Source organism: uncultured Thalassospira sp., assembly GCF_963976115.1.
Classification (GTDB): domain Bacteria; phylum Pseudomonadota; class Alphaproteobacteria; order Rhodospirillales; family Thalassospiraceae; genus Thalassospira.
The window spans coordinates 115,344-173,014 of record NZ_CAXBJJ010000012.1 but is presented as its reverse complement, the minus strand read 5'-3'; the positions used below and the strand labels follow the sequence as shown (position 1 = coordinate 173,014).

General features: G+C 55.5%; 36 protein-coding genes, 1 tRNA gene and 1 riboswitch (2 of these 38 cut by a window edge). Of the genes, 15 read left to right on the top strand and 22 right to left on the bottom strand.

Features of this window, described 5'->3' with window-relative positions; translation table 11 throughout:
* Together AAC086_RS16860 and fdhA are read left to right on the top strand one after the other, a co-directional pair.
* Positions 1 to 19,498, top strand: partial view of a hypothetical protein gene (locus AAC086_RS16860; protein ID WP_339780414.1) — the 3' portion only. It extends 3,152 nt beyond the left edge of the window; only the last 19,498 of its 22,650 coding nucleotides appear in the window; its start codon lies off the left edge, out of view; the stop codon is at positions 19,496 to 19,498.
* A 680-nt stretch (positions 19,499 to 20,178) separates the two neighbouring features.
* A complete protein-coding gene (gene fdhA, locus AAC086_RS16855) occupies positions 20,179 to 21,369 on the top strand; it encodes a formaldehyde dehydrogenase, glutathione-independent (RefSeq protein WP_339780413.1) in 1,191 nt (396 codons plus the stop codon).
* A gap of 139 nt (positions 21,370 to 21,508) precedes the next feature.
* Here the strand turns inward: fdhA and AAC086_RS16850 are convergent, their stop codons facing one another.
* Positions 21,509 to 22,504: a tRNA-dihydrouridine synthase gene (locus tag AAC086_RS16850; RefSeq protein ID WP_339780411.1), complete on the bottom strand. Its 996-nt coding sequence runs from the start codon at positions 22,502 to 22,504 to the stop codon at positions 21,509 to 21,511.
* Between the two features lie 484 nt (positions 22,505 to 22,988).
* On the opposite strand from AAC086_RS16850, the gene AAC086_RS16845 reads away from it, so the two are divergent.
* Positions 22,989 to 23,141: a hypothetical protein gene (locus AAC086_RS16845; protein WP_339780410.1), complete on the top strand. Its 153-nt coding sequence runs from the start codon at positions 22,989 to 22,991 to the stop codon at positions 23,139 to 23,141.
* 60 nt (positions 23,142 to 23,201) lie between these two features.
* Here AAC086_RS16845 and meaB read toward each other — a convergent pair whose 3' ends face one another.
* From meaB to AAC086_RS16825, 4 genes are all read right to left on the bottom strand, one after another.
* Entirely contained in the window at positions 23,202 to 24,248 is a 1,047-nt protein-coding gene (meaB, locus tag AAC086_RS16840) for a methylmalonyl Co-A mutase-associated GTPase MeaB (RefSeq protein WP_339780408.1), read from the bottom strand.
* Between the two features lie 215 nt (positions 24,249 to 24,463).
* Positions 24,464 to 26,620, bottom strand: a complete 2,157-nt coding sequence (gene scpA / locus AAC086_RS16835; RefSeq protein WP_339780407.1) for a methylmalonyl-CoA mutase — start codon at positions 26,618 to 26,620, stop codon at positions 24,464 to 24,466.
* A 2-nt stretch (positions 26,621 to 26,622) separates the two neighbouring features.
* A complete protein-coding gene (locus AAC086_RS16830) occupies positions 26,623 to 28,713 on the bottom strand; it encodes a methylmalonyl-CoA mutase family protein (protein ID WP_339780405.1) in 2,091 nt (696 codons plus the stop codon).
* Between the two features lie 109 nt (positions 28,714 to 28,822).
* A riboswitch (cobalamin riboswitch) is annotated at positions 28,823 to 28,934 on the bottom strand.
* A 208-nt stretch (positions 28,935 to 29,142) separates the two neighbouring features.
* Entirely contained in the window at positions 29,143 to 29,841 is a 699-nt protein-coding gene (locus tag AAC086_RS16825) for a DUF6058 family natural product biosynthesis protein (RefSeq protein WP_339780403.1), read from the bottom strand.
* Between the two features lie 318 nt (positions 29,842 to 30,159).
* Between AAC086_RS16825 and AAC086_RS16820 the strand changes: the two genes are divergently transcribed.
* A complete protein-coding gene (locus AAC086_RS16820; protein WP_339780401.1) occupies positions 30,160 to 30,579 on the top strand; it encodes a response regulator in 420 nt (139 codons plus the stop codon).
* A gap of 68 nt (positions 30,580 to 30,647) precedes the next feature.
* Here AAC086_RS16820 and phhA read toward each other — a convergent pair whose 3' ends face one another.
* The gene (gene phhA / locus AAC086_RS16815) at positions 30,648 to 31,592 is read right to left on the bottom strand and encodes a phenylalanine 4-monooxygenase (RefSeq protein ID WP_339780400.1); all 945 of its coding nucleotides are present in this window, start codon (positions 31,590 to 31,592) and stop codon (positions 30,648 to 30,650) included.
* 166 nt (positions 31,593 to 31,758) lie between these two features.
* Between phhA and AAC086_RS16810 the strand changes: the two genes are divergently transcribed.
* Positions 31,759 to 32,241 carry an Lrp/AsnC family transcriptional regulator gene (locus tag AAC086_RS16810; protein ID WP_339780398.1) on the top strand — a complete coding sequence of 161 codons (483 nt, stop codon included), beginning with the start codon at positions 31,759 to 31,761 and terminating at the stop codon, positions 32,239 to 32,241.
* Positions 32,242 to 32,364: 123 nt separating this feature from the next.
* Here AAC086_RS16810 and AAC086_RS16805 read toward each other — a convergent pair whose 3' ends face one another.
* A complete protein-coding gene (locus AAC086_RS16805) occupies positions 32,365 to 33,204 on the bottom strand; it encodes a hypothetical protein (RefSeq protein WP_339780396.1) in 840 nt (279 codons plus the stop codon).
* 235 nt (positions 33,205 to 33,439) lie between these two features.
* Here AAC086_RS16805 and AAC086_RS16800 point away from each other — a divergent pair, with 235 nt between their 5' ends.
* Both AAC086_RS16800 and AAC086_RS16795 read left to right on the top strand, forming a co-directional pair.
* Positions 33,440 to 34,444, top strand: a complete 1,005-nt coding sequence (locus AAC086_RS16800) for an asparaginase (protein ID WP_339780394.1) — start codon at positions 33,440 to 33,442, stop codon at positions 34,442 to 34,444.
* A 336-nt stretch (positions 34,445 to 34,780) separates the two neighbouring features.
* Entirely contained in the window at positions 34,781 to 35,098 is a 318-nt protein-coding gene (locus AAC086_RS16795) for a YnfA family protein (RefSeq protein WP_339780392.1), read from the top strand.
* Here the strand turns inward: AAC086_RS16795 and AAC086_RS16790 are convergent, their stop codons facing one another.
* The 3 genes from AAC086_RS16790 to AAC086_RS16780 are packed head-to-tail and all read right to left on the bottom strand — an operon-like array spanning position 35,099 to position 39,041.
* Complete coding sequence (locus AAC086_RS16790) at positions 35,099 to 36,526, bottom strand: ATP-binding protein (RefSeq protein ID WP_339780390.1); 1,428 nt, start codon at positions 36,524 to 36,526, stop codon at positions 35,099 to 35,101. It abuts the gene before it with no gap.
* Positions 36,527 to 36,530: 4 nt separating this feature from the next.
* Positions 36,531 to 37,802 (bottom strand): HD domain-containing phosphohydrolase, encoded by a 1,272-nt coding sequence (locus tag AAC086_RS16785; protein ID WP_339780388.1) that lies wholly within the window; start codon positions 37,800 to 37,802, stop codon positions 36,531 to 36,533.
* A gap of 18 nt (positions 37,803 to 37,820) precedes the next feature.
* The gene (locus AAC086_RS16780; protein WP_339780386.1) at positions 37,821 to 39,041 is read right to left on the bottom strand and encodes a response regulator; all 1,221 of its coding nucleotides are present in this window, start codon (positions 39,039 to 39,041) and stop codon (positions 37,821 to 37,823) included.
* A gap of 383 nt (positions 39,042 to 39,424) precedes the next feature.
* On the opposite strand from AAC086_RS16780, the gene AAC086_RS16775 reads away from it, so the two are divergent.
* Positions 39,425 to 40,714: a pentapeptide repeat-containing protein gene (locus AAC086_RS16775; protein WP_339780384.1), complete on the top strand. Its 1,290-nt coding sequence runs from the start codon at positions 39,425 to 39,427 to the stop codon at positions 40,712 to 40,714.
* Positions 40,715 to 40,823: 109 nt separating this feature from the next.
* Here AAC086_RS16775 and argJ read toward each other — a convergent pair whose 3' ends face one another.
* The 4 genes from argJ to AAC086_RS16755 all read right to left on the bottom strand — a co-directional run bounded on the left by argJ (position 40,824) and on the right by AAC086_RS16755 (position 45,540).
* Positions 40,824 to 42,053: a bifunctional glutamate N-acetyltransferase/amino-acid acetyltransferase ArgJ gene (gene argJ / locus AAC086_RS16770; protein WP_339780382.1), complete on the bottom strand. Its 1,230-nt coding sequence runs from the start codon at positions 42,051 to 42,053 to the stop codon at positions 40,824 to 40,826.
* Between the two features lie 159 nt (positions 42,054 to 42,212).
* Positions 42,213 to 43,052 (bottom strand): peptidylprolyl isomerase, encoded by an 840-nt coding sequence (locus tag AAC086_RS16765; RefSeq protein WP_339780380.1) that lies wholly within the window; start codon positions 43,050 to 43,052, stop codon positions 42,213 to 42,215.
* Between the two features lie 237 nt (positions 43,053 to 43,289).
* A complete protein-coding gene (locus AAC086_RS16760) occupies positions 43,290 to 44,372 on the bottom strand; it encodes a hypothetical protein (RefSeq protein WP_339780378.1) in 1,083 nt (360 codons plus the stop codon).
* A gap of 40 nt (positions 44,373 to 44,412) precedes the next feature.
* Entirely contained in the window at positions 44,413 to 45,540 is a 1,128-nt protein-coding gene (locus tag AAC086_RS16755; RefSeq protein ID WP_339780377.1) for a hypothetical protein, read from the bottom strand.
* Positions 45,541 to 45,844: 304 nt separating this feature from the next.
* Here AAC086_RS16755 and secA point away from each other — a divergent pair, with 304 nt between their 5' ends.
* Entirely contained in the window at positions 45,845 to 48,556 is a 2,712-nt protein-coding gene (gene secA, locus AAC086_RS16750) for a preprotein translocase subunit SecA (RefSeq protein ID WP_339780375.1), read from the top strand.
* A 133-nt stretch (positions 48,557 to 48,689) separates the two neighbouring features.
* Here the strand turns inward: secA and AAC086_RS16745 are convergent, their stop codons facing one another.
* Entirely contained in the window at positions 48,690 to 49,559 is an 870-nt protein-coding gene (locus AAC086_RS16745; RefSeq protein ID WP_339780373.1) for an alpha/beta hydrolase, read from the bottom strand.
* Positions 49,560 to 49,693: 134 nt separating this feature from the next.
* On the opposite strand from AAC086_RS16745, the gene mutT reads away from it, so the two are divergent.
* The 3 genes from mutT (at position 49,694) to AAC086_RS16730 (ending at position 51,487) form a co-directional block, all read left to right on the top strand.
* Positions 49,694 to 50,125: an 8-oxo-dGTP diphosphatase MutT gene (gene mutT / locus AAC086_RS16740; RefSeq protein WP_339780420.1), complete on the top strand. Its 432-nt coding sequence runs from the start codon at positions 49,694 to 49,696 to the stop codon at positions 50,123 to 50,125.
* A 220-nt stretch (positions 50,126 to 50,345) separates the two neighbouring features.
* On the top strand, positions 50,346 to 51,107 hold the full coding sequence (locus tag AAC086_RS16735) for a molybdopterin-binding protein (protein ID WP_339780372.1): 762 nt from the start codon (positions 50,346 to 50,348) through the stop codon (positions 51,105 to 51,107).
* A 44-nt stretch (positions 51,108 to 51,151) separates the two neighbouring features.
* Entirely contained in the window at positions 51,152 to 51,487 is a 336-nt protein-coding gene (locus AAC086_RS16730) for a hypothetical protein (protein ID WP_339780370.1), read from the top strand.
* A gap of 88 nt (positions 51,488 to 51,575) precedes the next feature.
* On the opposite strand, the gene AAC086_RS16725 is transcribed toward AAC086_RS16730, so the two are convergent.
* The 3 genes from AAC086_RS16725 to AAC086_RS16715 all read right to left on the bottom strand — a co-directional run bounded on the left by AAC086_RS16725 (position 51,576) and on the right by AAC086_RS16715 (position 54,152).
* Positions 51,576 to 51,824, bottom strand: coding sequence for a hypothetical protein (locus tag AAC086_RS16725; protein ID WP_339780368.1), 249 nt, complete (start codon positions 51,822 to 51,824; stop codon positions 51,576 to 51,578).
* A 42-nt stretch (positions 51,825 to 51,866) separates the two neighbouring features.
* Positions 51,867 to 52,577 carry a 5,6-dimethylbenzimidazole synthase gene (bluB, locus tag AAC086_RS16720; protein ID WP_339780366.1) on the bottom strand — a complete coding sequence of 237 codons (711 nt, stop codon included), beginning with the start codon at positions 52,575 to 52,577 and terminating at the stop codon, positions 51,867 to 51,869.
* A gap of 183 nt (positions 52,578 to 52,760) precedes the next feature.
* Complete coding sequence (locus tag AAC086_RS16715; protein WP_339780365.1) at positions 52,761 to 54,152, bottom strand: autotransporter domain-containing protein; 1,392 nt, start codon at positions 54,150 to 54,152, stop codon at positions 52,761 to 52,763.
* Positions 54,153 to 54,413: 261 nt separating this feature from the next.
* Here AAC086_RS16715 and AAC086_RS16710 point away from each other — a divergent pair.
* The 3 genes from AAC086_RS16710 (at position 54,414) to AAC086_RS16700 (ending at position 55,524) form a co-directional block, all read left to right on the top strand.
* A tRNA-Leu gene (locus AAC086_RS16710) sits at positions 54,414 to 54,502 on the top strand.
* Positions 54,503 to 54,750: 248 nt separating this feature from the next.
* On the top strand, positions 54,751 to 55,239 hold the full coding sequence (locus AAC086_RS16705) for a hypothetical protein (protein WP_339780364.1): 489 nt from the start codon (positions 54,751 to 54,753) through the stop codon (positions 55,237 to 55,239).
* 9 nt (positions 55,240 to 55,248) lie between these two features.
* Entirely contained in the window at positions 55,249 to 55,524 is a 276-nt protein-coding gene (locus tag AAC086_RS16700) for a DUF3572 domain-containing protein (RefSeq protein WP_339780363.1), read from the top strand.
* A gap of 33 nt (positions 55,525 to 55,557) precedes the next feature.
* On the opposite strand, the gene AAC086_RS16695 is transcribed toward AAC086_RS16700, so the two are convergent.
* The 4 genes from AAC086_RS16695 to AAC086_RS16680 form a co-directional block, all read right to left on the bottom strand.
* On the bottom strand, positions 55,558 to 56,181 hold the full coding sequence (locus tag AAC086_RS16695) for an ATP-dependent Clp protease proteolytic subunit (protein ID WP_339780362.1): 624 nt from the start codon (positions 56,179 to 56,181) through the stop codon (positions 55,558 to 55,560).
* Positions 56,182 to 56,219: 38 nt separating this feature from the next.
* A complete protein-coding gene (locus AAC086_RS16690; protein ID WP_339780361.1) occupies positions 56,220 to 56,576 on the bottom strand; it encodes a hypothetical protein in 357 nt (118 codons plus the stop codon).
* On the bottom strand, positions 56,573 to 56,890 hold the full coding sequence (locus AAC086_RS16685; RefSeq protein WP_339780359.1) for a metalloregulator ArsR/SmtB family transcription factor: 318 nt from the start codon (positions 56,888 to 56,890) through the stop codon (positions 56,573 to 56,575). The genes AAC086_RS16690 and AAC086_RS16685 overlap by 4 nt, the downstream gene beginning before the upstream one ends.
* A 183-nt stretch (positions 56,891 to 57,073) precedes the next feature.
* Positions 57,074 to 57,671, bottom strand: the 3' portion of a protein-coding gene (locus tag AAC086_RS16680) for an undecaprenyl-diphosphate phosphatase (RefSeq protein WP_339780358.1). It continues 233 nt past the right edge of the window; only the last 598 of its 831 coding nucleotides appear in the window; its start codon lies off the right edge, out of view — the gene reads right to left on this strand; the stop codon is at positions 57,074 to 57,076.

The following is a 57,671-nucleotide window of genomic DNA, read 5'->3' as shown; positions in this document are numbered from 1 at the left end:
AGCGGTTGATCTGGCAGCGGGCAGTGCCCAAGGTGCGGCTGGCAACGATATTTTGCAAGGCATTGAAAACGTTACCGCTGGTGCGGGTGACGATATCCTTTCGGGTAACGACAGCGCCAATATTCTGTCTGGCGGGGCTGGCAACGATGTTCTTTCCGGCGCGGCGGGCGATGACAGCCTTTCCGGCGGGGCGGGCGACGATATTTTAAATGGCGGTGTTGGCAATGATGTTTTAACCGGCGGTGCCGGTACCGACACGTTTGTTTTTGGCGCCGATCAGGGCAACGACACCATTACCGATTTTGATCGGTCAGCCGATCTGATCGATCTGTCGGGGTTTGATGTTCCCAACTGGGAAGCCTTGCGCCTTGCTATTGGCACCAATGACGCGGGCGACGCGGTTATTCGCCTTAATGGTCAGGAACTGACATTGACCGGGGTTTCCCCCGATACCTTGAGTGCGGCGAATTTCAATGACATTGCTTCGCTGGGCACAACCGAAAATGCCGACACTGTAACCGGCACCGATTTTGCCGAATTGATTGACGGCAAGGCCGGAAATGACGTGATTTCCGGCGGTGGCGGCGATGATGTGATTTTGGCCGGGGCAGGCGATGATACGCTGATCGGTGGGGCCGGAAATGACAGCCTTGATGGCGGTGCAGGCCGGGATATGGCCGATTATTCCGCCGCCAAAGGTGTTGTGGTTGACCTTGAAAATGGCACCGCCACCCAGCCCGGCGGTGAAACCGACCATCTGACATCGATCGAGGATATTAACGGGTCGGCATTTGCCGATACCATCATCGGCGATGGCAATGATAACAGCCTGAGCGGCAATGACGGCAACGATGTGCTGGCAGGGGGGGGCGGCAACGACGTGCTTTCTGGCGGGGCGGGCGCGGACAGCCTTGAGGGCGGTACGGGCAACGATACCCTTGATGGTGGCGCGGATAATGATGTTCTGAGCGGCGGGGTCGGAGACGACATTGTTACCGGTGGTGCTGGTGACGATGTGTTGCGCGGCGGGGCCGGTAACGACACAATTGATGGCGGTGCCGGGAACGATACCGTTACATATGACGACGCCACAGGCGGTGTTGCCGCCGATCTTGCCACGGGTCAGGCCAGCAGTGCCGATGGTGTGGATCGCCTTGTCAATGTTGAGAGTCTGACCGGTTCGGATTTTAATGACGTGCTTTCGGGCGACGGGCAGGACAATATCCTGCAAGGCGGCGCGGGCGACGATGTTTTATCCGGGCAGGGCGGTGACGATAGCCTTTCGGGCGGCCTTGGCGATGATACCCTTTCGGGCGGCGACGGCAACGATACCGTGAGCTATGCCGATGCGGGCAGCGACGGCGTTACGGTTGACTTGTCGCAGGGAACGGCCAGCGGGGCCGCTGGCAATGATCGTTTGGATGGCATTGAAAACATTACCGGGTCCGACGGGGCCGATGTTTTAACCGGCGATAACGGCGTCAACCTGATTTCCGGTGGCGATGGCAATGACACCCTGCGCGGTGGTGCTGGTGACGATACCCTTTCGGGGGGTGACGGGGCGGACCTTTACAAGCTTGCGCCGGGCGACGGGCATGATCTGGTTACCGATTTTAATGTTGGCACCGACCGCATCGATGTCGGCGAACTTGATATCGATACCTATGGCCGCCTGCGCGAAAATATGACGGTCGATGGTGATGGCAACCTGGTGATTGATCTGGGTGACGGCACCAGCATGACCTTGCAGGGGGTTGGCCTGGATGATATTTCGGCAGCCAATTTTGTCGGCATTCACGACATTTCCGGGACATCGGGCGACGATATTCTGATCGGCACTTCAGCGGACGACACCATGTCGGGGCTGGAAGGCAACGACACGATTAGCGGTCTGGATGGCAATGATTATTTGCTGGGCGGCGATGGCAATGACCAACTGAGTGGTGGTGCGGGCAACGATTATATCGATGGCGGTGCCGGGACCGATACCGTCCATTATGATGATGCCAACGGTGACGTTAACGTTGATCTGAGCGAAGGGACGACGACCGGTGCGGCGGGTAGCGACACGCTGGTGGGGATTGAAAACGTTGTTGGGGGTGCAGGCAATGACGGCTTGCGCGGTGATGGGGCCAACAACATTCTCGACGGGGGTGTTGGCAACGATACCCTGAGCGGGGGCCTTGGCGACGATACCCTGTTTGGCGGTAGTGGCACTGATACGGCGGATTATAGCAAGGTCGGCGGTGCGGTAAATGTTGATTTGCAACATCTGACGGCCACGGGTGCCGCAGGCAATGACAGTCTGGTTGATGTTGAAAATGTTGATGGCAGCCAATATGCCGATACCCTTGCTGGCAGCAGTGTTGCCAACGTTCTGTCGGGCGAAAATGGCGACGACAGTTTCATTGGCAGCGAGGGCAATGACACCCTTCGGGGCGGCGCTGGTGTCGATACTGTCAGCTATGGCAATGCCAGCGGTGCGATGGCCATTAATCTGGCTCAGGGGTCAGCCACTGGCATGGGGACTGATCGTCTTGATTTAATTGAAAATGTCAGTGGCTCGCAATATGACGATATCATTACTGGCAGCAGTGTTGCCAATACGCTAAGTGGTCTTGCCGGGAATGATACAATTTCTGCCGGGGGCGGCGATGATACCCTGCTGGGCGGCGCCGGGGATGACCTGCTTGATGGTGGCAGCGGATCGGATGTGATTGACGGCGGTGACGGGGTTGATACCGTTAGCTATGCCGGTGAACTGGGCAACGCCGTTTCGGTTGATCTGGCTACCGGCATGGGGGTGACGGCCAGTGGTACCGACAGCCTGACAAACATTGAAAATGTTATCGGGTCGGCCGCAGATGATATTATTGGCGGTAACTATGCCACCAACACCCTGATCGGTGGTGCAGGCAACGACACCTTGCTGGGCAGTGCGGGCGATGATGTGCTTCAGGGCGGGGGCGGGTCCGATACGGTTGATTTCAGCAATGTCAATTCTGCGGTTACTGTCGATTTGGCCGATGGCACCGCGACCGGTGCGTTGGGCAACCAGACCCTTGAAAGCATTGAAAACGTAACGGGCAGCAGGTTTGACGACCAGTTATCGGGCACAAGTGCTGACAATATTATGCGCGGCGGTGCCGGTAACGATACCCTTAATGCTCTTGGTGGCAATGATACGGTGTCGGGCGGGGCTGGCGATGACGTGATTGACGCCGGTGCCGGGGATGACGTGGTGAGCGGTGGCACCGGTGACGATACGCTGGCGGGTGGTGCCGGGACTGATACCCTGGATTACAGTGAAACTGCCGGTGGTGTAACGGTTGATCTGGCACAGGGAATTGCCCGTGGTGCGGATGGAAACGATACGGTTTCCGGGTTTGAAAACGTTACCGGATCTGCCTTTAACGATACCATGTCCGGGAATAGTGCCGATAACTCGCTGTCTGGCGGTGCGGGCGACGATACCCTGACCGGCGGGGCGGGCAACGATAGTCTTGATGGGGGGGCCGGTAACGATCGTTTCCTCGGCGAAGCGGGCGACGATGTTTATATCGGTGGTGACGGTCATGATGTGCTTGATTACAGCGCGGCGAATGGTGGCCTGAACGTTAATCTTGCCACATTAACAGCAAGCGGCGACGACATTGGACAAGACCGTTTTTCCGGGATCGAGGAAATTATAGGTTCTGATTATGCCGATACTCTGACCAGTAGCGACGGGGGGGATACCCTGCATGCCGGAGCCGGGAACGATACGGTTCTGGGTGGTTCGGGCGATGATGTGTTGTCTGGCGATGCCGGGGATGACTATTTGCGCGGTGGGGCCGGGGCCGACACGATTGACGGCGGCGACGGTATTGATACCGTTAGTTATGACACTGCGACATCGGGTGTTAATGCCAACCTTATGACCGGCACGGTCAGCGGTGGTGATGCCGATACACTGACGAATGTTGAAAATATTACCGGGTCCGGATCAGACGATGTTTTGACCGGCGATGCTGGCGACAATGTCCTGAATGGTGCAGCAGGCAACGATGTGCTGGCAGGGGGTGCGGGCAATGACGTGCTTTTGGGCGGTGTTGGCGACGATACGCTTTCGGGGGGTGCGGGTGTTGACACGCTTGATGGCGGTGCCGGGATTGATACTGTCGATATATCGGCACAGGGCGGCGACCAGGTGGTTGACCTGGCGCAAGGTTCCGTCACCATCGATGGTGAAACCGACAGCCTGGTGAATATTGAAAACATCACCACGGGTGCGGGAAACGACGTTATTACCGGCGATGCCGGGGCCAATATCATTATGGCCGGGGCGGGCGATGACCAGATCGACGGCGGGGCCGGTGTTGATACCGCGTCCTATCGCAATGTCGATGGTTCTGTCACCGTTGATATGGCGGCCGGAACGGTTAGTGGCAGCAGTGCCGGAACCGATACCCTGACCAATGTTGAAATTGTTGAGGGCACAGATTCCGCCGATAGCTTTATCGGCAGTAGCGGCAGCGACACCTTTGTTGGCGGGGCGGGGGATGACTGGTTTGACGCCGGGGGTGGTAATGACCGCCTAACGCTGGGGGCGGGTAATGACACGGTTGTGTTTAACCCCGGCGATGGTAATGACACCATTACCGATTTTCAGGCCAGCGGCGACGTGATCGACCTGACCGCCTTTAATATTGGCGGCTATGATGCCTTGAAATCGCTGTTTGGCACCGATGCCAATGGCAATTTGACCATCAGCCTGAACGGCACAGACAGCATCACGCTTTTAAACGTTAATCCTGCAAATTTGAGTGCGGATAACTTCAAGGGTGTTGATGTTGAACTGGGGACGGAACATGCCGATGAACTGACCGGCACCAGTGGCAACGATATTATCAATGCCCTTGACGGTGATGACACCGTTTCAGCCGGGCTGGGCGATGACCGCGTCATTGGCGGTGCCGGTAACGATACGCTGGATGGTGGTGCCGGGGACGATACCCTTGCCGGTGGCCAGGGTAATGATGATCTGCGCGGTGGCGACGGCAATGATACCGCCGATTATTCCAACGAAAGCAAGGGCATTGATGCCGATTTGTCGCAAAACACCGTCACCGGTGGCGATGGTGCAGACACCCTTGGCGGCATCGAAAATGTTACCGGAACCCTGTTTGACGATGTGTTGCGCGGCGATGCGGGCAATAACGTTCTGACCGGTCTTTCGGGCGATGATGTTTTGGCCGGCGGTGCTGGCGACGACACCCTTTTGGGGGGGGATGGCAGCGATACGGCGGATTATTCCAGTGCCACCAACGGTACACATATTGACCTGGCAAGCGGTGTAGCAACCGGCCAGGGCACCGACAGCCTGAACAGCATTGAAAACGTGATCGGGTCGGACTTTAACGACGTGATCACGGGCACTGAGGGCGATAATACCCTTACCGCAGGTGGCGGCAATGACGCCATTAACAGTGGTGCTGGTAACGACGTGATCGATGCGGGCAGCGGTGCCGACGACATTAATGCCGGTGCCGGGAATGACATTATTCTGGGTGGTGCGGGTGACGACGCAATTGATGCCGGTGAGGGTAACGATACCCTGCGCGGCGGGGATGGCGATGATGTGTTGCAGGGCAATGCCGGGCAGGATCTGATTTACGGTGATGCGGGCGACGATATTATCGATGGCGGCGATGGCAACCACGACGTTGCGGATTATTCCGAAGTTGACGGTGCGGTGGTTGTTGACCTGGTGAACCAGTATGCCAGCGGTGCCGCAGGCAACGACATTGTGCGCAACATCGAACATGTTATTGGCACCGACTATGCCGATACCCTGATTGGCAGCGATGGTGTTAGCACACTCGATGGCGGATCGGGCAATGATACCCTGATCGGCGGGGCATCCGATGACGTGATCATCACCGGCGATGGCGAGGACATGGTTGTCGTCAAACCGGGTGGTGGCAGCGATAATGTTACCGATTTTGATCCCGCACACGACAAAATTGACCTCTCTGCCTATGGCATCGACACCTATGAAGATTTGTCAGATCGCATGTTTAATGATGCGTCGGGCAATGTGGTTATTTCACTGGCCCCGGGCGAAAGCCTGACGCTGGAAGGCGTTGACATCAACGACCTTGGGCCGGGAAATTTCTATGGTTATGTCACCATCGAAGGCACGGAAAACGACGATATTCTGAATGGCAGCCAGCTTGATGATGAAATCAATGCGCTGGATGGTAATGATATTATCGATGGTAAAAACGGCGATGACGTCATCAATGCCGGTGCCGGGGATGACACCCTGATTGGCGGCGCAGGGGACGATACCCTGCGCGGTGGCGAGGGCAATGATACCGCTGATTATAGCGATACCAGTACTGGCGTTTCGGTTGATCTTGGCGCAGGCACAGCCACCGGGGCTGCGGGCAATGATGTGCTTGACAGCATTGAAAATGCCACCGGTGGCAACGGCAATGACGTTTTGGTTGGCGACGATAACGTTAATATTCTGGATGGCGGTGCGGGCGATGATACCGTTTTGGGTGCAGGCGGTGATGACACCCTGATCGGTGGCATTGGCAACGATACCCTGTCTTACGAAGATGCTGACGGCGGCGTTGATGTTGATTTGAGCGCAGGCACAGCAGGTGGTGCGGCAGGCAACGATGTTCTGTCCGGGTTTGAAAATGTTGAAGGTTCCGATTTTAACGACACCATAACCGGCAACGCACAGGACAATGTCATTTCGGGCGGTGCCGGGGATGATGTGCTGTCTGGCGGGGCGGGTAATGACACCGTTTTGGGCGGCGATGGTAACGATACCCTGAATGCCGGTGCCGGAAACGATACGCTGGCCGGTGGTGCGGGCACCGATATGGCCGATTACAGCGACCGCGACGCATCGGTTGTGGTTGACCTTGCTAATGGCACGGCGCAAAGCGCACAAGGCAATGACAGCCTGAGTGACATTGAAGGTGTCACCGGCGGGGCCGGAGACGACACGCTGGCCGGGTCGGATGGCGATAATATTCTTGTCGGCGGGGCCGGTGATGACAGCCTGTTTGGCCGCGATGGCAACGATACGCTGGCCGGTGGGCTGGGCGCGGACCTGATCGATGGCGGTGCGGGCGACGATGTGCTGCATTTTGAAACCGACAGTATCGCCAATGCCAGCGACAGCACCGATCATGTCGGCAGCCCGACCACGCCTGGAACCGGCGAAGTCGCCGATATTTCCGGCAAAAACCTGTCATCGGACAGTTTTGTTGGGGGGGCTGGTGTTGATACGCTGGTGGCGGGCAATGGGGATGACGCCATCATTCTCGATCACGACCACGTCAATGGCGGGGCGGATCAGCCCTCGCTGGTGGATATTGAAAATATTCAGGCCGGTGGCGGGAATGACGTCGTTGATCTGACCAGCGAAAAATTCAGTTATGGCGATGTCACCATTGATGGTGGCGAGGGCAACGATACCCTGTGGGCCAATGACGGCAGTGATGTTATTTCCGGCGGTGCCGGGGATGATAACATTCGCGGTGGCGCAGGCGACGACACCCTTGATGGTGGCGTTGGCAATGACACTATCAGCGGTGGCGATGGTGCCGATACGCTTTCGGGTGGTGCCGGTAATGACGTGCTGGAAGGTGGCGCTGGCAACGACGTGATCGATGGTGGCGACGGCGTTGATACGTTGCTGGGCGGTGCCGGTGATGACAGCCTTTCGGGCGGTGCCGATGCCGATACGCTTTTTGGCGGTGATGGCAATGATGTGCTGGATGGTGGCACTGGTAACGACGTGATCGACGGTGGCGACGGCGTTGATACGTTGTTGGGGGGTGCCGGTGATGACAGCCTTTCGGGCGGTGCGGGTGCCGATACGCTTTCGGGCGGTGATGGCAATGATGTGCTGGATGGTGGTGCTGGTAACGACGTGATTGACGGTGCGGGCGACGATGACGTTGTGCGTGCCGGTGCGGGCGACGATGTTTTGTCGGGGGGTGCTGGGACCGATACCCTTGATATGTCAGGGGCGAGCAGCGCGCAGATTGACCTGGCAAATGGTACCGCCACATCCGACGCGACCGGAACCGACCGCATTGACGGTTTTGAAAATGTTACCGCCACCGATGGCGAGGACACCATTATTGGTAATGATGACGCCAACCGGATTGATGCCGGTGCGGGCAACGATACCATTTTGGCCGGTGCCGGGGATGATCATGTGATCGCCGGAAGCGGCGATGATACCGTGGCAATGGACGCCGGGAACGATACCCTTGAAGGCGGAGATGGCACTGATACCCTTGATCTTTCCGGCGCGACAGGCGGCGTTGATGTTGACCTTGCGGCGGGCACGGCAACCGGCGATCAAACCGGGTCCGACAGCATTAGCGGCTTTGAAAATATTACCGGGTCTGCTGCCGACGACCGTTTAACCGGCGATGCCGGTGCCAACAGCCTTGACGGTGGTGCGGGCAATGACGTGATGGCCGGTGGCGCCGGGGACGATGTTTTGGCTGGCGATGCTGGCGACGATACCCTTGATGGCGGGGCGGGTAACGATGTGCTTTCGGGCGGTGCGGGCAATGACACATTCGTCTTTGCCGATGGCACTGACCATGATGTCGTAACCGATTTCACCCCGGGCGAGGATGTGATTTCGCTGCCCGACAGCAACATTACCACCTGGAGCGAATTGCAGCCGCTTTTGGGCAGCAATGATGCCGGGGATGCGGTTATCACCCTGCCGCAGGGCGGCACGGTAACCTTGCAGGGTGTTGCGCTTGACCAGCTTGGCCCCGACCAGTTTGACGGGGTGCAAAATGTTGGCACACCGGGCGACGATACCCTGACGGGCACCGACGGCGATGACAGCTTTGATACCATTGGCGGCGATGACACGGTTGCGGCAGGTGGCGGTAACGACACCGTGGCCGGTGGCAGTGGCAGTGACACCATCGATGGCGGCAGCGGCGACGATGTGCTCGATGGCGGCGACGATGCCGACCATCTGAGCGGCGGCACCGGCACCGATACCCTTTCGGGCGGCGCTGGCGACGATGCGTTGCAGTTTGAAGGCGATAGACAGGGCCAAACGGGCGATCAGACCGACCATGCCGGAAGCCCCGGTATGCCGGGCACCGGTGCAATTGCCGATCTCGATGGCAAAGGATTAAGCAATGATCGCTTTGATGGCGGTAATGGCACCGATACCCTGCTGGGCACATCGGGCGATGATGCCATTATCCTCGATGGCGATCATGCCGGGGGCACCGATGCCCCGGCGCTAAGTGATATTGAAGTGATCAATGCCGGTGACGGCAACGACGTCGTTGACCTGACCAGCGGCAAATATGCCTATGGCGACACCACGATTGATGGTGGTGCGGGCGATGACACCTTGTGGGCCAATGCGGGCAACGACACCCTGTTGGGTGGTGCCGGTAATGATGCCCTGAATGGCGGTGCGGGCAATGACGTGGTTGATGGCGGTGCCGGTAACGACACGCTGGTTGCCAGTTCCGGCAATGATACCGTTGCGGGCGGTGATGGCACCGATACGCTGGATATGGCGGCGGCCAACGGGGCGACGGTAAACCTGGCAACAGGTACCGCCTCATCGGGGGCGACCGGCACTGATCAGCTTTCCGGGATTGAAAATGTCAGCGGCTCTGCGGGCAACGATACCCTGACCGGCAATGACGGCGCCAACAGCCTTGCCGGGCTGGCAGGCAATGACGTGATTGATGGCGGTGCCGGAAATGACGTGATCGATGCTGGTGCGGGCGATGACACGGTTGTGGCCGGTGCCGGTGATGACCAGCTTATGGGCGGGGATGGCACCGATACCCTTGATATGACCGGTGCCGGTCAGGCCCATGTTGATTTGTCCGCCGGAACGGCGACAGGCGATGCCAGCGGCACCGATACCCTTTCGGGCTTTGAAAACGTTATTGGTTCTGCCGGGGATGATACTATCGCCGGGGCGGATGGTGATAACGTTATTGATGCCGGTGCAGGCAATGACAGCGTTGCGGCCGGGGCCGGAAACGATACGGTTGATGGCGGCACAGGCAACGATATTATTGACGGTGGCGCTGGCGACGATCTTTTGTCCGGTGGTGCTGGCAATGATAGCCTGCTGGGCGGCCAGGGCGATGATACCTTGTTGGGCGGTGCCGGTGATGATGTGCTTGACGGCGGTGCAGGTAATGACCAGCTTTCGGGTGGAAATGATGCCGATACGCTTTCGGGTGATGCGGGCAACGACATTCTTGATGGTGGAGCAGGCAACGATTTGATCAGCGGTGGCGACGGCGTTGATACCGTGCTGGGCGGTGCCGGGGATGATGTGCTTGATGGTGGCGCAGGCAATGACCTGATCAGCGGTGGCGACGGGGCCGATACGCTTTTGGGGGGCGCTGGCGACGACAGCCTTTCGGGCGGTGCCGGTAATGATGTGATTAACGCCGGTGCGGGCAACGACATTGTTGATGGCGGGGCCGGGGCCGATACGCTGGTCTTTGGCGATGGCACAGACCACGACGTGGTAAACGGCTTTACCGTCGGCGAAGACGTTATTTCCCTGCCTGATGTCAATGTTTCAAGCTGGACCTTGTTGCAGCCCTATCTGAGTGAAAATGACAACGGCGATGCTGTTATTACCCTGCCGCAGGGCGGAACGGTCACCCTGACCGGTGTAGCCCTTGCCGATTTGAATGCCGATGCCTTTGACGGTGTGGAAAATATTGCCACCGATGGCGACGATACCCTTGGCGGTGGCGACGGCGATGACACGATTGACGCCGGTGCCGGTAACGATACCCTGACTGGTGGCGATGGCAATGATACGCTGGGCGGTGGTGTCGGCGACGACAGCCTTGATGGCGGTGCAGGCGATGACAGCCTTGGCGGCGGCGATGGTGCCGATACGCTGGGCGGCGGTGATGGCGATGACACCATCGATGGCGGCAGCGGCGACGATGTTATTTCGGGCGGTGATGGTGCCGATACACTGGCGGGCGGCGAAGGCCGCGATACCGTTTTGGGCGGTGCTGGTGATGATGTATTGCGCTTTGAAGCCGACCAGACCGGCACAACAACAGACAGCACCAACAATGTCGGCAGTCCTGGCGTTGCGGGTACCGGTGATGTGGCATCGCTGAACGGGGCGGGCCTGAGCGACGATGTATTTGATGGCGGTGATGGCATTGATACCCTGCAAGGAACCAATGGCAAGGATGCCATTATTCTTGATGATAATCATGCCAATGGCAGCACGGGCGCGCCGGGCATTGTTGATGTTGAAGTTATCAATACCGGGGCAGGCGATGATGTTGTTGATTTAACATCGACCAAATTTGGTTATGGCGATGCCACTGTCGATGGGGGCAGCGGCGACGATACCCTTTGGACCAATCAGGGCAACGACACCATTATCGCCGGGGATGGCAATGATGCCGTGCATGGCGGTGCCGGGAACGACGTTATTTCCGGGGGTGCCGGGGATGACCGCCTTGATGGCGGCAGCGACGATGATGCGATTGATGGCGGCACCGGCAATGATAGCCTTGCCGGTGGTGCCGGAAATGACAGCCTTGTCGGCGGCGAAGGCAACGACACCCTGGACGGTGGCGCCGGTAACGACAGTCTTGCGGGCGGGGCCGGAAATGACGTGATTGCCGATGGCGCGGGCAATGATACGGTTTTTGCCGGTGATGGCAACGATACATTGTTGGCTGGTGCGGGCGACGATGTGCTGGCGGGCGATGGCGGGTTTGACACGCTTGATATGTCGCAAGCGCAATCGGGGGCGACGGTCAACCTGCAGGATGGCACAGCTGTTTCGGCACAAACCGGCAGCGATACCCTAAGCGGTATTGAAAATGTAACCGGTGGTGCCGGGCGCGATTACATTACAGGCAATGACGTTGGCAACCGCCTGGATGGCGGTGCCGGGCATGACGTGGTAACCGGCGGTGCCGGGGCAGACCATTTGTTGGGCGGCAGCGGTAATGACGTGCTCGATGGGGCCGCAGGCAATGACAGCATTGATGCCGGGTCTGGCGATGACTGGGTTTATGCCGGTGCCGGGAACGACATTTTAAACGGTGAGTCCGGCACCGATACGCTGGATATGAGCCGCGCCATTGGCCCGGTTTCGGTTGACCTTGCGGCAGGAACCGCCAGCAGTGGCAGTACCGGCAATGATACGGTTTCCGGGTTTGAAAATGTGGTTGGCGGGGCTGGCAACGATACGTTGCTGGGCGGCAATGGCGATCATTCGCTGGCCGGTGGTGCCGGGAATGACCTGCTCGATGGCGGCCTTGGCAATGACACCCTGACCGGGGGCGACGGCAACGATGTGTTCCGGTTTGCCGATGGCGTTAATGATGATCTGGTGACCGATTTCAAACCGGGCCAGGATACCATTTCCCTGCCTGACAGCGGTTATATCAGCTGGACGCAATTGCGCGAACATATGGTCAATGACGGCCATGGCAATACCGTTATTAACCTGCCTGCGGGGGGCTCCGTTACCTTGCAGGGCGTTGCGCTCGCTACGCTGGGCGCGGATGATTTTGTCGGTGTTGCCGATGGCGGCACCGCCTATGACGATAACCTTGCCGGGGGCGAGGGCGACGATGTTATCGACGGGCTGGCTGGCAATGACACCATTGCCGGTGGTGCGGGCAACGATACCCTGTCGGGCGATGGCGGCAATGATACGTTATCTGGCGGCATCGGGGATGACACGGTTGCCGGTGGCGATGGCAATGACAGCCTTTCGGGCGATGCCGGGAACGATACCCTTGCCGGGGGTGCGGGCGATGACAGCCTTGCCGGGGGTGCCGGGGATGACAGCCTGGCAGGCGGTGAGGGTAACGACACGCTGGGCGGCGGCGACGGTACTGACCAGGTTGACGGCGGTGCAGGCGATGACGTGTTGCAATTTAATGCCGATGATCAGGCCGATGCCGGTACAACCACGCAAAATCAGGGCAGCCCGGGTGTCAGTGGCACCGGTGATCTGGCCGATATTGGCAACCATGCCATTTCGGCTGACAGCTTTATCGGTGGCGATGGCAACGACACGCTGCAATTATCGGACGGCAATGATGCGCTGGTGCTTGATGGCGGTAAACTGGGGCTGGGCGGCGACGGGGCGACCGAAACCCGCAGTTTTGGCTTAACCAGTTCTTCCACCCCTGATCAGGTGCAAACAGCATGGTCGGGTGCCGGGCTTTATGCCTATGATTTCGGGGTTTCTGTCACCGATGAAAACGGCAAGCTGAACCTTGCCGCAGGCAATGATGCCATTTCCTATGACGGCAATGGCATTGGCAATAATGGCGGCAGCCCGGCGGGCAGCCAGATCAACCATAATGGCCAGACCGGACAAAGCGAAAGCATCGTTGTCGATTTGGGCGCGGATTCGCTTCGGGCGACCGTGCAGGTTTCCAACTTGATGCAAGGGGAATCCGGTGGTGAAACAGGTCGCTGGCAGGCATTTGATGCCGACGGCAACCTTGTGGCCAGTGGCGAATTGGACAGCAATACGGTTGATTATGGCAGCAATGGCGTGGGCACAGCCGATATTGCCGTGCTGGACGCTAGCGGCAACCCGGTTTCCTTCCGTTACCTGTCTTTTGCCGCCGAACCTTATGGGAATGGTGCGCAAGGCAGTGACAGCAGCGATTATTTCGTGCGCTCCATCCGTTTTGATGCGGTAACCGAAGCCCCGGCAGGCGCGCAGATTGATGGTATCGAAACCATCGCCGCAGGTAATGGTAATGACGTGGTCGATTTGACCAGCGATCATTTGACCTATGGCGATGTCGTGATTGATGGCGGCAATGGCAACGATACCCTGTGGGCCAATGCCGGTAACGACACCCTTCTGGGCGGCAATGGCACCGACAACCTTTATGGGGGTGCGGGCAATGATACGCTTGATGGTGGGTCGGGCAACGACATGCTTGATGGCGCATCGGGCAATGATTACCTGATTGGCGGCGTTGGTGCCGATACCCTGCGCGGTGGCCTGGGGGATGACACCATTTATGGCGGCGGTGATGTTGATACCGTGCTGTTTGATGATGCCATTTCGGGCGTAAATGTTGACCTGTCGGCCAATACCGCCACCGGTGGTGCGGGCAACGATGTGTTGCAATATGTTGAAAATGTTGTCGGTTCGGACTTTAACGATACGATTACCGGTAATGCATCGGCCAATATTCTGACCGGCGGTGCAGGCGATGATACCCTGATCGGTGGTGCGGGCAACGACACCCTGATCGGCGGCGAAGGCCGCGATACTGCTGATTACAGCATATCGACCAGTGGTGTGACGGTTAATCTGGCCTCGGGAACGGCCCAGGTCGGGGCCAGCGAAACCGACCGGCTTTCCTCGATCGAGGATGTGACCGGTTCGTCAAAAGATGACGTTTTGACCGGCAATGCGGGCGATAACCGGCTTGATGGCGGGGCAGGCAACGATACCCTGTCGGGCGGTGACGGTGCCGATACGCTTTCGGGCGATGCCGGAAATGATGTGATTGACGGTGGCGATGGCAATGACACGCTGTTGGGCGGCGAAGGTGCCGATACCCTGATCGCGGGGGCCGGTGACGATATTGTCGACGGTGGTGCCGGGGCGGATACCCTGATTTTTGCCGATGGCAGCGACCACGATGTGGTGCGCGGATTTAGCCTGACCGAAGACCACATTTCCCTGCCGGACCTTAACATTGGTAGCTGGTCCGAACTTAAAGGCATGATTGCCGACGATGTGAACGGCAATGCGGTGATTTCATTGCCGCAGGGCGGCACAATTACGTTCGAGGGCATTTCGGCATCGCAACTGGGGCCGGATCAGTTTAACGGCATCGAAAATGTCGCCAGTGCGTTTGACGATACCCTGAGCGGGACCGATGGTAATGACGTGATTGACGCCCTTGGCGGTGATGACAGCGTTGCGACCGGGGCCGGGGATGATACCTTACTGGGCAATAGCGGCAACGATGTGCTTGATGGGGGGGCTGGTAACGACACCCTTGCAGGTGGCACGGGCACCGATACGCTGATTGGCGACGCGGGCGATGATGTGTTGCAGTTTGCCGGGGATCACACCGGCACGGCCCATGATGATACCGACCACGCCGGAAGCCCCGATGTGGCGGGTACCGGCATTGGCGTGTCGCTGGATGGCAAGGAATTGTCGGGCGATGTGTTTGCCGGTGGTGATGGTAGCGACACCCTGACCGGCACGGCGGGTAATGATGCCATTATCCTTGATGCCGATCACGCCGGGGGCACGGCACAGGCCGGTATTTCGGGCATTGAAGTGATCAATGCCGGTGCGGGCGACGATGTGGTCGATCTGACCAGTTCGCACTATGGCTATGGCGATGTTGTGGTTGATGGCGGCAGCGGCAACGATGTTTTGTGGACCAATGCGGGCAACGACACCATTTTGGGCGGCGATGGCAATGACATTACCCATGATGGTGCGGGCGACGACGTGGTCGATGCCGGGGCGGGCGACGATACCCTGATGGGCAGTGCCGGTGCCGATACCCTTAATGGCGGCGATGGCATTGATACCGTGGATTACAGCCATTCCGCACAGGGTGTGGAAGCCTATCTTGGTGCAACTGATGGCAATGCACGCAATTCCTGGGCGGCCAATCAGGGGCTAAGCGGCGATGCAGCAGGCGATATTTTGTCGGGTATTGAACGGGTTATTGCCTCGGCCCATGACGATTATATTTATGGCAACAGCCAGAACAACGTTGTTGATCTGGGCGATGGCAACGATGTGTTTGACAATATCGAGGCCGATACAAGTGTCGATACCATTGATGGCGGCCTTGGCAATGACACCATCTGGGTTGGCAATGGCGACGATACCGTTCATGGCGGGGCAGGCAACGACGTTCTGCACGGCGAACTGGGCAACGACACCCTGTATGGCGATGCCGGACGCGATATTCTGAATGGCGGCGGCGGCAATGACAGCCTTGATGGCGGTTCTGGCGACGACACGATGCAAACCGGGGCTGGTGCCGACCATGTGATTGTGACCAGCACCGACGGCCACAAGCTGGTGACCGATTTTAACACCAGCGAAGATAAAGTGTCGCTGGCGGGCGTTGGCATTACCCAATGGTCCGATCTGGCACCGCGCCTGTCCGAGGTTAACGGCAACCTGGTGATTGATCTGGGTGAAAACGGGTCGTTAACGCTTAAGGGTGTTCATTTGCGCGACATTGTCGCCGATACATTCGAAGATGTTGACGGTTTTGTCGGTGCCACGCCCTATGACGATGTTTTACAAGGCACATCGGCGGGCGATTATATTGATGCGCTGGCAGGCAATGACGTTGTTGAAGGTGGTGCCGGTGACGACACCCTGATTGGCAATGACGGCAATGACCAGATCTCGGGCGGGTCGGGTGACGATACCCTTCTGGGCGGTAATCAGGACGATGTGCTTGATGGTGGTTCGGGGGATGACTGGATCGACGGCGAAGACGGCGAAGACGTTATTTCCGGCGGCGACGGGAACGATTCGCTGTTTGGCGGTGCGGGCGACGACGTGATCGACGGTGAAGGCGGCAAGGATTACATCGATGGCAAGGACGGCAACGACCATTTGATTGGCGGGGCCGAAAACGACACCATTCTGGGTTCTGGCGGCAATGACCGGGTCGAGGCGGGCGACGGTGACGATGTGGTATCGGGCGGCGACAACGAAGATGTGATCGACGGCGGGGCTGGCAACGATACTTTGTCGGGCGACAGTGGCAACGACACCATTCATGGCGGTGCCGGAAACGATATTATTTCCGGTGGCGATGGCAATGATACGCTGTTGGGCGATGCCGGGAACGACACCCTGCTGGGTGGCAATGGCAACGATACCCTAGATGGCGGCGAAGGAAACGATACCTTTACCGGCGGGGCAGGCAACGACACCATCCTTGTCAGCAACAATGCGGGCAACAAGGTCGTAACCGATTTTACCATCGGTCAGGATAAAATCGCGCTCGCCGCGATGGGCATTACCGAATGGCACGACCTTGCCAGCCATATGTCGCAGGTTGGCAATGATGTTGTGATTGATCTGGGCGGCGAAGGCACATTAACCCTGCAAGATGTGGCCCTTGGCGATCTGTCGGCGGATGCCTTTGTCGGGGTCAGCGGCAGCAGCGGGCCGACCGAATATCGCGATGTGCTGTATGGCACCAGCAATAATGATTCAATTGCAGCACTTGCAGGCGACGATACCGTTTATGGCCTTGGCGGGCAGGATACCCTGCGCGGCATGGACGGCAACGATACGCTATATGGCGATGATGGTGACGACCGCCTGTATGGTGATCTTGGCAACGATCATCTTGAAGGCGGCAGCGGCCAGGATCGCCTTGAAGGGGGCGACGGTAATGACGTATTGCTGGGCAATGATGGCGATGACAGCCTGATCGGTGGTACCGGTAATGACACGCTGGATGGCGGGCAGGGCCAGGACCGCTTGTATGGCGATGATGGTGACGATAGCATTCTGGGCGGGTCGGGTGATGATTCGATCAAGGGCGGCACCGGCTATGATGTTCTGAACGGTCAGGATAATAATGACCGGATCTGGGGCGACGATGGCAACGACACCCTGCTTGGCGAAAATGGCGATGACACGCTTTATGGCGGCACCGGCAATGATGTGCTTGATGGCGGTGCCAATAATGATCGCCTGTATGGTCAGGATGGCAACGACACCCTGTATGGTCAAAATGGCGATGACAGCCTGAGCGGCGATAATGGCGACGACATTCTTGACGGCGGCACCGGCAATGACCGCCTGTCGGGCGGTTCTGGCAATGATACCCTGAGCGGTGGTGCGGGCAATGACAGCCTTGACGGTGGATCAGGCCGCGATACCGCAAGTTATGCCAATGCAAGTGCTGCGGTGGCAGCCGATCTGTCGGTGAATACCGCATCGGGCGGGGCCGGGCAGGATTTCCTGAGGTCGATCGAGGATCTGATTGGTTCGAACTTTGCCGATGCGCTGTTTGGCAATGACGGGGCCAATCTGCTGTCTGGTCTGAACGGGGATGATTTGCTTTCCGGTGGTGCGGGCAATGATGACCTGCTGGGCGGTGCCGGAAATGACACCTTATGGGGGGGTACTGGCAACGATATTCTGCACGGCGATGATGGCAGTGATACCTTGTGGGGCGGTGCGGGTCAGGACCAGCTTGATGGTGGCGCTGGCGATGATGTGCTGCAATATAACGACGATGCCACCTGGTCCTCGGGTCATGCTGTGCGTGATATGGGCGATCCGGGGGCGAATGGCAGCAATGTTCAGGTCGATCTGAACGGCTATCATCAGTCAAACGATATTTTTAATGGCGGCGAGGGCCACGATACCCTTGTGATGTCGTCGGGCAATGATGCGCTGATTTTGCACGATGATCTGTCGGCCCCGGCCGTATCGCCGCGCCTTTCGGGTATCGAGGTGATTGACGCCGGGAACGGCAACGACATTGTCGATCTGACCAGTTCCACCAACAGCTATGGCGATGTCACCATTGATGGCGGCAGCGGCAATGACATTTTGTGGTCCAATGCGGGCGACGATGTGCTGTCGGGTGGGGCGGGCAACGATACCCTGCATGGCGGCAGTGGCAACGATGTGTTGTCGGGCGGGGATGGACAGGATGTGCTCGATGGCGGTGCGGGCAATGACGTGCTGCAATATAATGCCGACGATCATTGGGGCAATAAATGGTACGCCCTGAATGACGGTGCGCCGGGGAACGACAATTCCGGCCATCATAATGGTTGGGGTTGGGGCTGGGGCCATGACGACGATGGCGATAGCGGCACCGGCGACCGCGTCAATCTTGATGGCTATAGCCAGTCCAACGACATTTTTAATGGTGGCGACGGGACAGATACCCTGCAAATGACCAGTGGTAACGATGCCCTGATCCTTGACGATAGTGCCAGCGACCCGGGAACATCGCCGCGTCTTTCCGGCATTGAGGTAATTGATGCCGGTGATGGCGACGACATTGTTGATCTGACCAGTCAGGACCACAGTTATGGCGATGTCACCATCAATGGCGGCAATGGCAATGACGTGATCTGGTCGAATGCAGGGGATGATGTGCTGTCGGGTGGGGCGGGCAACGATACGCTGTATGGCGGCCTGGGCGACGATACGTTAAGTGGTGGTTCGGGCTGGGATCAGTTTGTGGCGGGCGATGTGACCGGCCATGATGTGATTACCGATTTCACCGAAGGCGAAGACATCATTGATCTGAGCGAATGGAACTATAGCAATTTTAATCAGATTGAAGCTGACATGCATCTTGATGCCAGCGGCCAAAATCTGGTGATTGATCTGGGCCAGGATGCGTCGATCACGTTGATGGGGGTTGATCACACTCTGAAAGCCGATGATTTCAATTTTCATGGCTAACATGCTGTAGGGCCAGACACTGACCCCCATGCCGGAGAATTGGTTCCGCCGTGCTTGAACCATAAAACAAACCCGCAGATGCCTGGCATTTGCGGGTTTGTTGTGTCAGGTCGGGCGCGGCGGTAGGGGCGCTGACTATGTCAGTGTCCCAGCTTATGCTGATAGCTGGGTTATGTTTGCAGGTTTGCGGTTTATAAATCTCTCTTACCATTGCGGGTATTGGGCGGATATGCGCAAACTTACAGATGAATTGTCGCAAACTTCCCATTTCCAGCTTTTGGGTTCTGCTAGACTGTTTCCAAATAAATCTTTGGGTTGTTCATCACACGTCTTTCAGGCTGCCCTTTCCTACAAGGCGCGTTTGAAAGGGATGAAGCATAGTAAATAGTGTGAAGTCACCAGGTGGGTGCTTCGCCTTGCAGGTTCAGATCGTCGATATCGAATTTGCATGTTGCTCCGGTAACAGGCGAATGCCGCAAGACCGGCATTTTTGGGTTTTGCGACGCTTCTTGAGGTTTTGTGCTTCTTCAGGACTTTTTCGGTACCCTTTTGATCAGAGGGCTGTTTAAGCACTTCGCCGCGGAGTACGGGCCGCGCACTTGCGCGGTGATTACGACCATCAAAAGAAAACAATCAAGGCCTCGGAATTTCCGACGGTTTTATATCAGTGGAGGAAGCAAATGAGTGCGAACAGAGGTGTCGTTTATGTTGGCCCAGGCAAAGTCGAAGTTCGGAATATTTTAGACCCGGTAATGGCATCGCCAGATGGTCGCAAGATTGACCACGCTGTTATTTTGAAGGTTATATCCACCAATATTTGCGGGTCAGATCAGCACATGGTGCGCGGGCGCACAACGGCTGAGCCGGGCCTTGTGTTGGGCCATGAAATAACCGGACAGGTTATTGAAAAGGGCAGTGATGTTGAACAGCTTGAAATCGGCGACATCGTATCGGTTCCGTTTAACGTCGCTTGCGGCCGGTGCCGGTGCTGTAAATCGCAAGATACCGGTGTATGCTTAACGGTTAATCCGTCTCGCGCCGGTGGTGCCTATGGTTATGTCGATATGGGCGGCTGGATTGGTGGGCAGGCCCATTATGTGATGGTGCCTTATGCTGACTTTAACCTGTTGAAATTCCCCGACAGGGATCAGGCGATGGATAAAATTCGCGACCTGACCATGTTGTCCGATATTTTACCGACCGGTTTTCATGGTGCGGTGCAGGCTGGTGTTGGCGTCGGGTCAATTGTGTATGTTGCCGGTGCAGGTCCTGTGGGGCTGGCGGCGGCGGCTTCGGCCCAGATTTTGGGGGCTGCTGTTGTCATGGTTGGCGATTTCAACAAAGAACGCCTGGCCCATGCGGCAAAAATGGGGTTTGAACCTGTTGATTTGTCACAAAGCGACCGATTGGGTGAAATGATTGCCGAAATCACCGGCAGCCCCGAAGTAGATAGCGCCATTGATGCCGTCGGTTTCGAGGCGCGTGGGCATAGCGGCGGCGAACAGCCCGCAATCGTGCTTAACCAGATGATGGAAATTACCCGCGCGGCAGGTTCCATTGGTATTCCCGGCCTGTATGTAACCGAAGACCCGGGTGCTGTTGATGAAGCGGCCAAACAAGGCAGTCTGTCACTGCGGTTTGGTTTGGGCTGGGCCAAGGCGCAATCCTTCCATACCGGGCAAACACCCGTGATCAAGTATAACCGCCAGCTTATGCAGGCGATTTTGCATGGCCGGTTAAATATTGCCGATATCGTCAATGCGCAGGTTATTTTGCTTGAAGATGCGGCGCAGGGCTATGAAAGTTTTGATCAGGGTGCGGCGAAAAAGTTCGTTCTTGACCCGCACGGGATGCTCGCCAAGGCAAGTTGATCCGCTGATCGTTACGTTTAGGGGCAGGTAATTATTCTGCCTGTCGATGAAGCCCTCGTCTGTGTGAACGGCTTTCCAAAAATTGGCCAGTTCACTGGCGAGGGCTTTTTTTCGGCGGTTTTTCAAATTATTTCAAATTTCATGCGGCGAAGTCAGATTGCATTCGATGAAATTCCGGTTTTATTTGATCTTGCCGTAATTTTTCCTGCAATTCGCTGACGGCACGAATGCGCTTGATCTCGTCAAAGCATTGTGCGGCGGGGGCATGGCCCTTGCGCATCAGGGCAACCCACTGTTTGATCCGCCCGGCTTGATGGTTTTCGGTGGTGCCATCTTGCGCCAGAAAGTCGATATAGGCCAGAAGAAGGGCCAACACATCGGTCCAGCTTTGTTTAATCGGTTCTTTTCCGGCTTCAAACGCCTTGATGCGGGCGGCAAGGTCGGGGCAGGCAATGGCACCGCGCCCCAGCATAAAAGACGTGCAGCCCGAAATATCCCGGCAGCGCATGTAATCTTCCACCGTCCAGATTTCGCCATTTGCCGTCATCGGAATGGAAATGGCCTCGCGGATGCGCGCCAGATATTCCCAGTGTGCCGGAGGTTTATAGCCTTCCAGCTTGGTGCGGGCATGAACGGTTAAATGCTGTGCGCCGCCATCTTCAACGGCACGGGCATTTTCCAAAAACAATTCCTTGTCGGCATATCCAAGGCGGATTTTGGCGCTGACCGGGATGTGTGCGGGAACTGCTGCGCGAACGGCCTTTACGATGTGATAAAGGTTTTCCGGGCATTTTAGCAAGGATGCCCCGGCTTCGCGCTTGTTCACGGTTTTCGACGGGCAGCCAAAATTAATGTCGATCCCCGGTGCGCCCAGTGCCACGGCAAAGGCGGCATTTTCCCCCAACAGTACCGGGTCATGGCCCATCAATTGCACCAGAACCGGTTGGCCGCTGGCGGTTTTGCCGCCCTGATGCAGTTCGGGGCAATAACGATGAAACACATGGGCCGGAAACAGGGTTTGCGACACGCGAATAAATTCGGTTACGCAGTGGTCAAAGCCGCCAACCGCGCTTAGCAATTGACGCACGCGCCAGTCCACCAGCCCTTCCATTGGTGCCAGCACCAACTGCGTCATCGTTTTTATTGTCCCTTTTACGGATGTTGATGTCGCCCCGGTTTTGCCCGGATCGATACGATATACTGATTGAACGGGGCCGGTGACCCTTGCGCGTTCGATTGAATCTTCAATCATTTTATGATCGTGCTTTTGCAGATGTTCAATTACGGCGTCAAGCGGAGTTTGGCGAAAAATACAAACTGGCGAACCGGGCAGCGGGGGGCAGTCCGTGTTTTTAGCGGCCCGAAAGGCAGGCGATGCCGCCATTGGTGGAAACTGTGCGGGCCATTGTCAAAACGATCTGGTAGAATTCAACATTGCCTTCTATGGGTTTCACGGTAAAAACCAAGTGATCAAGGGTGGTTATTTTTGCTGTAAAGCCCTATTTATCTGTTCGTCCCGAAAGGATAAAAGACACCTGTACCCCGCAGGAATTAAGGGGGAATGATGATTGGTTTGATTATAAAATACACCATAAATGACGATTTGGAGGATACCAAAGATGCTGTATATTGTGCAAAAGGCATTGGACGAGCTTGAAGCCATGCCGCGCGACGAGCGTGAAAGCTATTCCCATGTGGATCGCGAAATTGCCGAGGCAGTGGCGAAGCTCAAGGTTCTTAAAGACAAGCTTGCCGCAGAAGAAAAGAAGTAACTCTGGGTTGCCCGGCGTTTAAAGGGCTGCGGTGTTGTCGCGGCCCTTTTGTCCTCTTTGTTATTTTTGCGCCATCATCGCCAAAAGTGCTTCGACGGCCTGGGTCGGGTTGATCGTACCTGACAGAACGTTTTGTTCCAGATCGGGCAGGGCAGCACGAACGTCATCACGTCGGGTAAAGGTTTCAAGCAGCCGATCGCGCAGCATGGACCACATCCAGTCATGTTGCTGGCGCGCCCGTTTGGCGGCAAATTCGCCCTCGGTTTCCATGATCTGACGGTGCTGTCTGATCAAATCCCACGCCTCGTCCAGCCCGGCGCGGGTTAGAGATGACACCATCATCGATTGCGGGCGCCAATGGCGGCTGGTGGGTTGCAAAATGCGCAGGGCTGATGAATATGCGCGTTTGGCCTCGCGCGCCTTGGCCGGGTCGGCGTCGGATTTATTAACCGCGATCAGATCGGCAATTTCGAGCACACCCTTTTTAATGCCCTGCAATTCATCGCCCGCCCCGGGCAGCATCAGGACCAAAAAGAAATCGGTCATTTGCGCAACCATGGTTTCGCTTTGCCCCGCCCCCACGGTTTCAACCAGTACCACATCAAACCCGGCGGCTTCGCACAACAAAATGGTTTCACGTGTCATGCGGTTGACCCCGCCCAAATATCCGCTGCTGGGCGAGGGCCGGATATAGGCGTTGGGGTCGATGGAAAGGTCGTTCATCCGGGTTTTATCGCCCAGAATGGACCCACCTGATCGCGCACTGGTCGGGTCCACGGCCAAAACCGCCACTTTGTGGCCCGCTTTGGTCAGGTTGGTGCCAAATGCCTCGATAAAGGTTGATTTGCCAACGCCGGGCACCCCGGTAATGCCAATGCGGTGCGATCCGCCGGTATGGGGCATAAGCTGTTCAAGAACCTGTTGGGCCTGAATAAAATGTTCGGGCTTGCGGCTTTCAACCAGGGTAATGGCGCGTGATAATATGGTGCGGTTGCCCGCCAGAACACCGTCAACAATTTCGCCGGTTTCCAGCACCCGCCGCCTGATACGCGGGCGCGGATTGGTGGTGGCGTTTTTGCCCGGTATGGTGCGCAGGGTTTCCTTCACCAGATATCCTTTATATGCCGTGTCGTGCGATCAGGTTTCACTTGATGCTATAGGCCGCCCGGTTCATGCGGTGCGATCCTCATAAGTTTGATCATACTGTTTGCAGTGCCCCACCAGCAAGCTCAGTGCGTCAAGGTGGCAAAATGGGTCATATTAAAGGAAAAATGCTTTAACAACGCGGGCGTTATATGTCCGGCCCAAAGGGAACGGCGTTTTTACGCAGCGGTTGGTGTTTCATGTTCCAGCAGTTTTTCCAGCAATTCGCTGGCGGCTTCGGCAATGACGGTGCCGGGCGGAAAAATGGCCTCGGCCCCGGCGGCAAACAGTTTGTCAAAATCCTGCGGCGGAATAACTCCGCCAGCCACAATCATAATGTCCTCGCGGCCCAGTTTATCCAGTTCGGTGCGCAATTGCGGCACCAGCGTCAAGTGCCCTGCGGCAAGCGAACTGGCCCCCACAATATGTACATCGTTTTCAGCGGCCTGGCGGGCGGCTTCTTCGGGGGTTTGAAATAACGGGCCAATATCCACATCAAAGCCTAAATCGGCAAAGGCGGTGGCAATCACCTTTTGCCCGCGATCGTGTCCGTCCTGGCCCATTTTGGCAATCAGGATGCGTGGGCGGCGGCCTTCGGCCTCGGCAAAGGCATCGACCAGCCGACCCACTTTTTCAAGGGCGGCGTTATCGGCACCCACTTCGGTTTTATAAACTCCGGCGATGGAACGGATAACTGCCTGATGGCGGCCATAAACCTTTTCCAGCGCATCGGAAATTTCGCCAACCGTGCATTTGGCCCGGGCTGCCTGCACGGCAAGCTCCAGCAAATTGCCCGATTTGGCATCGGCAGCGTTGGTCAGGGCGTTCAGGGCTGCTTCAACTGTTTGATCATCGCGTTCGGCGCGCAAACGTTCCAGCTTGGCGATTTGCTGGCGGCGGACTTCGGCGTTATCGACTTGCAACACATCCACCGGGCGGTCATCGGTGACGCGGTATTTGTTCACACCGACCAATGTCTGGCGGCCGCTATCAATGCGGGCCTGGGTGCGGGCGGCGGCTTCCTCGATCCGCATTTTCGGAATACCGGCTTCAATGGCTTTGGCCATGCCGCCCTGTTCTTCCACCTCGGCAATATGGGCCCAGGCTTTTTCGGCCAAATCGCGGGTCAGGCGCTCCACATAATAACTGCCGCCCCATGGGTCGATCACGTTGGTGGTGCCGCTTTCCTGCTGCAAAAACAGTTGGGTGTTACGCGCAATGCGGGCAGAAAAATCGGTTGGCAGGGCCAGGGCTTCGTCCAGTGCATTGGTATGAAGCGACTGGGTATGACCCTGTGTCGATGCCATGGCTTCGATACAGGTGCGGATCACGTTGTTAAACACATCCTGTGCTGTCAGCGACCAGCCCGATGTCTGGCTGTGGGTGCGCAGCGACAGCGACTTGGTGCTTTGCGGGTCAAACTGTTTGATCAGCTTGGCCCAGATCATGCGCGCCGCGCGCATTTTGGCAATTTCCATAAAGAAATTCATGCCAATCGCCCAGAAAAACGACAGGCGCGGGGCGAATTTATCAATATCGAGCCCGGCTTCCATGCCTGCACGGGCATATTCCACCCCGTCGGCCAGGGTATAGGCCAGTTCAAGGTCGGCGGTGGCCCCGGCTTCCTGCATGTGATAGCCGGAAATGGAAATCGAATTGAATTTCGGCATGTTTTGCGAGGTAAAGGCAAAAATGTCGGAAATGATCCGCATCGAGGGTTTGGGCGGATAGATATAGGTGTTGCGCACCATAAATTCTTTAAGAATGTCGTTCTGGATGGTGCCGGAAAGCTGGGCGTGTTTAACCCCCTGTTCCTCGGCGGCAGCAATATACAGCGCCATCACCGGCAACACCGCGCCGTTCATGGTCATGGAAACCGACATTTGATCGAGCGGAATGCCATCAAACAGGGTGCGCATGTCATAGATGCTGTCAATCGCCACACCGGCCATCCCGACATCGCCCGCCACCCGGGGGTGGTCGCTGTCATAACCGCGATGGGTGGCCAGGTCGAAGGCTATCGACAGGCCCTTTTGCCCGGCGGCAAGGTTGCGGCGGTAAAAGGCGTTGGATTCCTCGGCGGTGGAAAAACCGGCATATTGGCGCACGGTCCAGGGGCGTTGCACATACATGGTGGGGTAGGGGCCGCGCAAAAAGGGCGCTATCCCCGGCATGGTGTGCAAATGATCCAGACCGTTCAGGTCATCGACGCCGTAAACCGGTTTTACATCAATGCCTTCGGGGGTGGTCCATGGCACGCCCGATACCGGGCCAGAGGGCGTGTTTGCGGCGGTGTCAAACAGGGGCAGGTCGGAAAAATCAGGAATCCGGGTCATGGTTATTTCACTCCCAGATGGTCAAGGACGGCGGTGGTAAGGGCAACCACATCCGATCCGACAAAAATGAACTCGCTGATACCGGCAGCTTCAAATGCTGCCCGGTTGTCGCCGGGGTGCCCGGCAAGATAGATTTTGCTGGCCCCGGCCGCGTTTAGCGCCTTTGCCATTTCGGCGGCATGTTCGGCATATTGCGTATCCGATCCGCAAATAATGGCGATTTTTGCCCCGCTTTGGCGAAAGGCGTTGGCCGCATCATGGCCCGTGGCAAAGCCATTATTGGCGAGGGTTTCAATGCCGCCTGCGCCAAAAAAGTTACGGGCAAACATGGCACGCGCCGTATGGTCGGCAACCTTGCCAATGTTACACAGGAAAATTTGTGGTGGCTTGCCGGTTTCCTGCGTGTGGGCCGATGCCCGAAGACGGTTTGCTTCAAATGCTTCGGACAGGCGATGCCGGGGCAACGGTGCCATGCGCTTTGCCGATGCAAGGTCGCCATACAGGGCATCGAACAATTGTTTGATGCTTGCGCCCTTTGCAGCTGCTGTTATCAGATCGTTAAAATCGGTGCCGATATTTGTGTCCGGTGTGCCGGGGCGGTTTTGCACGGCCGCCCGCAAGGCGCTAATATCGGGAACGTCGCAGGTAACGGCGGCCTCGTCGATATTGGGGAATTCGGAAACCCCGGTTAGCGGATCGCGGCGGGTGGCCAGGCGGTCGGCGCGGGCGTGCCAGGATGTGGCAATGTCGTCGGTCAATGTGCCATTTTCAATGGCGGTAATGATGCCGCCTGCGGTCTCAATTTCCTGAAATTTCCGCCAGGCATTTTGGGCAATGTCACGGGTCAGGTTTTCAATAAACCAGGCGCCGCCTGCCGGGTCGATCACGCGGTGAACGTTGCTTTCTTCTTGCAAAATCAGCTGCGTGTTGCGGGCAATGCGGCGTGAAAAACCATCGGGCAGGCCAATGGCATGGTCATAGGGCAGGCACACAACACTGTCCGCCCCGCCCAGCCCGGCGGCAAAGCTGGTGACAGTGGTGCGCAGCATATTCACCCACGGGTCCACCTTGCTGATGATTTGTTCGGCCGATACGGCATTGAGGGTGATGGCACAGCCCTCAATGCCGGATGCCTGCAAAATGCGCCGCCACATCAGGCGCAGGGCGCGCAATTTGGCAATACCGGCAAAAAAATCGGTGCCAATCGCGGTGGTAAAGGTGATGGAGGTTGCGGCCTTTGCGTCCTCCATACCGGCATCAACCATGGCGCGGAAATAGGCAAGGCCGGTTGCCAGCGCGATGGCAAGCTCCCTGCTGTCGGTCGCCCCGGCATTATACCATGGCGTACTGTTAACCGTGATCGCGGTGGCATGGGGGAATTTTGTGCCAATAGCCCGGGCAAAGCTGCCTGCCTGTTTCAGGGCGGTTGCCAGGTCGGTCGGGCAAAAACCTTCGGCCACATATGTGCCGATGGGGTCCAGATTAAAGGCCGGTGTGGCATCGGAAACGTCGTCTTCGCGGGCCATGCGGGCGGCCAGCAAGGCGGCACACGGGATGGTGGCGGCCCCGGCATCCAGGGCGATGGGGGCCAGATTGGTATAAACGCCGTTCAGGGTGTGGTTGAGGTCATCAAGCTTATAAATCATAACACCGCCCAGCCCGGCATCATCCCCATCCGGCGCATCCGGACCGCGGCCAAACCGTGCGGCATGATCCAGGCGCAGCAAAATCGACGTCACGCCGCTTTCCAGGTCTTCGAGAATGGCATCATTGACGGTTTTGGGGGCGGGGTGGGCATGAAGCTGGCGAATGTCCCAGCCGGTGGCGGCAACAGTTGCGTTGGCACCGGCACTTGTCCTGGCATCGGCGGCAAGCTGGCTGTTGGTGGCGATCAGGGTGGGGTGAATTTGGGCAATGTCCCCATCAAGATCATCGGCTGTATAGACGGGCTGAACATCAAAACCGTCGCGCAGATGGGTGACCAGTTTTTTGTCAAACGGCGCGCCATTCAAGGCGGCGTCGGCCAGTTTGCGCCATGCTGCATAATCGGCAGGTGGAAATTCAGATGCCAGTTTCAAGCTCTGATCGGTCATGGTTGCTCCCGGTCGCGGTCGATATAAAGCACCGCGCACGGGCGTGGCACCATGGGTCCCCGTCGCCCGGTACACCCCGCCCGGCCACAATCAGAGAGCGGAACAATCCCGGTAATCTGACTTGTCCCTGTATCATCGCCCGCACTTAGTGCGATTGACGTTACGGAACCAACAGTTGCGGGGGCAGTTTCGGCTTTGGCAGATGCGGCACCGAATTCCCGGGAAATATTCCATGTCACCTTGCAGTGACGACCCTGTTTATAGCACTCCCGTTTAAATCAGTAAATAGGCATGGAAATACCTATTTACGTGCGGCATCGTTGTTTTTTGGGGCTGTTGATGGTCGAAAGATGTTTAAATTCAATATGTAATTGAAATTTATGATCAGAAATAAACAACTGGCACTGTCTTGATGCCGAAACATGGGCGTCAGACTTTGGTGTTATACGCCGCCCGGCCCGTTACGGGGGGCACGGTATCTAAAAACTTTGCCCTGACATCAATAATGCATCGCTGGCGAGAAGATTGAGAGACTTCATGCGGGGCAAATTCGGATTCTACCCTGTCGAGAAATGATACCGCACGTTTGAGCAAATGCATTTGTTGTTCAGACAGCGCTTTCCGCCCTGCTGCGATCATTTTTTCGATAAACTTTACCCCGGCCTGTTTTAGAAAGATCGATTCGGGCTGTCCGTCGCGGGTGCAAACGCCGTAAACACCTTGAAGAAAGTAGTTCCACGTGGCATCCGCAAGATGGTTGTCAAACTGCGCTGCAACGTCTGGTGCGACATCGCAAAGCTGGCGGCCCAGACTGCTGGCAAGGAATGTTTCCCGGGTATTGTGATAGCGACTGAAAAAGTGATGGCGCGCACGGTCTTCTGTATCAAGCCCAAGACGCTCGACAGCGTCATGCCAGGCGCAATGGCCCTGCAAATGAAAGCGGTAGGTTGTTTCTTCGCGATGGGTGCTGACAAAAGACACCGAATTGCTGTTGCTTTTGAATATGTATGACGGTTCAGGAAATATCCGGTTTTTGATCAGTCGGGAAAGTTTCACGGCTGAAGTGTCACATTTTACGGTGAAAACGCTTTCTTCAAAAAAGTTCGCATAGAGATAGTTCAGCAGCATTTCTGGCCTCCACATTTTGATTTAGGGAATTTTATCATTGTGGAAGGAATGAATGCTTCGATAGCGATCGAACTGAAAACGTGAAAACAGGTGCGTTTTTGCCGCGTCTTTTAAGTTTTGCATAAGAAAAAAAGTAATTTTCGATGGTGTTGACGATCGGTTACACCCTCAGAATTTGAAAAAAGACCGATTTTCCGGGGTTTTGCGCGGTGTTGCGGTGGGCTTTCGTCGAAATGCGGCAAAATTTCGACATTTAACCAATTCGACATTTTCAGTCTCTATGGTCGGGCTGTCCTGAAATTCGGAGTGATGCCATTCATGAACGCGCTAAGCGCCGTGCCGCCTTATTCCAGCCTGCCTGGTTTGGTGGCCTTTGCCGACGACAGCCCCAGTGCCAAAGCTGCCCTAGAAACGGTTTTGCGGCGCGCGGGCTATGCTGTTGCCGGGTTTGATTGCGCCGATGATTTGATTGATCAACTTGACGGGATGGCACCCCGTGCCATTATTCTGGATCTGGAAATGCCCGGCATGAGCGGTTTTGAAGCCTTTTGCGAAATTCGCCGCCGTTATCCCGGTTCAAACGATGTGCCGGTTCTGTTTTTTTCGGCCCATTACGACGCCGACACCCGTGCCCAGGCCGAAGCCCTTGGCGCGGCTGATTTTATCAGCAAGGATTCCAGCCCGATGGTGGTGATCGCGCAGTTGAACCGCGTTTTGGAAAACGTGCTTCGTCATTAATCCATAAATAAAACCCGCCGGTCACATCGCAACCGGCGGGCAAGCTCCCTTGTCCAGGCACCTGGTATTTAGCGGGTGCCTTCGAAGGCATATCCTTCGTTACCGAAGTGATACACGCGATCTGATGCCAGAATGCCCGTTGAGGGTATCACAGGCAGGCTGGCAAGATGCGTATAGAGATTTGCAAAATCCTGTGACGTTGCATCGAAAAGTTGTTGATAACTTTCGAGAACGAAATAGGTCTTTTGAAAATCGTCGATCTTGTAGTCTGTTCGCATTACGCGTTCCAGTGCAAATCCGATACGATTTGGTTTGGGATCGCTAAGGCAATATAAAGTCTCGCTTTTCGACGATAACATTCCTGCGCCATAGGCGCGCAAACCGTCTGTCGTTTCGATCAGGCCAAATTCCACCATGTACCAATACAGCCGGGCGAGCTGTTTTAGCGCCCCGTGCCGGATCGCTTCTGGTCCTTTTGCGCCATAGGCGGCCAGATAATCGGCAAATACCGGGTCAAACAGCATGGGCACATGGCCGAAAAAATCGTGGAAAATGTCAGGCTCGACCAGATAATCAATTTCCTCGGGTTTGCGCAGCCATACCGTGACGGGAAAGCGGCGATTGGCAAGATGGTTAAAAAACACATCATCGGGCACCAGGCCAGGAACGGCCACCAATTGCCAGCCGGTGGTGGCAAAAAGCTGTTCACTGATTTTATCAAATTGTGGAATGCCATCTGCGGCATCCATGCGGGCCAGATTGGCGATAAAATCATCTGCTGCCATGCCGGGCAGGATGGCGCTTTGACGCTGATACAGCTCGCGCCACAGGGCATGTTCCGCGTCGCTGTATTTTTCCCAGTTCTGATCAACGGTGTAATCATCATGGGTGTGGCTGTAATTGCCGCGTAAATTGGGGGCTGGCGCTTTTGGGGCAGATGCGGCGGGTGCCGCTTTGGTAAAGTGCGGCGCGGCGGTGCTGGCGGATGGTTTTTCGGCCTGAAACGTATTCATGACGTCCTCACTGACAGATATATATCCGGCATTCTGCCGGCCGGTTTCTGGTATTTGTGAAGGGTCTATTTTACATCAAAGACAGGGTCATTTCCCGGCGATATGAGTGATTTTGGCCGTGATTTGTGTCATGATATGACTGCAAGTGTTTTTGAGTGGGTGAAAAATGACCGAACCGGATATATCGGCAACGGATGTTAAAATTTTAAATGCCCTGCAAAATGATGCCAGTATCAGCAATGTTGCGCTGGCTGAAATTGTTGGCATGTCGCCATCGCCGTGCCTGCGCCGGGTGAAACAGCTTGAGGCATCGGGCATGATCCGCAAAACCGTGGCCTTGCTGGACCGGAAAAAAGCCGGGCTGGGCGTGCTGGCAACGGTGCAGGTGCGCCTGCAACGCCATACCGAAGCCGGGGCCGAGGATTTTGCCCGGGCGATGAATGATTTGCCTGAAATATTGTCGTGCTGGGCCATGACCGGGCGGCAGGACTTTTTGTTAATGGCACTGGCCCAGGACATTGAAAGTTTTGGCGATTTTGTCACCCATAAGCTGATGTCGATGCCCAATGTCCGCGATGTGCAGTCCAGTCTGGTGCTTAGGGAATATAAGAACGAAACCGCCATTCCGCTGCACCACAGGCGCGGATAGGGACATTGGTTGGCAGGGACTTAACCCCTCTGTTCTTGGGCTTTTCGGGTTTTTGCACAGTTGCCCGGCAAGGAAGTACCAACAGGCCTACTTCCCTGCCAGTCATGCGCTTTATTTGTATGCTTATTCGGCGGCGATTTTGAAATACGGATCGCAGCATGTGCCAACTGGGGTACAGCCATAATTGCCTGTATCGTCGGGTTTGAAGTCGGCTTTCTTCCACTGTTTGTAATGGGCGGGTGTGAAGTACACCAGATTATTGATGTAATCATACACGATACGGCCATCCGCTGCGGCATAGGCGTATTGGTTATCCCACTGGTTTTCTTGCTGGGTGAATTCGACATAGCCGGTCAGCGGAATGGTTTCCTGCCCGACTTTGGCAAACCTTGCCGCGTAATAGTTCCAGCGCTGGCTGTTGCTGATATCGGGTGTGCTATCAAGCTCATTCATAACTTCGGCCCGGTTCAGGGTTTTTAGAACCTCGGTCATGTGAAGTTCATTGTTGAACCCGGCAACATCAAGTACGGGCAGGTGATTAAGGGCATTGCCGTGCGGGGACCGTGCCGAATCCTGCCAAAACTTCGGGTTCATATCGAAGGGGCCGTCAATATCTGCCGTTGGATAAAAATGCCCTGCTGCCATTTCGTTCACATTATAGGCCAGCAATGATTTTGCCATTTGCCGCAGACCATTGGTTAGAACCGCCCGGTCCGGTCCGACGCTGGGAATAACCAAGCCAGATAAGGTGTCGGTCGAGGCGGCTTGTATGTTTGCCTGTAACCCGCCCCAGTTATTACAGTTATCAACGGGCCAGTCCTTTGCCTCTCCGGCAGGGGAACGGCCTGACCATAATTGGGCGATGGCATCTTGCGGGTCGAGCCATTTATCTGCGGCAAAGGCAGAGGGGGCGAGGCTACATAAAATGGCGATGCCGCAAACGGTAAGAAAAGTATGTTTCATGATAAAAATCCTGTTGTTTTAAGAGGTGCCTTGATTGAAAGGACACTTCGTTATCAAGAACATAGCCGGGCCGTAGAACGGGTATGATGCCCTTTGGTTTATGCGGAACCTAAACGAGACCTAAAACCGGGAGGGCCAGATGTGAACGGTTCTTGCCTTTTGCCTGTGATTTCAGGCATAGGAGAGAACAGTATTTCGTCCCCGATATAACCCGTCTTCATATGCGGAGCCCGTCATGACCGAGATTGCCAACCCGATCCTTGTTGAAGCCACCCGTGGGACCATGGTCGAAAGTTTTCACCGGGGGCGTTATGTGGTGATGAAGGCCGATGGCACCGTGATTGAACAGGGCGGGGATATTGACGCGCTGATGTATCCGCGCTCGGCCATCAAGCCATTATTGGCCATAGCACTTGTTGAAAGCGGGGCGGCGGCGGCGTTTGATTTGGAAGACCAGCATATTGCGCTGGCCTGTTCATCACATAACGGCGAAGAACGCCATGCCCATACTGTGGCGGCGTGGCTTGATAAACTGGGGCTTTCGGTTGATACGCTGGAATGTGCGCCACATTATTCGCTGCGTCTGGCATCGGCGATTGAACAGGCGGTGGACCATGTGCAACTGACCAGGGCGCATAATAACTGTTCGGGTAAACATTCGGGCTTTTTGACAACGGCGGTGCATCTGGGCGAAGACCCGACGGGGTATATCAACGAAGCCCACCCGGTGCAGCAACGCCTGATCCGTATTTTGGAAGAAATGGGCGATTGCGATTTGTCATCTGCGCCGCGGGGCATTGATGGCTGTGGTATCCCGGTGATCGGGATGCGGTTGCGCGACTTGGGTTTGGCAATGGCGCGCATGGCCGATACCAGCGGGCTGGCACCCGCACGCGCGCAGGCAATTGCCCGTATTCGCAAGGGCTGTGCCGCCGACCCGTTTATGGTGGCAGGCACCGGGCGGTTTTGCACCAAGGTGATGGAGGTCTGTGGCACGGATGCTTTGGTCAAGGTCGGGGCGGAAGGGGTTTATTGTGCCGCATTCCCGCAGCAAGGGCTGGGCGTGGCCCTGAAAATTGATGATGGCGCACAGCGCGGCGCCGAGGTGGCAATGGGCGCCTTGTTGCGCCGCCACGGTGTGATTGATGATGCTCGGGCTGAAACCCTGAAAGACTACCTGACCCCGGTTCTAACCAACTGGGCGGGCAAATATGCCGGTGACATGCGGCCGGCCTTTTAAAGCACTTTTCCTTTAATATGACCCATTTTGTTTGTTTTTGGCGTGTCGTTTGGCAAGGCACAGCGCGCTGCGCGATGCGGCGCATCGGGCGAGCGGTGTAACGCCGCCAAACACCGCCAAAATCAAACCCTGTGGGCCAGCTCAGTCTGCCGCCTGGCCGCGTCGAAATCCTTGTCCGTAAACCCATTACGCCCTGCGGACTTCTCCTTGCCAGGCGGCAGACTGAGCTGGCAAAATGGGTCATATTAAAGGAAAAATGCTTTAAGGCTCGGTAATTGCCATTTTGCCGTAATGCGGGCGACCCGTTCGCCTGTGCCAATGACAAGGGGCACCAAAATGTCGCTGTTGTTTTACAGTGCTGCTGCACTTGCCGAAATTGCAGGGTGTTTTGCCTTTTGGGTGTGGTTGCGCGGCGATAAACCGGCATGGTGGATTGTGCCGGGGGGACTTGCGTTGGTGATTTTTGCCAGCTTGTTAACCCGCGTTGACGCGGCCTTTGCCGGTCGGGCCTATGCGGCCTATGGCGGCATTTATATTGCCATGTCGCTGGTCTGGTTATGGCTGGTGGAAGGGATGCGCCCCGACCGCTGGGATATGGTCGGCGCGGCCATGTGCGTGGCCGGGGCGATGGTTATTTTGTTCGCCCCGCGCTAGTTATTTGGTGGCAGCGGCCGCTTTTTTTCCGCTGCGGTCTTCGCCCGGCAGCAAAACATGGAATGTGGTGCCTTTACCGATTTGGGTTTCAAACCAGATACGCCCGCCATGTTTGACTTGCACAATATCATGCGTGATCGACAATCCCTGACCGGTTCCTTTGCCAACTTCCTTGGTGGTGAAAAACGGATTAAAGATTTTTGACCGGTTTTCCTTGGCAATACCGATGCCATTATCGCTGATGCTGACCAGAATCTGATCATCGATGGCTGTTGTTTTAATATGAATATGCCCTTCTTCGGCACCGCGCCCGGAGGATTCAATCGCCTGGGCGGCATTGACGATCAGGTTTAGAAACACCTGGTTGATTTCGTTCACAAAACAGGGAATATGCGGCAGTTCCGGGTCGAGGTCCTCGGTCAGGCTGGCGCTGTGTTTCCATTCGTTGCGCGAAATCACAATAACGTTGGACAGGATCCGGTTGATGTCGGTGGCGGTTTTTTCGCTGCTGCCAGGATGGGAAAATTCCTTCATCGACAGTACGATCCGGGCAACCTGATTGATCCCGTCCAGCGATTGCTGGGTGGCATGAGGGATTTCATCAAGTAAAAATTCCAGATCGGCATCGCGCATTTGTTTGGAAAAATCGCGAAAGGTGCCATCTGGCAGGTTGTCGCGGTATTTCCACAGGGTTTGCAGGGCTGTGCCCAACAAGCGCGATAAAGAACCATACCCGTCATTAAGAAATTTCAGGTTGTCGCGAATATATTGGCTGGGTGTGTTGATCTCATGCGCGATCCCGCCAGCCAGATGGCCGATGGCTTCAAGTTTCAGAGCTTCGCGCAGTTCGCCTTCAAGTTTTTTGTGCGTTTCCTCGGATTTTTTGCGCCGGGTAATGTCGTGGAAAATATATAAAAAGCTGGTCTCGCCCATGAAATGTGCCGGGCTGACAATGACCTCCATCGGGAAGCTGTCACCGTCGCGGCGTTGGCCCATGGTTTCGGTATAGTCATAGCGCAAAATGCCACTGCTGATATTGATGCAGCGATTGAGCAATTTGTGGCGCACGGTGGCTTTGCGGTCGATGAACATTTCATCGGTACCAGAACCAATCAGTTCATGCCGGTCTGACCGTAACAGGACACAGGCCGATTTGTTGCAATCCTGAATCCGTCCGACCCCGTCAACAATCAGAATGCCTTCCACGACACTATCAAGGATGGTTTGCAGGCGTTGTGATGATTCCCGATGGCGTTTTTCCTGGGCTGCGATCAGCATTTCAACGCGGGCCGCCATATCATCGGGCAGGCCCAGTTCGCGAACCGCTGCGATGACGTCAAAATCTTCCTTGTCGTTCGGGGTGAGAATGGTTTTTCCCGCGCTCGACAGGTCAAAGGCAGTTTCTTTTGACACGGCAGATGCACTCATGATTTCAGGCCTTTGGTTCTTGCAACTGGGAAGACTTTGCCAGAGTGCGCGCAGGGGGTGTTTCCGAAGCCGGTACAGAGGTCACATCTTTGCCCCGCTTCAGGGATTTACCGCCGCGACGGACTTCGATGGGTTCGCGAAACTTGTGGAGCCGCTCAAACGTTCTGAGGCGCTGTAGCTGGACTTCGGAAATGAAATTGCCATGGGTTAGCAATATCCGGTCTTCTGTGGTTTCAAGGTCGGTCAATAAATAGTCGCCAACCCGTAATTCCTTGATATTGATGACCAGTTCCTGGCCATCGGGGTAAACTGTTTCGTCATATACGGTATCAACAACCGCCAGCAGGGATCGTAATTTTGCCAGCAGGTCCAGATCATAGCGGTCCTTGCGATACAGTAATTCATCAAAATTCTGAGGTAGCGGGGCATCACCGCGGGTGCGTTCGGCGAGATGGTTCAATATGCGCAACACCCGCGCGCCGAGCGGAATATCCTTGCCCACCGGGCCTTTTTCCGGAAAGCCGGTGCCATCGAAATTGCGGTTTTGCAAACCAATAATTTCGGCAACATGTTCCAGACGCGGAATATTGGCCACCAGTTTGGCGGCGACCTCGGGGGTGCGTTTGACAATGTCCCGTTCAAGCGGTTGCAAGGGTTTGTCACCCGACATCCGGCTCAGCAAGTCAGCGGGCAGGGACACCATCCCGATCGGGCATAACAGTGCGGCAAGCCCCAGTTCCCAGGGGTGGGGATATTCAATGTCGGCGCAGACCTGGTCACACCAGGCTTTCACCCGCATGGCGCGGCCAAAAATGGTGGGGTTAAGCTGGGCCAAAACATCGGTCAGGACCTTGACGCTGCCAGCCAGCGACTGTTCGATCAGGTTGCGCTCGGCTGTTATTAACTGGTGCTGGCGCAAGGCGGCCCGAATGCCGGATTCAAGAACGGCATCGTCGCAGGGCTTGTTGAAAAACCGAAAAATGCTGCCGCGGTTAATGGCATCAATCGCGGTTGCCTGGTCGGCATTGCCCGTTAGCATGATGCCAATGGTTTCAGGGTGCTTTTTGGCAACGATTTCAAGCAGTTCAACCCCGGTCATGCCGGGCATGCGCATATCGGCAATACACACGGCAAAAGGGCCTTCTTCGGCCAGTGTTTCAAGGGCCTGCGTACCGCCAACCGCAATCGACAAATCGAATTTGCCGCGCATGGTCCGGCGCACACCGCGTAACAGATTTTCGTCGTCGTCGACAAAAAGAACCTTGTTTGTTTCCATTGCACCCTCCTTGACGGATTACCTGGTCAGGGTTTTGTATTGATTGTTTACCTTGATGGCGATTTGACGCCAGGTTTCGAGGCGGTCGGTTTTGCCAAGTTCCTCAAGATAGGCCATGTCGATTTGATCGACATAAGGCTTGGCGCGTTTTTCGTTATTGATGTCGCGGCACAGCATTTGGGCAAAATACAGGGCCGATAGCGGTGTCATGACCCGTTCCGGCACATCGGCCGGGCGGTGATGAAACGCAACCGCCTGCACAAGGGGGCTGGGAAACCCCCATAAACCCAGCAAATAGGCCCCGATTTCCGGGTGTGCGGCCCCGAACACCTCTTGCTCGGCGGCAATGATCGATACATTGTCATTTTCAACACGCGCCATGACTTGCTCCATCTCGTTGGCCCGGTTCATCAATAAAACCAGGCTTCCGATATGGCTCAGCATTCCGGTGGACGGCACCATCATGGAAACCTGTTTGCCCAGATTTTCGGCCTCGGCGATCAAAGCGGCGGTAACGCCAATTTGCTGGCTGCGATGGCATAAAAGGTTCAGGCGCACGGTGATATGTGATGGGCCCTTAAAGCCTTGAAACAGGCCAACAAACAGTGCCAGCGATTTCAGGGTGTCCATGCCGATCATGCGTACCGCATGGGACACAGAACTGATCTTTTGTGTGATGGCAAAATAGGCGGAATTGGTAAGCTTCAAGACCTCGGCTGTCAGGGCAATATCGGCAGATACAATGGCGACGATGCGGTCATTGCCTGCCATCGGGTCTTCCAGGGCCTTGACCAGGCGCATATAGGTGTCGGGCGGAGAGGCGATGGCATCGATCCCCGACATCAGGGCGCGCAATGCCGGATGTTGCAGCATGTCTTTTAACTCAAGCGCATTTTCGATGGTATCGATCAGCAATATCTCGTCGCAGGGTTTTGCCAGATATTGATGCGCCGGGCCTACCGTGCGCAAAACGGCCTCGTCTTCGGCGAAACCCGATAGAATGATGCGGGTGGTTTCGGGGTGGGCGATCCGGATTTTTTCCAGCAACGACGATCCGTCCATGCCGGGCATCCGCATGTCGCTTACCACCACATCCATGCTGGTGTTTCCACACATTTCCAGCGCCATTTTGCCGTTGAGGGCAAAATGGGTTTTCCAATTGGGCCTTATGGCGTGCAAACGGCGCCGAAGCCCGTTGAGTATGTTTTCGTCGTCATCGACGAACAGAACGTTATTCATTCAATATCCCTGCTGACCGGAACCTTGTTGTTCTATTTGGGGTCTTGTCGCGACGATATAAAGGAGAGGACGTGTGAAATACCGTTTTACAGTTATACGCCAAAATTCACGTCTTGGGTGTATTAACCCTGCATGCCATTATCTTTGGTTGGGCTTGCTGCGTTACGATGCAGCGCAACCCTTTACCCTGATGGTTTGTGCGCTTGTTGGCGACAGTCCAGGGGACGGCACGTTATTGATGCTTTAACGTTGTCTGGAAAAAGTTGTATTATATAATCTTACCAATACTAAAAGGCTGTTTTTTTGTGAAAATACGCGCAAAAAGCAAGGGGCGATGATGGGCCGTCAACGCAAGAACGGGTTTTCTATGCCAAGGGGGACGGATGACAGTGGCTACGCGCGAGCAGCTATATGAAGCTATTCGCCTTCATCAGGCTTTTGTTGCGCGAAAACCGGGTGGCAAGCGTTTGCAACTGCGCAATGCCAATTTGTCGCGTCTTAAGGTGCGGCACATAACCCTGGCCAATGCCGTGTTGCCGGGAACCAATTTTATACAGGCGATGATGCATGATGTGCGGTTTGATTTTGCCGACCTGTTTGCCTGTAATTTTGTCGAAGCCGATCTTGAAGGATCGTCTTTTAATCGGGCGGACATGCGCGGGATCAATATGGCGCGCAGCCGATTGTGCAACACCGATTTTAGCGAATGTGATCTTCGGGCCGGGTCGATCATCATTCTTGATGCCGGGCGGGAACAGTTGATTAACCGGAGCAGCGATTTAAGTGGTGCTGATTTGTCGGGGTCAAAGATGTGGGGCACCAATCTTGCCAACGCCAATATGAGCGCAACCAAACTGCATAATGTTGACATGAGTGAGGCCAACATGTTTGCGGTCAATCTGGAAGGGGCGGACCTTAGCGGATGCCGGTTAAACGGTGCCAAGCTGAAAAATGCCAACCTGAAGGGCGCGCGCCTGAAAAATGTTGATCTGACCGGGGCTGATTTAAGCGGGGTCAATTTACGCAATGTTGATCTGTCCGAGGTGGATCTAACCCGGTGCAACATCATGGGGGCGATTGGTGGGCAACGCGGCCCGAAATTGCCCGATCATATTCAGGAACGTATCGATCTGCATGCCAGTTGGATCAGCAGTTCCGGCCAAACCGGCAGCCCGTTGAATGTTGCAGGCGAGGATTTAACCGGGATTGATCTTTCGGGCAGTGACTTGACCGGAGCCTGCTTTGACAACTGCAATCTGCGCGAGACGAAATTTATGGATGCGGTTCTGATTTTGGCATCCTTTCGCAATGCCAACCTAGAAGGGGCGAAATTAACCGGCGCGCATTGTACCGGCATTCGTCTGATGGGGGCAAAACTGGACCGTGCGGTGTTGATGGGGGCCGATTTAAGCCCGGTTGCCCAACGCGATGCGACGGGAGCTATGACCGGCGAAAGCTGGAAAGCGGATTTAAGCGACACCAGCCTGGTTCAGTGCGATTTGCGCAATGTAAAATTTGTCGAAACCCGCCTGCGCAACGCGCAATTTCGCGGTGCCAATGTTTCGGGGGCCAGCTTTAAAGACTGCAATGTTGAAGGGGCCGACTTTGAAGGCTGCAACATGCAGGCTGCATTGTTACCTGTGCGCAGCAAGGCGCAGAACAAAACCGGATAATTGCGGGCAAAGCCCTGCCTGTCGTTTGGGGTATTTTGCAAGCATATACACCAAAGGCGCCCTGATGGCGCCTTTGGACAAGATATTGTGTCAGCTCGCGCGCGAGATCTTAACTGCGGTAATCGGCATTGATGGAAATATATCCATGTGTCAGATCACAGGTCCAAACCGTGGCACGGCCATTGCCAAAACCCAGATCAACATCAATGTCGATATACTGACCCTTGATGTGCGCTGTTACAGGGGCTTCGTCAAAATCGGCAACCCGTTCACCTTTATGGGCCAGCGGAATGCCGCCGATGGAAACCGTCAATTTGTTGGGATCGGCCATCACACCGCATTTGCCAACCGCCATCACAATCCGGCCCCAGTTGGCATCTTCACCGGCAATTGCGGTTTTAACCAGGGGAGAATTGGCAATGGCCTTGGCCGCTGTTTTGGCTTCGGTATCGTTCAGCGCGCTGGTGACATTGATGGTGATAAATTTGCTGGCACCTTCGCCGTCACGCACGATCTGATGGGCAAGGTCAACCAGAACGGTTTCAAGGGCGGTTTTGAACCCGGCCAGATCGGCACCATCGGCATTGTCAAATTCGGCATTGCCCGCCGTGCCGGTGGCGGCACATAGCAGGGTGTCGGATGTGGATGTATCGCTATCAACTGTGATGGCGTTAAAGCTGCGGCCATTACAATCGGCGAGCATTTTCTGCAAGGTGGCATGGGGAATTTTGGCATCGGTAAAAACAAACGCCAGCATGGTTGCCATATTCGGTTCGATCATGCCCGAGCCTTTGGCGATACCGGCCAGTTTAACCTCGGTCCCGCCAATGTCAGCAGTGGCGGTTGCTGCTTTGGCAAAGGTATCTGTGGTCATGATCGCGCGGGCGGCATCGCTCCAGGATGCTTTGCTTTCCAGCATGGCGGGCAGGGCATCGGTGATGCGGTTCGCCGTGGCCGGTTCGCCGATCACACCGGTTGAGGCGGTAAAAACCTCGTTTTTTGCGCACGAAAGCAGGGCGCTGGTGGCGGCAACTTCGTCGGCCACAAACTGTTCACCGGCCTTGCCGGTAAAGGCAATGGAATTGCCGGCATTAACCAGAAACGCGCGTGCAGACCCACCGCGCAGGGCTTCGCGGCCCCAGCGTACGGCGGCCGATGCGGTGGTCGATGTGGTGAAAACAGCGGCGACACTGGTGCCTTCGATCAGTTCGGCCAGCAAAACATCCGGGCGGCCCTTATAGCGAATGCCAAGGGTTGCGGTATGCAGCGTCACGCCGCCAATTTCGGGCAATTCGGGAAATGCAGCCGGGGCAAGCGGCGAAACAGTATGTGCAGCCATGTGTTTTTTGTCCCTTATCTGGCCGGGCGAAACCGGGAAGGTAAAATATGCTGTAATATACAGGGCATCGTTAAAAAAACGGGGCAGGCCGTTTGGCCAACCCCGTCTGGTCATTTGGCAATCAAGCCCGATAAACCGCCAGATGGCGTTATCGTGTGCTTATTTGCTTTCTTTGGTGTCCGGGGTTTCCAGGGTGTTGTCCACTTTGGCATTGGCGCGCAGGTCGTCGACCAGCTTTTTGTAGGCTTCCTGGGTCATTTCGGCGGCCAGCTCGTTATGTTTTTCTTCAAAAGTCGGCTGTTCGCCTTTTTTGGTTTCTTCAACCTTGATCACGTGCCAGCCAAACTGGGTTTTAACCGGTTCCTTGCTATAGCTGCCCGGTTCCATTTTAAACGCGGCATCCGCAAATTCCGGGACCATCTGGTCATGGCTGAAAAAGCCCAGGTCGCCGCCGGTGGGGCCGGACGGGCCGGTTGACTTTTCTTTGGCCACTTCGGCAAAATCGGCCCCGCCATCAAGTTCCTTGATCACGGCTTTGGCGTCATCTTCGGTTTTTAACAAGATGTGACGGGCGTGAACCTGGTTTTCCGGTTCGTTGGTTTTAACGAACTCGTCATAGCGTTTCTTGACCGCGTCTTCGGTGACGATTTTGGCAATTTCACGGTCCAGATAGGTTTCGGCAACGATGCGGCGTTTCATGGCGGCAACGCGATCCGTCACTTCGGGATCGTCATTCAGCCCGGCTTTTTCGCCTGCCATGGTCATCAGGCGCTGGCTGATTTCGCGGTCCAGAAGCATCGGCTTCAAGGCTTCGAACGGATACTGGCGGTATTGTGCCGGAAGACCCTGCTGCGTGGCGCGCACTTCGGATTCCATGATTTTTTCGCCGTTGACGGTCGCCAGAACCTTATCTTCGACCGGGGCAGAATCCTGCGCCATGGCCGGGGATGCGAAAAGGACGGTGGCCAGTGAAGCAGCGAGAAGTGTTTTACGCAGCATGTTCTCTCCAGATTTATTTATTAAGGGCCGGATGGCACTGTTCCTGTTATCTAACCGGTAAATCATATCCTTTATCACGGCACAAGAGGCAGCCCGCCAATGTCACGGTTTTTTACCGGTTGGCTGGCGCAAACGTGATAATGAAACGATTTCCGGATCGTAATATATTCGCATAATACGGCAATTTAAGGGACAGGCCATGCCTTTGGCGTGCCAATAAGGGCAAAGGTGGCCGCGTTATGCTTCCATGTCGAGAAATACTTCGCCAACTTTGCCGACGCCGCCGTCATCGCGCACAAATTGCCCTTCTGCCGCCAGTGTGCCGCCAACCAGACGTTGCGATAGCGGGGTAATGGCGGACAGGCGAATGCTGGCAATGCCTTCTTCTTCCAGGCTTGATTGCGACCCGTCGGCATGGAGCAAAATCAGCGATGAAAAAACCTTGTCCTGGGCATCAATGCTGCCATCGCCATTGTCATCATAGATTGCCAGTTCGGCAAAGCCGTCGGCAGCACCGTTCTGGTCGCCAAAAAGTTCGCGGCCATCATCTATTTTGCCGTTTTTGTTTTTATCAAGGGCCAGCAAGGCATCCTTGCCGGTGACCCAGGCGGCCTGGTTGGTGGTGCCATCGCCATCAAGGTCAAAAACCGATCCATCGCGCAGGCTGGTAACGTCGATACCGTTGCCATCAAGATCAAGGATCAGCGGGTCTTGTTGGGTAACGTTGCTGATTTCCATGTTGATCTGGCCGACACGGACCTGCAAATCACTGATTGATATCCGGGTGCTGCCGCCATTGCTGCTGCTGGCTTGAAGGTTGGTTTGGCTCAATTGCAGGTCGATGCTGCTGGCGACCAGCGAAAAGCCGCTTGACGCCTGACCGGAATTTTTCAACGAGGCGGCAAAATCCGCATTTTTGCCAATGCCATCAGCATTGGCAGCCCCGGTAAGCTGGTCGGCCATTTCGCGGGCCTTTGCCGGGGGAATGCCCATCATGGCCAGTACAATCAGGGCGTCGCGGTTCATCCGGCGCGACGCATCGTTGATGGCTTCGCCACCGCCAGCGGAAATATGCAGCAATTTGGAAATTTGTGACGACACCGCATCACCCGCCGAACGGGGTGAGGGGGCATCGGTGCCGGTGGCATTGTTATGCCCCGCACTGACCGATGATTGCGTCAGACGTGCCGCAACCGTTTGTGCCGCCACCGACCGCGATGCTGTGGTGGTCAGTCCGGTTGCGGTTTTGTCTGTTTGTTGTAACGAAACCAAGGACGTGGCCCGGCTTTGGGCAGCAGTGTTGAAATTAAGCGAAACCATCGGCTGTCTCCATAATGACAGCGTTTCGGGGGCCGGCGGTTCAGGCCGTTACACCGGTCGCGTCATCTTCTGGTGCGATTGACAGCTTGTTGCCGTCGGGCATCTGGAATGTTGGCGTGTTGCCATCATTCCCAACCCGGCCCAGCGGCAACATAAGTTCGATCCCCAGTTTCGTGATCGAGCGGTCATTGCCGTTTTCGTCGGGCTGTGTCAGGTGCGAAACATCGCGCACAATGATTGCGGCCTGTTTCATCAACTGTGATTGAAGGTCGCTGCTGCGTTTCAGGGCCAGATCAGCGGCACTGGGTCCTGCCTGTGCTGCGGGTGCAGTGGCAGCCGTGCCATCGCCCGCTGCCGCATCCTGATCGCTGGTTTTGTTGGCGGCACTGGAATCGCCCGTGGTGCTTTCCAGCAGTTCCTTGATGAAATCGGCAACGCCCGATCCGTTAAGATCAAACAGCAAACCGCCATCATTTGCATTGGCCGACTGGCCCAGGCTGTTGACCAGATTGTTTGCACCGCCCAAACCGTTCAGGGCTGCGCCAAGTGCGCCCATTGCTGCCCCGGCACTGTTGCCAATCGCGGAAACAGAAACGCGCGAAATTTCAAGTTTGGTGGTGTTATAGCTAAAGGAAAAATCGCCGGTGGTGTTGTCGATGCTGATATCCAGCGACTGGGTGGCAGCCATGGCAGACTCGGCAAAGCCAGTGGCCGATGAATTGCCGTTGCTATAGGCGATCTCGCTGCGCGAGTGGCTGGCGATGGCCTGCTTGAAAGAAAAATCAAAATTGTCCGAACCCGCAGCCATATCCTTGATGTTATCAAACAAGGCCTGGGTGGCGGCGGTGGCTTCGGTGGCGCTCATGCCCGAGAGGGCAAACATATCCGTCACGCTGTCGCGGATCAGGTCCAGCGACGCTGACAGGGCATCTTTGCCCAGCCCGTCGGTCGAAACCAGCGGATTGGCGGTGGTTGCCGCCGGTTTGTCGCTGGCTTGTGCAGCACTGATGGCCTGCGGCGAAAGCGACAGCCGGTCAACAGCCTGTGACGCAGGGCGACCAAGGCGCGATCCGGTATCGGATTCGGTGCCGTGGTCCTGGGTTAACCGGGCATCTGTGGTTGGTAGTGATCCGCCGCGCAGCGGGCCAAACGCGGAAATGTCCGCCATGTTATCCTCCTCCTGAGGCACAACACCGCACGATAAAGGGCAAAAAATTGCTGTATCGGGCGATATGTTCGGGCTACTTGCCCGTTTTGAAAACTTAAGGTTTCATCATAATATGTTTTTACGCCCACCTCAAGGACCAAAAAACAAGCAAATTTGGACGTAATGACAGGAATGCGGGCATTCTACCCACATCTTAGTGGTTCGTTCCGTTGACAGATCATAGTCAGGGTTCTATCTGTGATCGGGCCGGTGTATGTACCGTGACCCGTCTTTTGTTATTTTCATTTTATCCAGGAACGTTTTAATGCTCGGCGTCATTGCCCGGAAACTTTTCGGTTCAGCTAACGATCGTGAAATCAAAGCCCTTCGGGCCACGGTCGAGCAAATCAACGCCTTGGAACCCGAGGTGGAAAAACTGTCTGATGAAGATCTGCGCGCCCGGACCGACTGGCTGCGTGATCGTCTCAATAACGGTGAAACCTTGCAACAGGTTCTGCCCGATGCCTATGCCACGGTGCGCGAAGCCGCAAAGCGTGTGCGCGGCGAACGTCATTATGATGTGCAGCTTACCGGCGGCATCGTTCTTAATGACAGCAAAATCGCCGAGATGAAAACCGGTGAAGGTAAAACGCTGGTCTCGACCTTGCCGGTTTACCTTAATGCGCTGTCGGGCAAGGGCGTTCATGTTGTGACGGTCAACGACTATCTGGCCCGCCGCGATGCGGAATGGATGGGGCAGGTATATGGCTTTCTGGGCATGTCGGTGGGGGTGATCATGCATGGCATGACCGATGACCAGCGTCGCTCGGCCTATCGCTGTGACATTACCTATGCCACCAACAACGAACTTGGCTTTGACTATTTGCGCGACAACATGAAATTCCGTCTGGAAGACATGGTTCAGCGCGAATTCAATTATGCCATCGTCGACGAAGTCGACTCGATCCTGGTGGACGAAGCCCGGACCCCGCTGATCATTTCCGGCCCGGCCGAAGATGGCTCGGCGATGTATATGGCGGTCGATCAACTGATCCCGAAACTGGTCGACGCCGATTACGAAAAAGATGAAAAGGCCCGTGCGGTTACCCTGACCGAAGAAGGTACCGAACATGCCGAACAGCTTTTAAGTGAAATGGGCATTCTGACCGAAGGCACATTATACGACATCGCCAATGTTCATCTGGTGCATCACACCAACCAGGCATTGCGCGCCCACAAATTGTTCCAGCGCGACACCGATTACATCGTCAAGGACAACAAGGTTGTCATCATTGACGAATTTACCGGTCGTATGATGGAAGGCCGTCGTTATTCCGACGGGTTGCATCAGGCACTTGAAGCCAAGGAACGGGTTGAAGTTCAGAACGAAAACCAGACTTTGGCATCGATCACGTTCCAGAACTATTTCCGGCTTTATCCGAAACTGGCCGGTATGACCGGTACGGCGTTAACCGAAGCCGAAGAGTTCGAAGAAATTTATGGTTTGCGCGTGGTGGAAATTCCGACCCACCGTCCGATTTCGCGCAAGGATTTTGACGACGAAATTTACCGGACCGCCGAAGAAAAATGGGATGCCATTGCCGATTTGCTGGTGGAATGCCATGCCCGTCAGCAACCGTGCCTGGTGGGTACCGTATCGATTGATAAATCGGAAAAGCTGAGTGCGCTTTTGAAAAAGCGCAAAATTCCGCATGAAATTCTGAATGCCAAGCAGCACGAACGCGAAGCCTATATCATCGCACAGGCCGGTGCGCCGGGGGCGATTACCATTGCCACCAACATGGCCGGTCGCGGTACCGACATTAAACTGGGCGGCAACGTGGAAATGCGGGCCGAACTGGAACTGGCCGATGTGCCTGATGCCGAACGTGAAGCTGGCATTGAACGGATTCGCCGGGAAGTGATCGAAGACCAGAAAAAGGTTCTGGAAGCTGGTGGTTTGTTTGTGCTTGCAACCGAACGTCACGAATCGCGCCGGATCGATAACCAGCTGCGCGGTCGTTCCGGTCGTCAGGGCGATCCGGGGGCATCGAAATTCTTCCTGTCGCTGGAAGATGACCTGATGCGTATTTTCGGCTCCGAGCGCATGGACAGCATGTTGCAGAAGCTGGGCCTGGAAAAGGGCGAGGCGATCTATCATCCGTGGATCAACAAGGCCCTTGAAAAGGCGCAGCAGAAAGTTGAAGGCCGCAACTTCGATATTCGTAAAAACCTTCTGAAATTTGACGATGTTATGAATGACCAGCGTAAGGTCATTTATGATCAGCGCCGTGATTTGATGCAGGCCAAAGACGTTGCCGAAGACGTTGCTGAAATGCGTGCCGAAGTCATTGAAGGCATTGTTGCCCGCCATTGCCCGGAAAAGATTTACCCGGAACAGTGGGAAGCAACCTCGTTGCATGAAGAATGCCTGCGCCTGTTCGGTCTTGATTTGCCGGTATCAGACTGGATCAAGGAAGAAGGCATCGATCCAGCCCAGGTGCATGAGCGCATTGCCAAGGCCGTCGATTCGAAAATGGCCGCCAAGGTGGCCAATTACGGCAGCGACATTATCCGCCAGGTCGAAAAAAGCCTGCTTTTGCAGTTGCTTGATCAGTCTTGGAAAGAACATCTTCTGGCATTGGATCATTTGCGCCAGGGCATTGGCCTGCGCGCCTATGGCCAGCGCGATCCGTTAAACGAGTTCAAGCGCGAAGCCTTTAACCTGTTTGAAGAAATGCTGGGCATGTTGCGTGAACGTGTGACACAGATGTTATCGCATGTTGAATTGCAGTCTGCCCCGCGCCCCGAAGACCTGGAACCGCGCCGCCAGCAACAAATGCAGGAAAACCACCCGACCCCTGAAGGTGCCGCTACGGCAGCCGGGGAACGCCAGCAGGACACGGTGCAGTCCCGTCAGGGCAGCGTTGCCATTGATGCCAACGACCCCGCGACCTGGGGCCGCGTGTCGCGCAATGCGCCGTGCCCGTGTGGTTCGGGCAAAAAATACAAACATTGCCACGGCCAGCTTGCCTGATCGCGGGCCGTCATTTCCGATGCAAAAACGCGCTGTGTAAAAACGGCGCGTTTTTTTTATGGGGGAAAACGGGCTGTTGGTTTTGGGTAAAGCCAACGCCAAAAGATCGTCGATTTTTTAAAGTATATTTCCTTTAATATACTTTAACCGGGGCAACATCGTGCAAAAACGTTTTGATCGGTTTGAGGATGCGTTCGTTGCCGGTTAAAAACGTGCCCAGCCCCACAACGGTGCCGATATGGCCGGTATCGGGAATTTTAACCAAGGTGGCCTGGGGCACCATTTCTGCCAGGCGAATGGAATTGCGCGGCAAAACTGTGCGGTCATCTTCGCCGGTAATCAATAACAGGGGCGGCATGCCCTGCAGGTTCTGATGGACGGGTTGGCTGTCGGCCGCGGGTGTATCGCCAAAAGCGATTTGGGTGGCGCGGACATCATAGGGATAAAAATCATAGGGGCCAGACAGCCCGATGATCCCGGCAATGTCGCTGCGTGCCATACCGACATTGCGCAAAAATTTCGGGTTGGCCACCAGTTGCATGGCGTTATAGGCCCCGGCACTGTGCCCGGCTAAAACGAGTTTGCGACCGTCAATATTATCGGCGTGGCGGGCTGCGTATTTTTGGGCAACGGCAACGGCCTGTGCGCCATCGGCGACGAAGACAGGATATTGCCTATCGGGTACCAGCCGGTAATCGGGAATGGCAACGGCATAGCCCATATCGACAAACCGTTTGGCAACAAAGGCGTATTTGCGCTTGTCCCCCGAATCCCACGATCCGCCATAAAACCACACAATCAGCGGGGCCGGGCGCAGATGGGGCGGGGGCAGGTAAATATCCATCTTTTGCCGGGCATCAGGCCCATAGGATAAGTCTGCCCGGTCGGGGGAAAGATCGCCTGCTTGCAAGCGATTAAAGGCTGCCAGCTTGTCGCAGCCTGCTAAAAACAGGGTGGCAAGCAAGGTATTGGTGGCAAGGATAAACAGTTTTGGACGGGCCATGATACCGGGCTGTTGTTATGATGATAAGGTTATATACGCAAAAAAATGGCGAAAGGATCGCATCCCCTCTTGGCGGAAAATCGTTGGCGCGATAAAAACGCCCTATGACAGTTCAAAAACCAGATAGCGGCTGCATGTCGGTCGATTTACGCCAGGGCCGCGTGCCGGAGCGTACCGTATTTGTCAGTGCCGTGGCACTGGTAGATGTTGATCATCGGGTGTTGATTGCACAGCGCCCCGAAGGCAAATCCATGGCCGGGCTGTGGGAATTTCCCGGTGGCAAGGTCGAGGCCGGGGAAACCCCGGAAATGGCGCTGGTGCGCGAGCTGAAAGAAGAGCTGGATATCGATATTACCGAAAGCTGCCTGGCACCGTTTACCTTTGCCTCTTTCACCTATGACGATTTCCATTTGATGATGCCGCTTTATTTATGCCGCGTCTGGAAAGGCGAGTTACGCCCGATGGAAGGGCAGGCGGTGAAATGGGTGCGGCCCATTCGCCTGGGCGATTATCCCATGCCCCCGGCCGATGTGCCGCTGGTGGCGATGCTGCGCGACTTTTTATAACCATCCTGATCGCAGCATTGTTGCGCCAATGGGGCGGTATGGCATTGATATGCGGTTGGGTTGATATTTGTCAGCGCAACGTGGTGTTGCTTGTGCCAATCTGTGGCGCTATGTGGGAAGGCGGGCTTGTTTTATGGTTGGCGAAAATACTTGCCAGCCTCTGTTTACATGTCAAAGCGTGCCGGTCCCGGCGCGGTTCATTTCAAAATACGAGGGTGTTATGTCCAAAACTGTTCGCGCCTGTTTATTGATTATTGGCAACGAAATTCTTTCGGGCCGCACCCACGATAAAAACCTGCCTTATCTGGCCGAACAGCTTAACGATCTTGGTGTTCGCCTGGCTGAAACCCGCGTGATTCCTGATATTAGCCAAACCATTATCGATACCGTGAATGAATGCCGGGCAAAATTTGATTATGTGTTTACCACGGGCGGCATCGGCCCGACCCATGACGATATTACATCGGACTGCATTGCTGCCGCCTTTGGCGTACCGTTAGACTTGAATGATGAAGCGGTTAAAATGCTGCGCAGCAATTATGCCAACCCCGATATTGATCTGAACGAAGCCCGCCTGCGCATGGCCCGTATTCCGCGCGGGGCTGAACTGATTGAAAACCCGGTCAGCAAGGCACCCGGATACCGGATGGAAAATGTGTATGTCATGGCCGGTGTGCCGATGATTATGCAGGCGATGTTTCAGGGCATCAAACATCAGTTGGTGGGCGGAAAGCCCCTGCTGTCGGGATCGGTTGGCGGCTATATTCCCGAGGGCATGATTGCCGAGGTTCTGGGTAAAATTCAGGATGAATTCAAAAATACTGATATAGGGTCCTATCCGTTCTTGCGTGAAGGGAAACTAGGGACCACATTGGTGGTGCGCGGCGAAGAGCAGTCCGATGTGGACGCGGCGGTTTTGCGCATTACCGATGCGATTATCGGTTTTGGCCGCGAGGTTGTTGCCGACGAACCGGTATCGTAACCTGCCCGCGTTATCCGATCCTGCGACATGAAAGGTTTTCGGTAATGCCTGACCACCTGGAATCAGCCGGTCTTCCGCCGCAAAAACCCGGCGAGGAATGGAAAATCATCAAATTTATGCTGACGCATATGATGTATGGCGGTGTCGGCTCGATCGTGTTTGGCGTTTTGACGCTGTATTTTGATATTGGCGGCATCTGGACGCTGGCGAATGCGTCAAGCGACACGATGATTTTTATCTTTTTGTTGTTTTTCGGGGTGTTCATCACCTTTGGCGGCATCAGCATGGGGGCTGGTGTGATGTTGCTGGGCAGTTTTTCCGACAATGACAAATACGATGATGAACGCCGCTATAACAAAGATGACGATGGCGCGCATTAAAGGAAATATGCTTTAACACGCCATCGTCATTCTGATCACGGCAGTTCACGGCAGTTTTGATGCTGTGCCGTTATTTTGTATTGAGTGCTCAGGGGCGGTCGGCGTTGCTTTTTTTGCGCACAAAATGCGCAATCACCATGCCCGCAATCCAGCAGACCAGCGGCACGGAAAAGATGTAATCAAACATCGGGTCGCTGGTGTCACCATTTGTAATCATCACGATATACCCCACCCAGCATGCTGTTAGCAAATAGCCCATGATCTTGAAGTAATGGCCGTTTGGCAGTTTCTTTTCTTGTGTTTCAGGCTGTTTCTGCCCGGCCTTTTCACCCGTCATTTTGATATTATCCCTGATATTTTATTGTACGAAACATACTTTCTAGCGTTCCAGCGTCAGGTCCTGCGGGTCTATCCGGTCCTGCCAGCCATGGCGGACCAGTTCTGGCACAACGTGATCTTCCTCGGGATAGCCGATGCATAAATACGCAATCAGCCGCCAGTGTTCGGGCACTTCTAACACCTGTTGTACGGTTTTAGGCTCCAGAATACTGACCCAGCCAACCCCGATGCCCTTAACCCGGGCGGCCAGCCATAAAAGCTGCACCGCAGCCACGGCAGAATAATCGAGCATTTCGGGCATGGTTTTGCGGCCCAGCCCCATGCCGGCTTCGGTTTCCTCGTCGGCAAAAACCGCAAGCTGCATCGGGGCCTGATCCATACCCTGCAATTTCAGCGAGGCATACAGCTTTGCGCGTTCGCCTTCATAATCGTTCAAGGCTTGCTGATTGGCACGTTCAAAACTGTCGCGAATGGCCTTGCGGCGTTCGGGTGCATTGACCTTTACAAACCGCCATGGCTGACAATTGCCAACCGAGGGGGCCAAACAGGCCTCGGCGATCAGGCCGTCAATATCGTCCTGGGGCAGCGGGTCGGTGCGAAACCGGCGCACATCACGACGCCATAACAGCAAATCTATGAATTGCTGTTGAAAGGCATGATCAAACACCGGTGGTGTCAGGTTTTCGCTGCCTTTTGGGTTATGTGAATTGCTGGTGCTTGCCGGGGGCAAGGAAATATCCTTTCTGGTCATGCGTGTCAGCCTGGGGCGCTCAAATAAATCTGGTCCACCCTAGGGGCTTTTGCGGTGAAATAGAAGCAATCAGTTGAAATTTGTCGCCTGGTTCTGACCGGGTGCCAGGTTTGATAAAAACGTCGATGTAATAACAGGTCTGCGAAACCCTAAAGATGCCTGCACAGTCATTGCCATCGTGATTTACATATTGAATTTCAGTGTCAGCAAGCCTGAAAGCGGGCCTTTGTCGGCTTGATCAAATGTCACGGTCTGGTTTATTTGCAGGCCAACATGGCCCGAAAGCCTTGTCCAGTAATGGTCAAACCCGCCGCCCAGTTTGACGGCATCGCTGTCGCTCTCGGTATTCACAAAGGGCTGCAAGGTGCCGTAATCGCGGGGTAACAGGGTGGAAAAGCGAAGCTCTCCCTTTACCCCTTCATAGGGCAGATCACCGGGGCTAAAGCTGCGAAAGGCTTCAATCGACGCATTCAGACCAAGCGGCGCATAGGTGTATTCGGTGCCCGAGAAATAGCGGCGCGACTGGTTCTGCCCGAAGCCTTCATTAAGGACGGACATGGTCTGGTTTTCGCCCATGAACGGCGTGACGATATGGTCGCCCATTTCAATGCGATAGCGGGCTTCGGCCTCGGAATCAAACAAGGTGGATGTTGCAACATGACCCGAAACAATTTCTCCGTTGGGGGTGAAATGTTTGCCATAGGATTCGCGCGCTGAAATCAAATTGCCGCTCAGGCGCAGGCTGAGCGGGGTTTGCCCCAGGTTTTGCTGCGCATCGAACCCGACAGACCCGGAATAGGTCATGCTGGAACTGGTGTTTTCATACCGGCTTGAAAGGCCGGTGCGGGTGATGTCGCTGCTGCCAATGCCAAGGCTGCCATTGAGCTTTAACCAGTCGGTCATACGGGCAAGGAAATAGGGGGAAAAGGTGACGTTGTTTTCCCGATACAGGGTCTGACGTGCGGCAACGTCGCTTGCCGTGCTGCCCCAGCCAATGGCAATGCCTATGATGGTGGATGTATCGACGCGGTAATCAACCCCGGTGTCAACGGCAATCACGTCACCATCAAGGCCGGGGTTAAAGCCATCGCTGGCAACCTGGTTATCAATGCTTTGACGCGTACCATGCACCCAGATGCTCATGGCGCGTTCGGTGGCGCGGTCCTGTGTGGGAAAGGACCCGTTTGCACTGTCAAAATCAATGCGTTCGGCAAGCGACCCCAGGGCATCCCGCCCGCTATAGCTTTCGATTTGGGATGCAATATCGGTGCCCATTGCCAGGGCATCGTCGGGCTGGTCTTCGGGGGCAATGCTGCCGTCTAAAAACAGGGGTTGCAGGGTGTTGGTGATGAAATTGCCATCCAGCCGGTCTGAAAGCCGGTCAAGGTGCTCAAGCCGGTTTTTGTTCCGGGTCATGGTTTCGGTGCGAAGGATAGGCGATTCGGTGGTACGCAGATGTTTGTCCTGTGCGGCAAGGGCAGGATTTATCCACGGTGGAACAACCTGGTCTGGTGCCAGGGCCGAAACGGCAACGCAGGCTGTGCCGATGGCTATGAGGCTCCAGCGCAGTTTCATCGTATGTTATTTCTCATGTCGCGGCTTTGCGGCAAGATGTCGACCTTGTTCCCTGCCGTTCCTTGCGTGATAACGGCGAAAATTGCCAATTTTGTGGGGCGGTTTGTTGCCCGGAATTCTTTTTGGCGCCTTTGGTGATAGCCTGGCCGGGTTACCGAATTATAAATCCCTGCAATAGAATGTTGCGTCGCGGGCAAAGCCGCGCTAGAAACCTGTCCTGTCTTTGGCGCGAATTGCGCCGGACGTTTCTGCCAAGTTCTTGCGGGCGTGGCGAAATTGGTATACGCAGCGGACTTAAAATCCGCCGGTCCTAACAGACCTTGCCGGTTCAAGTCCGGCCGCCCGCACCATCTTCTCCAATCCGTATTGCTGTTTTCTCCCTCGGTTTGCGGTTTTTCGCGCACCTAAAATGTCGATTCGCGTTTGGGATGCGCGCCGATCAGCCAGGATGCTGCCTGCTAAAAGCGGGTTTTGGGCATGCGCAGGCAGATAAAACTCCTTCCTGGCGGTTGTTTGATCGCGCAGGGATTCGGCCTCCTTCATCTGGTCGTGGTGAGGTACGGTACGGTTTAACCGCCTGTTTCGTGGATCACTTGCCATGACCCCAAGGGTAATCGTCGGGCGGTTTACCGGATGTAAAGGCGTTTCCGGTCACTGTGCGGCATTGTTTGGGGACGATCACAGGGTTATTGACGTGAGTGCGACGGAAAACAACGACGATCAGCCGCGTAAAAAAGAACGGTTTGGCAAATATGTTGCCCCGGAAGAACGCGCCAATAATGTCGTGCGCCAACTTGACGAGTTTTTGCGCAAAGGGCCGAAAAGCGGTTTGAAATATAACCGCTGGCAGCAATTGGCATGGTACGAGGTTGTTGACGAAATCAAACGGGCCGAAGCCGCCCAGAAAGGCCAGGATAGCCTGGCCAAGGCCGCCTTTCTAAGCCTGGCAATCGGGTTTGGGACCATCGGTTTCTGGGGCCTGGTTTTGCTGTCAGGAACCCGCTTGGGCCTGGTGGCGAGCGGTATTATAGTGGTGGCCGGACTGGTGATATGGCGGGCCCTTTCCAAGGCCAACTGGTTGAAATAGGCGAAGATCATGAATAACGATGCTGCCGAAACCCTGGCTATTCAGGCCATTGCCTTTGTGGCGGGCGATGATGAATTGTTGCAAGGGTTGCTGATGCAAACCGGCATGGATTTAAACGATTTGCGTGCAGGTATTGGTCATGCCGATGTGCAGCGCGGGGTGCTGGAATTTTTATTGTCGCACGAACCGTTTTTAATGCGCCTGGTCGAGGCCATTGACTGCCCGCCAGATATGCCTGCCAAGGCCCATGTCATTTTATCGGGTGGGCCGATCTGGCAGGATTAACGCCTGCGGAGGGGTGTTTTCTGGCAGGCCCCTTTACACGGGTTTGAGGGTGTCATCATTTGCCGTGCGATGGGCCAGAATCTGGTCAATCAGCCCCCATTCCAGTGCCTGTTCTGCGGTCATGAAACGGTCGCGATCCAGTGTTTTTTCGACCTCTTCATAGCTGCGTGCGCAATGCTCGGCATAAAGCGTGATCATACGATGTTTGGTCTTACGCATTTCCTCGGCATGGATCAGGATGTCGGATGCCTGGCCCTGAAATCCGCCAAGGGGTTGATGCACATGCAGGCTGGCATTGGGCAGGGCCGCCCGGTGGCCCGGTTCGCCGGCCATTAATAAAAATGATCCCATCGAACGTGCCGTTCCCATGCACAGCGTATGAACCGGTGAGCGGATGTATTGCATGGTGTCATACATGGCGAGGCCGCTGGTGACGACGCCGCCCGGGGAATTGATATAAAGATGGATCGGCTTTTTGGCATTTTCCGATTCTAAAAACAGCAATTGCGCGCAGACAAGCGACGATATGGTGTCGTTGACCTCGCCATTAAGGAAAATGATCCTTTCACGCAGCAGCCGGGAATAGATATCGAACGCGCGTTCCCCCTGACTTGACTGTTCGACAACCATGGGAACGAGTTGCATCATGTTCTGCATTGGTAAATTCCGGTTTTTGGGGTGGCGCAAGTTCTGGTTCAGGCTGCGCGCATGAGGGCCAAACTATTGTTGTTTGCGGCATGTGTCATGCGGTCGGGTTTCGAACCATTAAGGTCATGGACCACCAAAAGGCAGGTTCTGCCGTCCGGCAGGGGCGAAATGCGAAATGTAACAGTGCTTTGAAGAAACGGTGGTTCATTGTCCTGCATCTTGTAGGAAACTTCGTGGTCAGGGATCATGGATGCCGGTTCGGGATTGCCAAGAGCATTGTCTGGCAGCCATGTTTCCCGAAAGGCAGGAATGGTGATGGCGCGCCAGACCTTTTGTAGCGGAGCCTCAAGAGCGTATTGAAATACAAGCCTTTGGGCCGGTTTTTGGGTGTTTTTATCTGTCATTGGTCCATGTCCTTCAGTGTGGATTTGAGGGCATCAATACGTTCAGGCCAATAGGACCGATATTTTTCGACCCAATTTACAATCTGCATCAATCCCGTCGGATCAACGTCGTAATAAACAAACCGGCCTTGTCGCTCTTCCCGGATCAGTCTTGCATTTCGCAGGACCGTCAGGTGCTGTGACATCGCCGGTTGGCTGATGCCCATACCTTCGCGCAAGGAACTGGCATTCTGGCGGTTTGTACGTGCCAGCTTTTCAAAAATTGTCCGCCGGGTTGGATCGGCAAGGGCTTTGAAGATGTCATGTTCAATCATGAAATCACATAAGCACAGACTTATGTGATCGTGCAAGACTGATTTTGACCATTTTCATTTTCTTTTGGGCGTGTGGTATTTCAGGGGGGGGTAAGCAGCCCCATGATGGGCCGCAAAAAAGGCGTGAATCTGTTAGGATTCGCGCCTTTTTTTAATATATTCGAAAATCAACGAAGATGGGGGTTAGAACAACGTTCCCAGCGGGGCGGTATCGTAACCGTAAACCCATATCAGAAGCGCAATGCCCAGAATGATCCGGTAAATGGCGAACGGGGTGAAGCTGGCCCGTTTTAACCACGACATCAGCACCGCAATCGTGATCAGCGCGGTGATGAAGGAAAAGCCAATCGCCAGCAGGACTTCGCGGTTAAGCTCCATGTTGCCGGCTTTGTGCAGGTCCAGCCCGGCCAAAAGCCCGGCCCCCATAATAACGGGAATCGACATCAGCATGGAAAACTGCGCTGCATCCGAGCGCTCATAGCTCATCAGGCGCGCCGCCGTCATGGTGATGCCCGACCGGCTGACACCGGGAACAAGAGCAATGACCTGCGCCAGACCAATAAAAATTGATCCAACCCATCCCATATGTTCGATCCGGTTGATGGTCATGCCAACTTTGTCGGCAAACCACAGGATAATACCGAAGACAAGTGTGGTCCAGGCGATGATCTCGACGGACCGCATCTGTTCTTCGATGCCGGATTGTTTAAAATAATAGCCGACGGCGACCACCGGAATGGTGGCAACCACAATGTGCAGGGCCATGCGGGCACCCGGTGTC

What these genes read in the sequence shown, in the direction of transcription:
- scpA (WP_339780407.1), bottom strand. Translation starts at nt 26,620, where the DNA reads ATGACCCGGATTCCTGATTTTTCCGACCTGCCCCTGTTTGACACCGCC.
- phhA (WP_339780400.1), bottom strand. Translation starts at nt 31,592, where the DNA reads ATGAATACGTTTCAGGCCGAAAAACCATCCGCCAGCACCGCCGCGCCG.
- AAC086_RS16700 (WP_339780363.1), top strand. Translation starts at nt 55,249, where the DNA reads ATGAATAACGATGCTGCCGAAACCCTGGCTATTCAGGCCATTGCCTTT.
- mutT (WP_339780420.1), top strand. Translation starts at nt 49,694, where the DNA reads ATGTCGGTCGATTTACGCCAGGGCCGCGTGCCGGAGCGTACCGTATTT.
- bluB (WP_339780366.1), bottom strand. Translation starts at nt 52,577, where the DNA reads ATGACCAGAAAGGATATTTCCTTGCCCCCGGCAAGCACCAGCAATTCA.
- AAC086_RS16705 (WP_339780364.1), top strand. Translation starts at nt 54,751, where the DNA reads ATGACCCCAAGGGTAATCGTCGGGCGGTTTACCGGATGTAAAGGCGTT.
- AAC086_RS16685 (WP_339780359.1), bottom strand. Translation starts at nt 56,890, where the DNA reads ATGATTGAACATGACATCTTCAAAGCCCTTGCCGATCCAACCCGGCGG.
- AAC086_RS16810 (WP_339780398.1), top strand. Translation starts at nt 31,759, where the DNA reads ATGACCGAACCGGATATATCGGCAACGGATGTTAAAATTTTAAATGCC.
- AAC086_RS16695 (WP_339780362.1), bottom strand. Translation starts at nt 56,181, where the DNA reads ATGCAGAACATGATGCAACTCGTTCCCATGGTTGTCGAACAGTCAAGT.
- AAC086_RS16760 (WP_339780378.1), bottom strand. Translation starts at nt 44,372, where the DNA reads ATGGTTTCGCTTAATTTCAACACTGCTGCCCAAAGCCGGGCCACGTCC.
- fdhA (WP_339780413.1), top strand. Translation starts at nt 20,179, where the DNA reads ATGAGTGCGAACAGAGGTGTCGTTTATGTTGGCCCAGGCAAAGTCGAA.
- AAC086_RS16850 (WP_339780411.1), bottom strand. Translation starts at nt 22,504, where the DNA reads ATGACGCAGTTGGTGCTGGCACCAATGGAAGGGCTGGTGGACTGGCGC.
- AAC086_RS16780 (WP_339780386.1), bottom strand. Translation starts at nt 39,041, where the DNA reads ATGAATAACGTTCTGTTCGTCGATGACGACGAAAACATACTCAACGGG.
- AAC086_RS16785 (WP_339780388.1), bottom strand. Translation starts at nt 37,802, where the DNA reads ATGGAAACAAACAAGGTTCTTTTTGTCGACGACGACGAAAATCTGTTA.
- AAC086_RS16830 (WP_339780405.1), bottom strand. Translation starts at nt 28,713, where the DNA reads ATGACCGATCAGAGCTTGAAACTGGCATCTGAATTTCCACCTGCCGAT.
- AAC086_RS16725 (WP_339780368.1), bottom strand. Translation starts at nt 51,824, where the DNA reads ATGACGGGTGAAAAGGCCGGGCAGAAACAGCCTGAAACACAAGAAAAG.
- AAC086_RS16735 (WP_339780372.1), top strand. Translation starts at nt 50,346, where the DNA reads ATGTCCAAAACTGTTCGCGCCTGTTTATTGATTATTGGCAACGAAATT.
- AAC086_RS16800 (WP_339780394.1), top strand. Translation starts at nt 33,440, where the DNA reads ATGACCGAGATTGCCAACCCGATCCTTGTTGAAGCCACCCGTGGGACC.
- AAC086_RS16730 (WP_339780370.1), top strand. Translation starts at nt 51,152, where the DNA reads ATGCCTGACCACCTGGAATCAGCCGGTCTTCCGCCGCAAAAACCCGGC.
- AAC086_RS16690 (WP_339780361.1), bottom strand. Translation starts at nt 56,576, where the DNA reads ATGACAGATAAAAACACCCAAAAACCGGCCCAAAGGCTTGTATTTCAA.
- AAC086_RS16795 (WP_339780392.1), top strand. Translation starts at nt 34,781, where the DNA reads ATGTCGCTGTTGTTTTACAGTGCTGCTGCACTTGCCGAAATTGCAGGG.
- AAC086_RS16715 (WP_339780365.1), bottom strand. Translation starts at nt 54,152, where the DNA reads ATGAAACTGCGCTGGAGCCTCATAGCCATCGGCACAGCCTGCGTTGCC.
- argJ (WP_339780382.1), bottom strand. Translation starts at nt 42,053, where the DNA reads ATGGCTGCACATACTGTTTCGCCGCTTGCCCCGGCTGCATTTCCCGAA.
- AAC086_RS16845 (WP_339780410.1), top strand. Translation starts at nt 22,989, where the DNA reads ATGCTGTATATTGTGCAAAAGGCATTGGACGAGCTTGAAGCCATGCCG.
- AAC086_RS16790 (WP_339780390.1), bottom strand. Translation starts at nt 36,526, where the DNA reads ATGAGTGCATCTGCCGTGTCAAAAGAAACTGCCTTTGACCTGTCGAGC.
- AAC086_RS16755 (WP_339780377.1), bottom strand. Translation starts at nt 45,540, where the DNA reads ATGGCGGACATTTCCGCGTTTGGCCCGCTGCGCGGCGGATCACTACCA.
- AAC086_RS16765 (WP_339780380.1), bottom strand. Translation starts at nt 43,052, where the DNA reads ATGCTGCGTAAAACACTTCTCGCTGCTTCACTGGCCACCGTCCTTTTC.
- AAC086_RS16745 (WP_339780373.1), bottom strand. Translation starts at nt 49,559, where the DNA reads ATGGCCCGTCCAAAACTGTTTATCCTTGCCACCAATACCTTGCTTGCC.
- AAC086_RS16820 (WP_339780401.1), top strand. Translation starts at nt 30,160, where the DNA reads ATGAACGCGCTAAGCGCCGTGCCGCCTTATTCCAGCCTGCCTGGTTTG.
- AAC086_RS16825 (WP_339780403.1), bottom strand. Translation starts at nt 29,841, where the DNA reads ATGCTGCTGAACTATCTCTATGCGAACTTTTTTGAAGAAAGCGTTTTC.
- AAC086_RS16805 (WP_339780396.1), bottom strand. Translation starts at nt 33,204, where the DNA reads ATGAAACATACTTTTCTTACCGTTTGCGGCATCGCCATTTTATGTAGC.
- AAC086_RS16775 (WP_339780384.1), top strand. Translation starts at nt 39,425, where the DNA reads ATGACAGTGGCTACGCGCGAGCAGCTATATGAAGCTATTCGCCTTCAT.
- secA (WP_339780375.1), top strand. Translation starts at nt 45,845, where the DNA reads ATGCTCGGCGTCATTGCCCGGAAACTTTTCGGTTCAGCTAACGATCGT.